Consider the following 42,662-nt stretch of genomic DNA (forward strand, 5'->3'; position numbering starts at 1 on the left):
CGCGCCAGTGCCCCGCGCTGGCCTCAAGATCGACCTTCTCCCCTCCCCCCCCCCCCCCCCCCCCTCCCCCCCGATGCCGGGCAACAAAAAACCCCGCCGAGGCGGGGTTTTCTGTGTGTGGCTTCAGTTGCTCCAGTTCGGCATCGGCATCGCATCGACCGGGATCGGGGCGGTGTCGTCGGCGTCCTTGCCGCGCGCGTGCTTGCCGCGCAGGTCGTTCTCGATCTGGTAGTTGCGGCGCTGCAGCCAGGCATCGCGGGTCAGCGCGTACTCGTCCACCGCGTTGTCGCGGATGTCGTCCAGCGCCATCAGCTGCGAGCGCATGTCCACCAGCTGCAGGCCCTGCAGGCCGATGCGGACCTTGTCCTCTTCGATCGTGCGGATCGGCGAGAGCGGGATGTCGCCGGCCAGGCCGAACACGTCGCGCACGGTGCGCGGCCCGAAGAAGGGCAGCTCCACGTAGCGCGAACGGCGCCAGCCCCAGGCACCCAGGGTCTGGCCGAAGTCTTCGCTGCGGCGCGGCACCATCGCCTTGCTGGCCGGATCGAACAGGCCACCGATACCCAGCGTGGAGTTCATCAGGAAGCGGCCGAGGGTGTCCCACGCATCGTCGGCACGGCCCTGCAGCAGCTGGTTGGTCATGGTGACCGGTGCACGCAGGTTGCTGAAGAAGTTGGTCACGCCGGTACGGGCGAAGCGCGGCACCACCTTGGTGTAGGCGGTGGCCAGCGGACGGGCGACCGCGCGGTCGACCACGTTGTTGAAGCTGTGCACGCGGCGGTTGAACGGTTCCCACGGATCGTACGGCGCGCTGGCTGCGGCGGTGCCGTCGGCATTCGGCGCCGGGCCGCCGTACAGCGCGGCGAAGTCGTCTTCCGCGGTCGTCGGCGCGACGTCGCCGGCGGTGGCCGGGGGCGTACCGTCGGTGCCGGACTGTGCCGGATCCCCCACGGCATCGGCCGGCACCGGTGCCGGCACCTCGGCCTGCGGCAGGGAGTCGGCCGGTGCGTCCAGCGCTGCATCGGTGGCGGCAGACGTCACCGGCACGCTGGTGGGTGCGGTATCGCGGGCGGGCTTGCCGGCACACGCCGTCAGCGCCGTGGCCAGCACAAGGAGGGGGAGGGTGCGTATGACGTTCATGTCAGCTCGCCGCAGAAAGGGCATTGAAATCCAGGGTGGGCGTCAGCCGGTAGGCGGCGCACAGTTCGTTGAAACCGGTCGGGGAACCGACGATGGCCGGCGCACCGCCGCGGTCGCGCAGGCGCGCGGCCAGTTCGGCCAGCAGCGCGACACCGGCGCTGTCCACCCGCGTTACCGCGGCCAGATCCAGCTGCTGCACGCCGTCGAGCGCGGTCAGCGACGGCCACAGGGCCGTTGCCGCCGCACGGTCGAGCACCCCGCTGAACACCAGCGCGGTGCCGTCGCGACGGACGCTGGCCGCATTACTTGCCACGGGGCGCCTGTCCGGCCTGCATGGTGCCGTTGCGCAGCTCGGTAGCCACCTGCTGGATCGTCTTCTGGCGCAGCGGGGCGTCGAACTGGGTCTTGAAGGTCTGCACGTAGGAGATGCCTTCGATCATCACGTCGAAGATCTTCCACTGGCCGTTCACGTTGCGCATCAGGTAGTCGACCGGGGTCGCCTCGCTGCCGGCGCGGATCAGCTCGGTGGACACGCGCACGCCCCGGTTGCCGGGCAACGGGGATTCGGACTTCAGGCGGAACGTCGGCTTGCCCTGGATTTCCAGCAGGGCCGAGCCGTAACGCTGCATGAGGTTGTCGGCCATCGCATCGGCGAACAGCTTCACGTCCGCATCGGAGGCACCGCGGCCGTGCACGCCCAGCACCAGGCGTGCGGCGTAGTCGCGGTCGAAGGTCTTGTTCAGCTCGCCGTTGATGAAGCCACGCAGGGCGGTGGGGTTGCCGCGGAACTCGGTGCGGCGTGCCTGCAGCGTGGTCAGGATGCGGGTGCTGGCATCGAGCACGGCGCTGCCGGCCTGGCCCTGCTGGGCACCGGCGGCGGCCGGGGCGGCCTGGGCCATCGTCAGCGACGGCAGCGCGGCGAGCAGGGCCGTGGCGAGCAGGGCCGGGATCAGTCTGGTTTTCATGGTTGCGGTTCCTCTGCAGGCGCCTGTGCGCCATTGCCCTCGTGGGAATCAGCGCCGCCGGCATTGCCCGGGCCACTGAACATGTATTTGCCGACCAGCTGCAGCAGGTCTACCGCCGGTTGGGTGAAGACGATCTCATCGCCGGACTTGAGCACGTCCGGATCGCCGCCCGGCTGAAGACCGATATAGCTCTCGCCCAGCAAACCGCTGGTGAATATGCCGGCGGAAGTGTCGGCCGGCAGGTCCTTGAACTTGCCGTCCAGCTTCAGGGTGACGATCGAATCGAACTTGGTCGGATCCAGCTCGATCTGCGCGACCTGGCCGACGGTGACGCCACCGATCTTGACCGGCGCCTGCTTGCGCAGCTGGCCGATCTGGGTGAAGCGCGCCTTCAGCTCGTAGCCGCTGCTGCCCAGCCCCCACCGCTGGTTGGTGGACGCCACGGCAAGCACCAGCAGCGAGGCCAGCGCCAGCAGCAGGAACGCGCCGACGGAAAATTCGAGTCTGGGACCGCGGATGGCCATGTGTTGTCTCACTGTTCTTTGTCAGGTGCCCGGACAGCTCGCCGGGCGGGAGTATCTGCATGCGTGAAGCGGTACCGGCCGGTTCAACGGCCGTACCGACCAACGGTCGGTACCTACTGGAACATCATTGCCGAGAGCACGAAGTTGAACATCAGCACCAGCAGCGAAGCGTTGACCACCGCGCGCGTGGTGGCCACCGAGGTGCCTTCGATGGTGGGCTCGGCGTGGAACCCCACGTACGAGGCCACCAGTGCGGCGGTGCCGCCGAAGATCGCCGACTTGAGCATCGCCACGCCGAAGTCGTCCCAGAAATCCACGCTGTTGCTCAGCGCCGACCAGAACACGCCGTTGTCCAGGCCGAGCACGTGCACGGCCTCGAAATAGCTGGCGCTGATCGCCAATGAACAGAAAATGCCGGTCAGCAGCGGCACGGTCAGCACCGCAGCCCAGAAGCGCGGTGCCACTGCCTTGGCGATCGGGTCGATGGCCATCAGCTCCAGCGCCTTGATCTGGTCGGTGGCGCGCATCAGCCCCAGCTCGGCGGCGATGGAGCTGCCGGCCCGGCCGATGAACAGCAGCGCGGTCAGCACCGGGGCCAGTTCGCGGTACAGCGACAGGCCAAGCAGGGTGGACAACGCGTCGGCCGCGCCGAAGGTGGTCAACGTGCGGTAGCCCTGCAGGGTCAGCACCAGCCCGACGAATGCACCGCCCACGGCGATGATCGGCAGCGAACGCGCGCCGATCTTGTAGATCTCGCGGGTCAGTTCGGCGAGGAAGTCGGCCGTGGGCAGCGAGCCGCGCAGCACGGTCAACGAGAACAGACCGGCGCGGCCCAGCGAACGGGTGGCGTCAACGAACGGCATCAGGCAACCCTCGCGCGCGGTGCGGCATCGAATGGAATCGGGCCGTCCGGTTCGCCGTGCAGGAACTGCCGCAGCAGCGGGTCCTGGCTGGCATCCAGATCGGCCGGGCTGCCCTGGAACACGATCCCGCCGTTGGCGATCGCGATCACCTGGTCGCAGATCGGCAGGGTCTCGTGCACATGGTGGCTGACGATGATGCTGGTCAGGCCCAGGCTGTGGTTGAGGCGCTGGATCAGGCTCATGATCACCCCGCTGGCGATCGGGTCGAGCCCGGTCAGCGGCTCGTCGTAGATCATCAGCGGCGGATCCAGGGCCAGCGCGCGGGCCAGCGCAACGCGGCGCGCCATGCCGCCGGACAGCTCGCGCGGCCAGGCATCGGCGGCGGCCAGCAGGCCCACGGCGTGCAGCTTCATCTGCACCAGGCGGCGCAGCACGGGCGCCGGCAGGCGCGTATGGGTACGCAGCGGCAGCGCGACGTTTTCGGCCACGGTCAGGTCGGTGAGCAGGCCATTGCCCTGCAGCAGCACGCCCACGCTGCGGCGCATCTCGCGCAGTGCGCTGCTGCCGGTCGGGATCGGCTTGCCGAACAGAGTGACGCTGCCCGCTTCCGGACGCAGTTCGCCGGTCAGCGCAGCCAGCAGCGTGGACTTGCCGCTGCCGGACGGGCCGAGCACGGCGGTGATGCTGCCGCGCGGTACCGACATCGACACGTCGCGCAGGATCGTGCGCCCGCCGCGGTCGATCCGCACGTTGGACAACTGCACCAGATCATCTTCGGAAGCCGTCATGGGCGCCATTAACAAATTTCCAACGTTGTAAGATCGTGGTGAACGGCTGAACATAACCGAACTGGACCGTGCAGTATTGTCGCACGGCCTTGCAGCGGTACAACGGCCGCGGCCCTGATGGGCGCTGCAACACACCGTGTCGGCCGGTGATGGGACACGCCATTTCTCCTTTCGTGCGTGCCGCCGCGCTGCGTCGGTGCGCCCGCTGCGGCACACTCCTGCGATGACCGACGCCGTTTCCGATTTCCGCCTGTACCACTCCAACGCGCTCGATGTGCTGGCCGCCCTGCTGGCCGCCGAAGTGCGCACGCCGGTGCCGGGCCAATCCGTCCTCGAACCGGAGGTGGTGCTGATTCCGCAGGTGGCCATGCGCCGCTGGCTGCAGTCCACGCTGGCGGCCGAGTATGGCATCGCCGCCAACCTGACCTTCCTCACCCCGGGTGAGTTCGTGGCGCGCGCGCTCAACGCCAACGTGCCGGGCGAACACGACGATCTCAACGCCGAGGGGCTGCGCTGGCGCCTGTACGCGGCGCTGCAGGACGCAACGCTGATGGCGCGCCCGCCGATGCGCGCGTTGCAGAGCTACCTGTCGGCGGCCGATCCACTCAAGCCGTGGGCGCTGGCCGGCGAACTGGCGGCGGTGTTCGAGAAATACCAGGCCTGGCGTCGCGATTGGCTGCTGCGCTGGGAAGCCGGTGCCGAGCCGAACGATCCGCAGGCGATCCTGTGGCGGCACATCGCGAGCGGCGAGCAGTACCGTGCGCGCCGCATCCACGCCTACCTGGAGCGCTTCGAAGGACCGGGGCGGCCGCTTCCGCAGGGCCTGCCGGCGCGCGTGTTCGCCTTCGCCACGCTCAACATCTCACCGGACGTGCTGCGGGTGATGGCGACCCAGGCGCGGGTCGGCACGATGCATTTCTACCTGCCCACGCCCACCCAGGCGTACTGGGGCGACCTGCAGACGCTGGGCGAGAAGCTGCGCAGCGGCGCGGCCGACCCGTTCGGCGGCAGCGCCGGCGAAAACCGCCTGCTGCAGGCATGGGGTGCGGCCGGGCGTGATTTCATGGCGGTGCTGGGCAGCTACGAGGTGGTTCACCCGGCCGGCGAGATCGCCGCCTACGACGATCCCGAGGACGATACCGGCCCCACGCTGGACCAGGGCGGGCTGTCGGACAGCCTGCTGCACCGGCTGCAGCGCGATCTGTTCCACCGCCGTGGCGAACCGGCCGGCGCGCGTCGCGACGCCCTGCGCCACGACGATCCCAGCCTGCAGGTGCATGCCTGCCACACCCGCCTGCGCGAACTGCAGGTGCTGCACGACCAGCTGCGCGGCCTGCTGCAGGACACCCGGTTCGATCCGCCGCTGCAGGCGCGCGACATCGCGGTGCTGGCGCCGGACATTGACCCGTACGTGCCGTACCTCGAAGCAGTCTTCGGCGGCCGCAGCGGTGGCGAGGACCACATTCCCTATGCATTGGCCGATACCAGCCCGCTGGCCGGCGAGCCGCTGGCCGATGTGTTCGTGCACCTGCTCGGCCTGCCGGTCTCGCGCTTCGGCGTGAATGAAGTGCTGGACCTGCTCGCCAGCGCCCCGCTGGCCGATGCGGCTGGCCTGGACGCGGCCGCCTTCGACCGCCTGCACGACTGGCTGGAAGCAGCCGGTGCGCGCTGGGGGCTGGATGCCGCGCACCGCCGCCAGCATCTGGCGCCGGACGACGACGCCTTCACCTGGCAGTTCGCGCTCGACCGGCTGCTGCTCGGCCATGCCAGCGGCAGCGACGACGATATCGCCGGCGTGGCGCCGTGGCCGGAGCTGGAAGGCAGTGCGCTGGATGCGCTGGACCGGCTGCTTGGCCTGCTGCGCGTGCTCGCCCGTTACCAGAAGGCGCTGGGCCAGGCGCTGTCGCCGGCGCAGTGGCGCCAGCGGTTGCTGGCCATGCTCGACGCGCTGCTGCCCGAACCGCCGCAGGCAGCCAACAGCCAGCGCGCGCTGGAGCGCCTGCGCAAGCTGATCAACGACTTCGCCCGCGACGCAGCCACCGCCGGCTACGCGGGTGAGGTGCCGCCGGAGGTGGTGCGTGCGCACTTCGCCGGCGCGCTGGCCCAGGCCGACACCCGCGCACCGCTGCTCACCGGCGGCGTCAGCTTCGGCCGCATGGTGCCGATGCGCCTGCTGCCGTTCCGGGTGATCTGCGTGCTGGGGTTGAACGACGGCGATTTCCCGCGCCGCGATCCGGCCGCCGGCCTCAACCAGCTCACCGCCGAACTGGGCACGGACAAGCGCCGGCATGGCGACCGTTCGCTGCGCGAGGACGACCGCTTCCTGTTCCTGCAGCTGTTCGCCTCGGCGCAGGACGTGTTCTACCTGAGCTACCTCGGTGCCGACCCGCGCGATGGCAGCGTGCGCGAACCGTCGGTGCTGGTCAGCGAACTGATCGATGCGGCGGCCGAGTACCACCAGGCGCCGGCGACCGTGGCCCGGCAGATGACCGTGCGGCATTCGCTGCAGCCCTTCGCCCCGGCCGCTTTCGGTGGCGGCGATGAGCCCCGGCGCTTCAGCTACCGCCAGCAGTGGCACCCGGCGGCCGGGTCGCTGGGCGGCACCCGCCGCGCGCTGGCGCCGTGGTTCGCCCAGGCACTGCCGCCGTCGGAGACCGCAGGCCTGGAAACCGACCTGGGCCTGGACGCACTGCGCCGCTTCCTTACCGATCCGGCCAGCCAGTTCCTGTCCCAGCGTCTGGGCCTGCGCCTGCCCGACGAGGTGGGCAGTGCCGACGACGTCGAGCCGCTGGTGATGGCCGCGCGTGGGCACGACAAGGTTCACCTGCAGCACGCGGTGATCGCCGCCACCCTGGCCGGGGACGACGCGCCGTTGTATCCCCGCCTGCGCGCCCGCGCCCTGGTGCCGTCCGGCGCGCTGGGCGAGCGCCAGTTCGCCGCGTTGGAGGCGCAGACCCAGCCCTATGCCGAGGCACTGGCGGCCTGGCAGGCCGGCGGCGTGGCCGACAGCCGCCGCTACGAAGTGGACATCGATGGCCTGCGCCTGCACGGGCGTGTGGACGACGTGCATCCGCATGGGCTGGTGCGCCTGCGCGCGGATCGCCTGAACGGTCGTGCGGCGATCCGCCAGGGGCTGGACTGGCTGCTCGCCAATGCCGCCGGCGATGCCCTGCCGCTGGTCCAGTTCCACGATGCCGGCGATGACGGCCTGGGCCCGCACGTGCTGGCGCCGCTGCCTGCCGAGCAGGCACGCGCCGCCTTGCGCCGCCTGCTGCAGCTGCGCAGCGAGGGCCTGCGCGCGCCGTTGCTGTACGGCCCTTCCACCGGCTGGGCGCTGTACACCGCCGCGGAGGCCAAGCGCGCCACCGAGGGCTACGCCAAGTGGCATGGCAGCGACCGCACCTGGGCCGAATCCAGCGGCGCCAGCTACCAGCTGGCCCTGCGCGGTCGCGATCCGTTCGCCACCCCCGATACCTACCGGCAACTGCTGCACAACAGCTTCGTGGTGTTCACCGCGGTGCGCGAAGGCCGGGTTTTCCCGGGCTTCGATGAGGAAGGAACCCCGTGATGACCGACCCGACCCTGCTCGATGACCCCTACCTGGCGCTGCCGCTGGACGGCGTGCGCCTGATCGAGGCCAGTGCCGGCACCGGCAAGACCTTTACCCTGGCCACGCTGTTCACCCGCCTGGTGGTGGAGAAGGGCTGGCGCATCGGCCAGATCCTGGCGGTGACCTTCACCGATGCGGCCACCCAGGAGTTGCGCAAACGCATCCGCGAGCGGCTGGCACTGGCCGCCCAGCTGGTGGAGCGCGCGCCGTCCGCCGACGACGGCCCCGACGTGGTGCTGACCCGTACCATCCTGCAGCGCCAGCTGGCACGCGGCGAGGAGACCCCGGCCGCGCTCGCGCGCCGGCTGCAGACCGCTGCCGACGAGATCGACCTCGCCGCGATCTTCACCATCCACGGCTTCTGCACCCGCGTGCTGCGCGAACACGCGCTGGAGAGCGGGCACACCTTTGACCCGCCGTCGCTGCTGCCGAGCGAACGCGAACTGCACGACGAACTGGCGGCCGACCTGTGGCGTGTGCACGCCAATGACCCGGCCACCGTCGATGCGCTGACCTATCTGTGGTCCACGCCCGAGGCGCTGGCCGGCGATCTGGCCACCCTGATCAAACCGCTGCCGCTGCTGCCGGCGGCACCGGCCCACACCCATCCCGATCCCGCGCCGCAGCTGCAGGCCGCCGCCGCCGCGCTCGCCGAGGCGATCCCGCTGCACGCCGAAGACGCGCAGGCGCAGATTGCCGGTGCCTTCGACCGCAAGGTGTTCGATGGCCGCCGTGCCAAGCGGCCCAGCCTCGACAAGGCCTTCGCCGAGCTGTTCGCCGGCGTGGCCACGCAGCACTGGGCGCGCGGCGAGAAGACCCACCTGGGCAAGCTGCTGCCGGTGAACCTGTTGGCCTTCTGCAAGGACGCCGAGCAGGGGCGGTGCCCGGCCTCGCCGCTGTTCGACGCGCTGCAGGGCTGGTGGCATGCCGCCGATGCCCGTGAGCAGTGGCTGCGGCAGGCCGCCATCGTGTTCCTGCACGCGTTGCGTGCCGAGGCGCGCGCACGCCTGGCCGAGCTCAAGCGGATCGGCCGCGTGCAGACCTACGACGATCTGATCGAGGGTGTGGCCGAGGCGCTCGACGGCCCGCACCGCGCCACGCTCGTGCGGCAGCTGCGTGCGCAGTACGCGATCGCGCTGGTGGACGAGTTCCAGGACACCGACGATCGCCAGTGGGGCATCTTCCAGCGCGTGTTCGGCCGCTCGGAGGAGACCGACGAGGCCGGGCTGGCACCGGCGCTGTTCCTGATCGGCGATCCGAAACAGGCGATCTACGGGTTCCGCGGCGGCGATATCCACACCTACCTCAAGGCCAAGCGCCAGGCCGATGCGGCGCCGGCGCTGGACCGCAACTTCCGCTCGCGCCCGGCCGTGCTGCACGCGATCGAAGCGCTGTATACCCATGCCGGCGAGCGTGCGTTCCTGGAAGAAGACATCGCCTTCGAACCGGTGCACCCGGGCAGCACCCGCACCGACGCCGACTTCCTGCGCGACGGCGCCCCCGCACCGGGCCTGACCGTGCGGGTGCTGCACAACCCCGAGGGCGGCGCACTGAAGGCCGATGCGTCGCGCCAGCAGGCCAGCGACGCCTGCGTGGCCGAGATCCACCGCATTCTCGAGCAGGCACGGCAGGGCCGCGCGCTGCTGCGCGGGCACCCGGTACAGCCCGGCGACATCGCCGTGCTGGTGCGCTCGCACAAGGAAGCCACGCGCATCCAGCAGGCGCTGGGCGCGGTCGGCATTCCGGCCGTGGCCGCCGGCAAGCAGAGCCTGTACGCCACCGACGAGGCCCACGAACTGCGCCTGCTGCTGCTGGCGCTGCTGCAGCCGGCCGATGAAGGCCGCCTGCGCGCGGCGCTGTCGACGGTACTGCTGGGCGAAGACGCGCAGGCCATCGATGCGATGGAGCGCGAGGGCGAGTCGCAGCGCACCTTCCAGCTGCGCCTGCTGCTGTGGCGCGAGCGCTGGCAGCGCGGCGGCCCGTTCGCGGTGATCGCCGACCTGTGCGCCGAGCATGCCGAGCGCCTGCTCGGCCTGCTCGATGGCGAGCGTCGCCTGACCAACTACCTGCAGCTGGGCGAACTGCTGCAGCAGGCGGCCGGGCATACCCTGGGCATGCATGGCCTGCTGGACTGGCTGCAGGTGCAGATGGCGCACGCCGACCAGAACGACGAGCAGCAGCTGCTGCGGCTCGAATCGGACGCGCGCCGCGTGCAGATCATCACCCTGCACAAGAGCAAGGGCCTGGAGTATCCGCTGGTGTTCCTGCCCTTCGTGGGCATCGACGGCGGCGGCAACCGTGGTGAGTCCAACTGCACCGTGCATGCCAACGGCCGCCGCGAACTGCACTGGAAGCTGGACCGCGACGAGGCGTGGGACGCGGCCGTCGAGCGCGGCGCGCTGGAGCAGAAGGCCGAGGACGCGCGCCTGCTGTACGTGGGCCTGACCCGTGCCGAACACGCGCTGTGGATCGCCGCCGGCGACCTCACCGGCCTGGCCAGGACCCGGCTGGCGCCGATGCTGTCGGACCTGGACGCGCTGCGCGCGCATCCCGACATCGCCGTGGTCGAGGGCCCCGCCGAGCCGCGCCCGGCCCAGCTTGCCTTCGTTGCCGACGGCGAACTGCCGCCGGTGCGCGCGCTGACCCGGCGCGTTCCGCACGACTGGTGGGTGTACAGCTTCACCCAGCTGGCGCACGCCGACGCCGGGCACGCTACCGAGGCCGCCGCGACCGAAGTGCCGGCGCCCGCAGCAGATGAACCGGCCGGCATCGACCCGGCGGTGGAGGCCGAGCAGGCCACCGTCGCCGGCACGGAGCCGCCCGACCCGCGCTTCACGGGCAGCCGCTTCGGCAACGTCCTGCACGATGCGCTGGAGAACACCGACTTCGCGTGCTGGGCGGGCTGGCAGCCCGGGCAACCGGCGTCGGAGGAACAGGCACAGGTGCTGCGCGATGCGCTGGCCCAGGAAGGCTATCCCGATGAGGACCTCGACGCTGGCGTGGACGTGCTGACTGCGCTGGTCGGCCAGACGCTCACCGTGGCCCTGCCCGAAGGCGGCGCGCTGCACGCCGTGCCTGCCGACGCGCGCCGCGCCGAAATCGAGTTCCACTTCGCAATGCAGCCCACCGCCGTGCCGGCACTGCTCGACCTGCTGCACGCGCACGGGCTGGTGCGCGAGCGGCGCGGCTTCGGCACGCGACGCCGGCTGGAGGGCCTGATGACCGGCAAGATCGATCTCACCTACGTGCGCGATGGCCGCTGGTACGTGCTCGACTACAAATCCAACCGGCTGCCCGGCTACGACCCGGCACGGCTGGCCACCGCCATGCAGCACAGCGAGTACGACCTGCAGGCACTGATCTACACCGTGGCGCTGCACCGGTGGCTGCGCTTCCGGCTGGGCGCGCAGTACGACCTGGCACGCGACATGGGCGGCATCCGCTACCTGTTCTGCCGGGGTCTGGACGCCACCCGCGCCGACAGCCCCGGTGTGTACGCGCACCGTTTCGACCCGGCCCTGGTCGATGCGATGGATGCGCTGTTCGCCGGTGGCGAGCACGCGCAGGCGCGCATGGCGGCACGCGCACGGGGGGACGCATGAGCCTGCTCGCCGCGCTCCAGCACAGCACCGCGCTGCGCACGCTCGACCACGCGTTGGCGCACAGCCTGCGCCGGCTTCGCCCGGATACCCCGGATACCGTCCTGGCGGCGGCCGCGCTGGCCTCGCTGGCGGTGTCGGAAGGCCACGCCGGTTTCGACCCGCGCTGCCCGCAGCGGCTGGTGGAAACGCCCGTCGACTGGCCGCCCGCAGACGCATGGCTGGCGGAGCTGCGCGCCTCGCCCTGGGTGGAGGTGCCCGACACGACCGATGCCGACGCGGGTGATGTGCCGCTGGTACTGGAGAACGGGCTGCTCTACCTGCGCCGCTACCGCGAGTACGAACGACGCCTGGCCACCGGCCTGCAGCGCATCGCCTCGCACCCGCCGGCCACCGAGGACCCGGCCGCGCTCGCGGCGCTGTTCGCCCAGCTGTTCCCGCAGGCGCACGAGGGCATCGACCACCAGGCCCGCGCCGCCGCCATCGCGCTGCGCCACCCGCTGGTGCTGGTCACCGGTGGCCCCGGTACCGGCAAGACCACCACCATCGCGCGGCTGCTGGTGCTGTTGGCTGCCCAGGCGGTGCAGGCGGATCGTCCGCTGCCGCGCGTCGCCCTGGCGGCGCCGACCGGGCGCGCCGCCGAACGCATGGCCGAGAGCCTGCGGCTGGCCGTGCAGCGCCTGCGTCTGGTCGGTATCGCACCGGCCCTGTGCGATGCCATGCCCAGTACCGGCACCACCCTGCATCGCCTGCTCGGCGTGATCCCGGATTCGCCGCGCTTCCGCCACCACCGCGACAATCCGCTGCCGTTCGACGTGGTGGTGGTCGACGAAGCCTCCATGATCGATCTGCCGCTGATGACCAAGCTGGTCGACGCAGTGGCCTCCGGCACCCGGCTGGTGCTGCTCGGCGATCCGGACCAGCTGCCCTCGGTGGAAGCCGGCGATGTGCTCAGCGCGATCCTGCGCGCCAGCGGCGATGGCCTGGGCACCCAGGCCGACGATGCGCAGGCCCTGCGCACGCTGCTGGCACCGGCCGCCCTGCAACCGCTGGCCGCCGCCCTGCCGTTCGCCGGTCGCCGCGTGCAGCTGCAGCGCGGCTACCGCCAGACCGACGCGCTCGACCTGGCACCGCTGGCGCATGCCGTGCGCGAGGGCGACAGCGCCACCGCCGTGGCACTGCTGCGCGGCGGCACGCTGGCCGGCGTGCACTTCCACGACGACCAGAGCGACCCCCTGCAGCACCACCGCGAGCACCTGCTGGCGCATTGGCGCGGGCTGGGCGAGGCGGTCGATCCCGGCCACGCGCTGGCCAATGCCGGCCGCATCCGCCTGCTGACCGCCGTGCGTGAAGGACCGCAGGGCGCACGCGGGCTCAACGCGCGCATCGAAGCGATGCTGGCCGGCGTACCGCGCCCCGGCATGACGCCGGGCTACTTCCACGGCCGCCTGTTGCTGATTACCGAAAACAGCTATCGCCACCGTCTGTTCAACGGCGACATCGGCATCTGCCTGGGCGACCGGCACGGCGCGGTGACGGCCTGGTTCCCCGGCGATGCTGCCGACCAGCCACGCGGTTTCCACCCCGGTGCGCTGCCGGCGCACGAGAGTGCCTTCGCGATGACCGTGCACAAGGCGCAGGGCTCGGAGTTCGACGAGGTCTGGCTGCAGCTGCCACGCAGCAGCAACCGCGTGCTCTCGCGCGAGCTGATCTACACCGGCATGACCCGCGCACGCCACGCCCTGCACGTACTGGGCAGCGCCGACGTCCTGGAGGCCGCACTGGCCCGGCACGCCAGCCGCCTGTCGGGGCTGGCGATGCGGCTGCAGGGGGCGAACACGGATACGGCGGCGGGATCACCCGGACAGCATGCGGAGCCGCCGCCGTCACAGGGCGCGTTGTTCTAGACCGAAGGCACTTACTCCGGGATCAGCGTGGTGCCATCGGGATACACGATGGCGCCGTCGCCGCTCACGTCGAAGAAGCCCAGGCCATGCTGATGGGCAAGCTCCTGCACCCGGCCGTGCGCATGCTCGGCCACCGAGTGCGCGAAGGCGGCGTAGATCACCTGGCGGCCGACGCTGTAGTCGGTGACCTGCGGCCGATCGTCGTCGTCATCGGCGAGCGGTCCGTTCATCGGCGGATACTCGGTGGTGATGGCGGCGTACCACGCCTGCAGCGCCGGTGCGCTGACTGCCGCGTCGTCGTAGTCGTGGTCTTCATTCCACTCGGCCTGGCGTTCGAACCAGGCGATGAAGGCGGCCACCTCACGCGGGGCGGCAGCGGGATCGAAAACCATCACGTCATAACTCATGGTGCGTCCTTCACATCGGAGAATTCGGCGGCGTTCGTTCGCCACCGCGCAAGCCTAGCCGACGGCGGCGCAACTGCCCATCGCGGGCTGCGGTGATGCCTTCACACCGCCTGCGACGGCGCAGGGTTGCCACGTCTTCACAGAAGCAAATGTGCTGAAATGCGCACTTCACAGGTGCTCTGCATCACAAATGATGTCAGGGCCTCGCGATGCAGATACCCAAAGCCGATCCAGTATCGCGGCGGATCTGCCGATAAAGAAGCGCCTGCAACGATCTGACAAGTATCTGCAACGCGTCGCCAAATCTGCGAACGCCGCTCCGGTTACACCGGTACTCAAGGAACTGCGATGTCGTTTTCGACGCACTCGCAGTGGGGATCCCGCGTAGTCGCGCATGCCCGGACGCGCCATCGGCCGCCCGTGAGCGGGGTCCGTCGATACACCGGCCCGGCTTATCAGCAGAAGGAAGCGGCAATTCTATGGACGTGATCGAGCGTGGATTGAACCTCCCCGACAGCAGCGCGACGCCCGGTGCCGGGTACGTGGACGGGGCTGATGATGGGGATGGCCATCTGCTGGCGTGGAGCCTGGCGCTGTTGACCCGCATGCGGCACTGCAGTTGCCACGGCGCGTTGGGCGAAGGCGTGGGAGGCAGTCGCGAAGAAGTGCTGGCGCGTGCACGGATCCGGCCGCAGGGCGCGGCGGCGTCGCGGCTGGTCGAGCGCGCCCGCGACTGGATCGAACGCCACATCGACGATGAAGACCTGTCGGTGGACCGGCTTGCCTTCGCACTGAACATGTCGCGCACCAGCCTGCACCGCAAGCTGGTGGCAAGCATCGGCCACCCGCCGGGGGAGTTGATCCGGCTGGTGCGCCTGCAGCTGGCGCACCGGCTGCTGCGCGATGGCGAGGGCAACGTATCGGAGGTGGCCTACGCGGTGGGCTTTGTGAGCCTGTCCGGTTTCAGCCGCGCCTATCGCCATCACTACGGTGAGCCGCCCTCCAGCATGCGCGGCGGCTGCTGTGCGCGCCCGGCGCCGCGTCGCGGCGTTGCAACGGACGGTTGAGCCCCCGCAACACCGCGCCGCGCGGATGCGTGGCCCGCCCGCTATCAATAACCCTGTGGCCCCGCACTGCTGCCGCATCACCGCGGTGGGCAGCGCGCCACGATCAGGAGCAGAGGCGAAATGAGCCGGACCATGTCGTTCCACACATTGATCGAAGCGTTGGCCGGGGCCGTCATCGAGGCCCAGGACAGCGTGGAGATGCATCAGATTTCCCATCTGCGCCATTACTTCGACGAAGACAACCGGCCCAGGAGCGTCACCATCCGCCTGCCTTCGCTGCATCCGCAGGCCGAGGAAGGCGATGAAGACCTGTACCGCGCACCGCTGTTGCCGCTGGTCTCCACCAACACCCTGCGCATCCGGGAAGTGGAGATCAGCTTCGACGCGGACCTCGCGGACCTGGGCCACGAGGATCCGGACGTGCCTGCGCCGGGCGCGACGGAGGCCTGGGAGTCGCCGCGGCCGGCGGCGCGACACGTTGGACTGGATACCGGCCGTGGCAAGGGCGTGGGCAACGTACACGTGCAGTTGCGTGTGGAAGGAACCGAACCGACCGATGGCGCGGCGCGGTTGATCAACCACCTGGCGCAGTGCCAGGGGGTGTTCAAGACCATCAAAGCCACTTGATCCCCCCGCCAACCAACAGGAGTAATACGCAATGAGCGACCTGGTCAATATTTCCAGCCAGTTCAAGGGCCTGCCGATGGGCGATCTCATCGGCGGCCCGCTTACCGCCGCCTGCGATTCGCAGATCAAACTCGCCCAGGCCACTGCCAGCTTCATCCGCTCTGTCGGCTTCCTGCCGCCGGACCCGGCCAACACCGATCCCAACGCGGTGGGTGCCACGCGCACCGCGCTGTTCCGCTTCAAGCGTCCGGTGGACAACCTGGACCCGGCCACCAAGGCCGCCCAGCCGTTCGCCGAAGAAGAAGTGGAACTGGAAGTGCCGCTGCTGGCGATCGTCAAAGTGCCCAACCTGAGCATCCAGAAAGTGGACATCAACTTCGAGATGGAAGTGAAGTCCTCGTTCTCGACCAAGGAATCCAGCGACTACGCGGCCAGCATGCAGGCCGAGATGAAGGTCGGCTGGGGCATCTTCTCGGCGAAGGTGAACATCCAGGGCTCGGTGGCCGCGCACAAGGAAACCGCACGTACCTCGGACAACTCGGCCAAGTACACGGTGTCGGTGCTGGCCGAGGATCGCGGCATGCCCGAAGGCCTGGCGCGGGTGATGGACATCCTGCAGACCGCGTCGGCACCGCGCAAGGTGGGCGCGCCGGTTCCGGTGTGAGGCCGTCGTCGCCCCGCATGGCAGCGTCATGGCCCGTCGTGTCGCGATGACGCGGCGGGTCCGTTTGTTCCATCGCAGCGGAGTCTTCCATGTTCGACCTCAACGACGTCAAGTTCGTCAAACGCATCGTGGTAGGCAGCAACAACCCCACCCAGATGCTCACCGACGATGATCTGGCCAGCGCCCAGGACCTGCTCAACCGCTGCCTGAGCGACACGCCCAAGGGGGCCATCCTCGGCATCGAGCGCAGCTTCACCATCCTGCAGATCGGCGAGCACCAGGTGGTGCTGCAGTGGCTGGCCTACCACGTGGGTTTCCCGCGCAAACCGATCTGGATGGTCGACTGACCCGACCTGGAGCACGCGCATGGCCGACCACCGGCTGGATGATCTGATCGAGACACTGGCCCACGCCCTGGCCCGCACCCGCGGGCACTGCGCGCGCCAGCACCTGCACCGCCTGCAGCAACGCTGGGGCGCACGCGGCCTGAACGTGGCGACCCTGGTCGATGGGCACTGGGAGCGGCGCACGCTGCCACTGGCCGAGCTGGTCAAACCGCGCGGCATCATGGCGATGGCACTGGAAGTCCAGATCGACTGCCGCATCGAAGAACTGCGCGGCGCGCGCGGGCAGCCGCCCAGGCTGGCCCTGTGCCCGTGCAGCGACCGGGCCGACCACCGCCTCACCATCTGCCTGCAGGGCGGCAACCCGATGCACGGGCAACTGCTGCTGGACGGGCAACCGCTGCGGACCTTCAGCGTGCCGCTCGACACCGGCGGGGCGGCCTGACCGTGGCCCGCCGCGACCGCGTGCGCCTGCTGCTTTCCGCCGACGACACCGAGCAGGTGCAGCAGTGGCTCGGCCCGCTGCTGGCGCGCCGGCGTGCCGCCGCACGGCGCCGTCGCCAGCGCCTGCTGGCCACCTTGTGGCTGACCGCGCTGGCGGTGGCGCTGCTGACCCGCGGCTTCTGAGCCGCCGCCCCTTCACCCTGGAGCACCTGATGAACACAGTTCTTTCCCCGCGGTTGTGGGGCCTGCTGGCACTGCTGGCCCCCGCGCTGGTCACGGCGCAATCGGCCTCGAGCCCACCGCTGGCCTGGGTCGGCACCGACCTGGTGGAGGGGCGGCCATCGTCGGTGCGCTTCACCGCGGCCGGTGACCAGGCGCCGGCGTTGATCGCGTTCGGTGCCGGGCGCGCGTGTCGTCTCGAGGCGCGCTTCATCACCCATGACGGCAACCAGTTCCACTACGACGTGACGGCCGGCAACGGCGGCTGGTGCAACAGGTTCCAGCCGGGACGCGTGGTGCTGGTGGTCGACGGCAGGAAGGCGACGCTGCAGGTGCGAACCCAGGGCGCCCCCCTGCAGGTGGCGGTGTGGCCGGTGGGCGATGCCACGCGCACGCCACCGCCGCGCGGTACGTGGACCGGCCTGGCCAACCCCGCCGATCCGGACGCGTCGCTGGCGTCGCTGCAGCTGGCCGACCGTGATCCGGGCGACACCGGCAGCCGCCTGGTCTTCGGCAGCCCGGACAGTTGCCGGCTCAGCCTGCGCTACGAAGGCGCCACCCGCGCCGGCGCCTGGTACGCACCGTTGCCGGGCAACGGCGGCGCCCGCTGCGATCGCCTGCTGGATCAGTGGGTGGTCGTCCGCGAGGCCGGGGATGCCGCCATTGTCCACATCGAACCGACGCCCGGCGACTGTGCCGAGGGCTGCCGCTGGACGCGGTCGTCGCGTTGATGTCGCCGGCAGCCACGGACGTGGACGACCGTGGCTGCCGGCAGGGCATCACAGGTACGCGTAGCTGCCGCTGTCGTACATGCGCCATTCTGCGGCGCGCCGCCTGATCAGGCCCTGCATCTCCTTGCCCTGCGAGCGGGTCCAGGCCATCCACGCGGCCTGCAGGGTTGCATAGGACGACGGGGCCTGCGGGCGGTTGATCATCCGCACCACCGAGGACGCCTTGAAGCTGCCGCCGCCGATGTTGAAGCACAGGATGGTCAACGCATCGAACTGGCACTGGGTCAGCGTCGCGCCGATGCAGCCGCGCACGGTCGTCTCGAAGGGCGCCAGGTCCTGGCGCAGCAATGCCTCCGCTTCCTCCAGCGTGATCACCCTGCCGAGCGTCTTCCATTCGGTTGCCACGATCAGATGGCCGTAGCCGACGGTGGCGCCGGGCACCCAGGCGGTGATCGCTCTGCCGGTCTGGTCGTCATAGGGTTGCAGGCGCTGGCCTTCCGCCCGCTTGAGCCAGTCGATTCCCTGCTGGCTGAGTGTCATCGTATTCATGGTGGATCCTCGTGTGGTCTGGGCGTATCCAGGGTGGGGGGCCACGCCGGGTGGCGCGGGCTCAGGTGCGGTCGGGGAATTTGAAGCCGATGTAGGTGCCCGAGCTCAGGCCCATCAGCCCCAGCAACGTCGGGCTCAGCTCGGGCATGCTCAGGTTGTTGTAGACGTCGGCGATGAAGATCACGCCCAGGATCAGGGTGAAGGCGAAGATCTGGAAACGGTCGAAGCGGTAGCCCTGCGCGTCGGACAGCAGGTCGTGCAGCAGCCCCTGCGAACAGGCCACCGGCGGTATCGGCGCCGGTGGCTCGGCAGCGGGATCGGTGGGCGGCGCTGGCCGGCGCTGTGCGCTGCCGGCATCGATCATGGCCTCGCTGAGCGCCGTGCCGGCGCTGATGCCCAGCAGGGCCAGCAGCGAGGGGTGGATGGTGTCGGTGGCATCGGTGACCAGCCAGATCGCGGTGTAGGACACGTAGATCAGGAAGAACCAGACGGCCATCTGGAAGCGCCCGAGGTCGTAGGGCTGGTGCGGGCCGGGGCCCGGCTTGCGGATGATGCTGGTGGTGCGCGCCAGGTGCACGAAGATCGCCAGCATCAGCACCACCAGCACCAGTGCGATGGTGCCGTACACCGGGGAGATCACCGTCAGCAGCACGCGCTGGTTGGCATCGTGGTGGGTGTCGAACGGCGAGCCATCCACACGCCCCACGCTGAAGGTCACCGGGCGACGCAGTCCGGCCGGCGAGCCAAGCAGATCCATCCACACCGCGCGGTTGTCGTCGGTGATGCGCAGGTGGAACAGCAGCCGCCCGTGCGCCAGGTCGATCGCCTCGGGCGCGTTGCCGGGCAGGGCGCGTCCATCGATGTAGGGCACCAGGTGGCGCGGGTCGTTGTGCAGCGCCCACGCAGCCAGGTTGTCCACATGCACTTCCACGGTGTAGTCCAGCTCCAGGTGGCCGTGCAGGCGGGTGACACGGGGCAGGTCGTCGGCATGGGCCGGCGCGGTCGGGGCGCACAACCCGAGCAGGACCGCGCACAACAGCGCGGCGATGCGCACCAGCGCCAACCGCACGAACGCGCGCCGGCGGCGCGCGGCATCGCGGGTGTCGGCAGGCGTCGGGTTGGCGGGCAATGGCATCGCGGCACTCCTTGCAGGAACGGAATCGGCGCGCCTGGCGCGCGCCAGCACAGATATAGGGCGCTGCCCAGCGCCGCGCCGGTCGTCGCGTTTCAGGGGTTTGCCGTGTCGTTCCAGCGGCGCGCGCGACGGGGCGTCGGCGCGTTCGCGGCGGGCATGGGCCGCGCCGCGCGGGTGTCGGAGAGGATCACCACGCTGGCCGCGCTGTACGGAAACACGCCCAGGTCGGAGACCTCATCCGGGCCGGACTCGGGGAACACCTGGCGGCGTCGCCCGGCGATGATGCGCTCCACGGTGATCTGGTCTGCCATCGCGCCCATCTGCAGGGGCTGGGTGAACACTTCCACGGTGATGCCCAGCCGTCCGTGGCCCTGCACCGGCTGGGCGAACACCAGGTCCACCGAGCGCCCCGGATCGATGATGTGCCAGCCGGAGGATTCCGCACCGAAGGCGAAGCGCGCGCTGCGCCCGTCCCGCGCCGCTTCCAGGTGGAACGGGCGCAGACCGATCGGCAGCGCGCCGGGTGTTTCCTGCAGCAGCGAGTTCTGCAGCCACGGCGCCTGCATGCCGTCTGCCAGCACCAACCCGACCTGCACATCGAGCACCGCAAAGCTCAGCTCGCCCACGTTGCTGATGGTGAGGGTGTGGCGGGTGTCGATCCCGGTGGCGTCCTCGGCCTCCAGCTCGCTGGCGATCGACAGCGAGGCCAGCGCGCGCTGGTGCTCCCACAGGACCGGCCGCGCCGCCAACCATGCGTCGAGCGCGATCACGAACGAGACGCCGGCGATGGTCAGCGGCAGTGCCTGTTCGGCGACCAGATGCAGCAGTCGCAGCAGCCGGCCGCGCCGCATCGACGACGTGGGTGCGCGACGCCCGGGCCGCGGCGTCGCACGGCGCGGCGCGCTCATGCGGTCGCGTCGGGCAGGAGGTAGGCGTCCACCCCGAGGATCATCCGATAGCCCTCGAACGCCGCCGCATCGGCATGGATCGTGCTGACCTCATGCCACCAGGGCGAGCGCGCGTCCGCCTGGAAGATGCCTTCGCCCTCGGCCAGCGTGCGCTCCAGGTGTACCGGACCGGTCGGACCGCGGCGCACCCGCGACACCCCGCCGTGGATGCCGCGCCGGCGCACCACCAGCGCCGACACAATGAAGTCCGCCCCGTCCTGGTGGATGCCTTCGGGGGCGGGTTCGGTGCCACCGGCGATGCCGGCAACCGTCAGCATCTGGTGCACCACCAGCCGCAGCCGGGTGGCGGCGCGGCGTGCATGCACGGTTTCGGCCACGCAGGTGAGCAGCCGCAGCAGGCCCGGATGGCTGCTCAGCACGGGCGACAGCGGTGCGAACTGCCGGCGCGCGATGCGATCGGCACTGCCGGGTTGTTCGAAGCCGGTATCGTCCAGCGGCTGCAGCCACCAGCTGCCGTCCACCCGGCGCTCGGCCAGGTAGGCACGCATCGCCCGTCGCCGGTGCGGTGCGATGCGGCGCAGCGCGTCGGCCAGGATGCCCGGCAGCCCGTCCAGCAGGGTGGGCCACGCCGGGTGGCCGGCATCGCCATCGCAGGCATCGAGCAGCGCGCGCTGCGGCGCGGCCAGGATGCAGCGGTAGCGCTGCAGGACCCGGCGTCGCCGCACCTGGACGTCATAGGGATCCCAGCACAGGCTGTCGGCGTGGCTGGCGACGTCGTCCAGAAACGAGGGCGACAGGCCGAGCGTGTCCAGGGTAAACAGCTGTGGGCCTGGCGCCGCCGGCAAGGGGGCGGCCAGGCAATGGGCCGCGCGCAGCGGCGGTGGAGCGGGGAGCGGGGCGGCGTGCATGCGCAGGTCTCCGGAAAGAGTCGCATCGCAGGCAGCGCGGTGCCCGATGCACCTGCTGTATAGCCAGCCCGCTGCAGCGCCGGCGGGCAGGGCGTTGCACGCCGTTGTCGGCGTCTGCCAACCCGTGCCGGCGGCTCAGCGCGCGGCGGGTATCGCGTCGGCGCCCGGGTCGGCCGGCACCGGCATGCGCTCGGGGAACAGGCCGTAGCGCAGGCCCAGCACGCCCATCAGCGCCTCATCGCGGGCCTTGCCCGGATCCACCGTCTGCACGCGCTTGAGCGAGGCATCCAGGCGCGCCTGCAGGCCTTCCGGCGCCGGCAGCGGACGCCGCTGTGCGACCTGGGCGCGGTAGTGCGCGGCCACGTCGTCCAGGATCGCGTCGATCGCCTGCGCGCTGGCCTCGGGCAGCCCATGCCGCGCACGGCGCAGCTGCAGGATGTTCAGGCCGATGCGCGCTTCGGTGAGCATGTCCACCGAGGCGATGTCGCTGCCCTCCGGCGTGGCGGCCAGGCGCGGGGCGAGCAGGCCCAGCAGGTCCAGCATGCGCGCGGCGAACTGCTGGCGGTCCTGCTGGCCGCGCCCTTCGGCCGCTTCGGCCAGCGTGCTCCAGCCCTGACGGACCAGCCGCCGTGCGGTCCATTCGGCACCGACGGAGCGGAACAGGCGGGTCATCACCACCGCGAAGCCAATGCCGATGAACATCGCCACCGAGGAGTTGATGAAGCTCTGGATGTTGGCGTTGTAGGTGTTCTGCACGTTCAGCAGCGCCACCAGGTTGACCGTCAGCGGCAGGCCGATCAGGGCCGTCTGCGGGCGATGCAGCAACAGCCCCAGCGGCAGGAAGATCACCGCCAGCACCAGCGCCAGGCTGCCGAAGTCGTGCACCGCCGGGAAGATCCCGAACAGGTACACGCCGGCCACCAGGCTGGCCACGATCGCCCACAGCAGGAAGGACAGCATGCTCGGCGCGGGATCGTCCTGCGCGGCGAAGAAGGCGGCCGCCACGGCAGCCATCATCGCGCCGTTGCCGCCGCCCTCCCAGCCCAGCCCGATCCACAGCGCGCAGTAGGTCATCAGCGCCACGCCGGCGCTGGCGGCCGAGAAAAGCGCCATGCCGTAATCGACATGGCGCGCATCGCCGCCGCGGCGCGCACGGATGCGGTAGTGCGTGGCGTCGCGCGGCGCGGTGCCTGCCTCGATCGCCTGCTGCAGCGACGTGCAGTCCTGCCACAGGTCCACCAGCTCTTCCAGGCGCAGCAGCAGGGTGACCAGCAGCAGGTGATCCAGTTCGCCGTCCACCTCTGGCTTGAGCGCGCGGATGCGCTCGCGCAGCGCCGCGTACGCGCTGGCATCGGCGCGGTCCGGCTGCTCCAGCCACTGCGCGATGTCGTCCACCAGCGGTTCCAGTCCGGGTGGCAGTGCGCGGCCGCCGGCGCGCAGTGCGCCCAGCCGGTCGGCGATGGACGACAGCACCGGCAGCATCAGCAGCATGCGCTCGCGCAGGCGCTCCATCGAGACGGCGGCGCCGGCGTGGCGCGGGTCGTCGCGGCGCAGGAACTCGATCAGCGCCTCGAACTGCACCAGGTCGGCCGCCAGCCGGTTGCGCGGGGTATGCGCGTGGCCCCGGGTGAGGATCTGGCGGCACCACTGCGCCGCATCGCCCATCCAGTTGCCGATCCGCGAGCGCAGCATTGGCCGCACCGAGGTCGGGAAGAACAGCGAGGCGAACAGCACCGCCACCACCGTGCCCAGGATGATTTCCTCACTGCGCGCGACCACCGTGTCGAAGATGGTGTCCGGCGAGGTCACCGCCGGAAAGCCGATGAACGCGGTGGTGTAGCCGGCCAGCAGGAACGCGTAGCCGCGCGGGCCACGGTTGAGCAGGGCGATGAACAGGCAGGCCGACAGCCACAGCGACATCGCCGCGCTCAGCAGCAGTGGCGTCTCCACCAGGTGCGGCAGCATCCACAGCGTGGCCGCGCCGGCAATCAGCGTGCCCACGATGCGGTACACGCCCTTGGCGCGGGTCGGGCCGAGCATCGGCTGGGTCACGATGTACACCGTGGCCATCGCCCAGTACGGGCGCGACAGGTTCCCGGCCAGCCCGATGTACAGCGCGGCGAGTGCGGCCAGGAAGGTCTTCACCGAAAACAGCCACGCCTGGCGGTCGAGCAGCAGCATGGCTCAGGGCGCCGCCGGGGCGGCGACGGCGTCGGCATTCCAGCCGCCGCCGAGCACCAGGAACAACTGGATCTGGTCGCGCGAGACCTGCGCCTGCGCCGTGGCCAGGGTGGCATCGGCCGAGACCAGCGTGCGGTCCGCGTCCAGGCTGGCCAGGTAGGGCGTGCGCCCGCCCTGGTAGAGGCGGCGGTTCTGGCTGGCGGCCAGTTCCGCCTGCTGCTGCGCCACCTGCAGCGACTGCAGGCGCTGCAGGTCCTGCGCGTAGCGGCTGAGCGCGGTCTGGGTTTCGCGCAGCGCCTGCAGCACGCTGTGGTCGAACTCGGCCAGCGCCGCGTCGGCACCGGCTTCGGTGGCATGGATGCGGGCATGCGTGCCCGACGACGGCAGCGTCCAGGAAATCAACGGGCCGATCGACCACTGCTGGGTCAACGGCGTGCCGAAATCTTCGAGCAGGCCGGCGGCGCCGACCGACGCGCCCAGGCGGATGTCCGGATACAGCTCGGCGGTGGCCACGCCGATGCGTGCGGTGGCCGCGGCCAGCCGGCGCTCGGCCTGGCGGATGTCGGGCCGGCGCTGCAGCAGTGCGCGGCCATCGCCCACCGGCAACGGCTGGGCCAGGGTGGGGGCATGGCTGCAGTCGCTCACGCCTTCCGGGAGCTGGCCCGGGGTCCGGCCGAGCAGGGCGGCCAACTGGTATTCCGAGGCCTGGCGGTGCGCGCGCAGCGGCGGCAGCGCCGCCTCCAGCATCGCGACCTGTGCGTTGGCACGGGCCAGCTCCGGCGGCGTACCGCGGCCGGCGGCGATCAGGCGCTGGGTCACCGCGCGGCTGCGCTGCTGCAGCTGCAGCGAGTGCTCGGCCACGTGCAGCTCATGGTTGGCATGGCAGATCTCGACATAACTGCCGGCCACCTGCGCCACCAGCGAGACGCGCGCCAGGTCGAGGGCCGCTGCGGTGGCCTGTTCGTCCGCGTGCGCGGCCTCGGCGGCGCGCTTGAGCTTGCCGAACAGGTCGAACTGGTAGGACACCGCGAACTTGCCGTCGGCCAGGTTGATCGGCGGCAGTTCGTGTTCCAGCAGGAACGATTCGGCGGACAGCTGCGCGCGGCTCACGCCGGCCTCGGCCTCGTACTCGATGCCACCGGCATCCAGCGCCTGTTCGTACACGGCAGCGGCACGGCGCAGGTTTGCATTGGCGGCCTTGAGCTCGACATTGTCGCGCAGCGCCTGCTGCACCAGCGCGTTGAGCGTGGTGTCCTGGTAAAGCTCCCACCAGCGGGCGGGCAGGTCGGCGCCCGGCGCCACCTTCGGGTTGCCGGTATCGATGAACGCCGCATTCGCTTCGGTGCGCTGGAACGCTGCGCCGGCCGGTACGGCGTAGTCCGGACCGACCGTGCGGCACGCCGCCAGGCTGGTCAGTGCCAGCGCGAACGCGACGCGGTGCAGGGCCGGGCGGCTCACAGCGCCGCCTGTGCCGGTGAGGCCGTGTGTGTGCCCGTGTCCGCGTCCGGCTGGATGGTCACCGTGGCGGTCCGTCCGGCGATCAGGTTCACACCCGTCGGCACCCGGTCGATGTGGATGCGCACCGGAATGCGCTGGGCCAGGCGCACCCAGTCGAAGGCCGGGGTCACGTTCGGCAGCAGGCTGCTGCCTTCGCTGCGGTAGCGGTCCTCGATGCCGGCGGCGATGCTCTGCACATGGCCCTGCAGCGGCTGCGCCTCGCCCATCAGGCGGATGTCGACCTTCTGCCCGGCGTGCACGCCGCGCAGGCGGGTTTCCTCGAAGTAGCCATCGACGCGGAACGACCCGGTGTCCAGCACCGCCATCACCGGCCGCCCGGCAGTCACATAGTCGCCGGCGCGCACGGTGCGGTCGTTGACGTGCCCGTCGCTGGGGCTGCGCACTTCGGTCCGGGCCAGGTTGAGCCGGGCCAGGTCGACGGCGGCCTGCGCGGTGGCCATCGACGCCTGCGCGGCCTGCAGCTTGGCGCGGCGCACTTCGGCGTCCTCGGCGGCCACCAGGTCGGCCAGGCTGCGGTCGCGGGCGATCTCGCGGCGCAGCTGTTCCAGCGTCGCGCGGCGTTCGCCGAGGGCGGCCTGGGCCTGTTCCAGCGCGATCTGGTAGCGCGCCCGGTCAACCACGAACAACACCTCGCCGCGCTTCACCGGCTGGTTGTCGGCCACCTTCACCGCTTCCACCAGCCCGGACACGTCCGGGGCCACCTGCACCACATCGGCGCTGACGTGCGCATCGCGCGTCCACGGCTCATCCATGTAGTACGCCCACAGATGGCGCAGCACCAGCACGGCGGCGAGCACCGCCACGACGGTCAGCACGACCGGGAAAGCACGCTTGAGGGTCTTGTTCACGATTGCATCCAACGCATCAGGGAGAACAACCCGCCAAGCACGATCACGTACACGGCCAGGTTGAACAGGGCGGGGTGCCAGATGTGGCGGTAGGCGCCGGTGCGCTGCAGAACCAGGCGCAGCCCGCTCTTGAGCAGGTAGGCCAGCAGCATCAGCCCGAGCAGGGTCGGGACGAACACACCATAGAGACTGAATTCACCGTACATCGAGGCAAGGGATTCGCAGGGAGAGCGGAAAGGGGAGTGCCCGGCGTCGCAGGACGGCACCGGGCGGCACAACGGGGGAAGCGGCTTACGTCACGCGTTCGGCGGCATCGGCCAGCAGCTGCCAGAGCTTCAGCACGGTGCGCAGTTCGTCCATCGACAGCGCGCCGAACACATCCTCGCGCAGCCCGATCAGCTGCGACTCCAGCTCGCTGACCAGGGCCTCGCCCTTGTCGGTCAGCCACAGCAGGTTGGCGCGGCGGTCGCTGGCATCGCATTCGCGGCGCACCAGCTCGCTGGCGGCCAGCTTGTCCAGCAGACGCACCAGGGACGGGCCTTCCATGCCCAGCTGCTGGGCCAGCGTCACCTGGCGGATACCCCCGCCGGCGCGCCCGATCATCAGCAGCGGCATGGTGCACGCCGCCGAAATGCCATAGCTGCCCAAGGCCTGGTCGGCCAGACGCTGCCACTGCCGCCCTGCGTAGAGCAGGCCGGAGCTGAGCTGCATCTGCAGCTGGGTACGTTCGTCGAGAGTGCGTTTCATGGCAGATAGATAGGATACTACTAATTTCCATCCTATCAATACCCCTGGCCCAACGCCCGCCCAACGGCGGCGCACCGGAACCGGCCCCCGGCCGCATGGCGGGGGACGCCCGAGGGGTCTCTCGGGTACGATGCTCGCCCCCCTTCGGGTGCTGTATGTAATGAGCGAAAAAGACAACGACGCCACCCCGGTCACCCAGGCCGATGCCGAATCGGCCGTGCGCACGCTGCTGCGCTGGGCCGGTGAAGACCCCACCCGCGAAGGCCTGCTGGATACCCCGCGGCGCGTCGCCGAGGCCTATGGCGACTGGTTCAGCGGCTACCGCGACGACCCGCGCGCCTACATGGAGCGTACCTTCGAGGAAGTGGCCGGCTACGACGAACTGATCGTGCTGCGCGACATCGAGTACGAAAGCCACTGCGAACACCACATGGCGCCGATCATCGGGCGCGTGCACGTCGGCTACCTGCCGGCCGGCAAGGTGGTGGGCATCAGCAAGCTGGCCCGCGTGGTCGAGGCGTATGCCCGCCGCTTCCAGGTCCAGGAAAAGATGACCGCGCAGATCGCCCAGTGCATCCAGGAGGTGCTGCAGCCGGTCGGTGTGGGCGTGGTGGTGGAAGGTGCGCACGAGTGCATGACCACCCGCGGCATCCACAAGCGCGGCGTCAGCATGGTCACCTCGAAGATGCTGGGCAGCTTCCGCGAGGATGCGCGCACCCGCGCCGAGTTCCTGCGCTTCATCGAAGTGGGCGGCAAGCGCTGAACCTGCCGCGCGCCCGGCACTGCGGTGCCGGGCCGGTACCCTTCCTGCTGCGCGGCGTCTGGCTGCGCGGTGTTCTTCCGGATGTCCTGGCTGCATGAAGCACCGCGAACGCATCACCCGTTACCGCGCCCTGCGCGAACAGCCCCAGTGGAAGCTGCTGGCCGCCGCCAATGCCCCGGAGATCATCGGCCTGCTGCAGAGCCTGCTGATGGATGGCGAGCGCACCCTGCCGGCGGCCGCACTGCATGAACGCCTGCAGCGCGCACTGGATCAGCTCAACGGCGAGGAGCTGTCGCGCGAGCTGCCGCGTACCGCGCAGGCCTATATCGCCCACTGGCTGGCCCAGGGCTGGCTGGAACGGCGCCTGCCCGACGGTGCCGACCAGGAGCAGTACGAACTGTCCACCCAGGCGCTGCAGGCGATCCGCTTTGCCGACAGCCTGGAGCAAAGCCGTGTGGCAGCGACCGAAAGCCGCCTGGCGCTGGTGATCGAGCAGCTCTCGCAGCTCGCCGCCCAGACCGAGTCCAACCCGGATGCGCGCCTGTCGGCGCTGCGCGACGAGCGTGACCGCATCGATGCGGAGATCGCGCGGGTGGGCGAGGGCAGGGTGGTGGCGCTGGACGGCAAGCGCGCGCTGGAACGTGCGCGCCAGATCATCGGCCTGGCCGACGACCTCACCGAAGACTTCCGCCGCGTCCGCGACGATTTCGAGCGCCTCAACCGCGAGTTCCGCGAACGCATCATCGACGATGAAAGCGAGCGTGGCGACGTGCTCTCCAAGCTGTTCGAGGGCGTGGACGTGATCGGCGACAGCGATGCCGGGCGCAGTTTCCAGGCGTTCTGGCGCCTGCTCAACGATGCCGAGCAGAGCGCCCAGCTCGATGCTGCGCTGGAGGCGGTGCTGGCGCGCGGCTTCGCCCGCAAGCTGGACCGCAACGAGCGCGCCTTCCTGCGCGGCTTCACCGGCACCATGCTCGACCGCGGTGGCCAGGTCCACGATGTGCTGCAGCACTTCGCGCGCAGCCTGCGCGGGTTCGTGCAGAGCCGTGGCTACCTGGAGCAGCGTCGCCTCAACCAGCTGCTCAAGCAGGCGCAATCGGAGGCCCTGGCGCTGCGCGACGATTTCGCTGCACAGCGCCCGATCGGCCGCGATCTGCAGCTCACCACCAGTCGTCTGCGCTCGTGGTCGCAGTGGAAGCTGCACGACCCGCGCAGTGCGCAGGTGGACGGTAGCGTGCAGCGCAACGATGCGGCCAGCATCAGCCTGGAAAGCGTCGGCGACCTGGTGGCCTCGTCGGAAATCGACTTCCGCACCCTGCGCCGCGATCTGCACGAGCTGCTCGGCGCGCAACCCAGGTTGAGCATCGCCCAGGCCCTGTCGCAGCGCGAGGCGCCGCAGGGGTTGGGCAGCGTGATCGGCTACCTGTCGCTGGGCACACGCCACGGCACCGTGGTGGACGGCGAACAGGAAACCGCCCATTGGCGTGGCGGCGATGGACAGTGGCGACGTGCCCGCATCCCGCTGGTTTGGTTCACCCAGGAGAAACGCCATGAACTGGCATGAAGAGTCCCATGACGTCGCCCCCATCGACGGGGTTGCAGACGATCACGATGCCGAGCCGGTGGTGGTGACGCCGCTGCCGCGGCGTAGCAATGACGTGTTCTACATGGGCGACACCGGGCGGCTGCCGCTGGATGGGCGCCGCGCGCTGTGCCAGCTGCTGATCGGCCCGAGCATCGACCAGCTGCGCCACGCCAAACTGTGGCCGGCGCTGATCCGCAACGAGGCCGCGATCCGCTCGGCGCTGTCGGACCTGTTCCTGGAACTGGTGCTGGATCGCGACAGCGGCGTGGCCTTCACCCGCCAGGCCGACACCGAAGACATCGACGCGCCGGTGCTGCTGCGCAGCTCGCCGCTGACCTTCATCGACTCGGTACTGCTGCTGTACCTGCGCCAGCAGCTGGCCGAGGCCGACGCGCGCGGCAACCGCGCCGTGGTGGCCGACACCGAGATGGCCGAGGCACTGGCCATCTACGAGAAGAACCTGTCCACCGACCGTGCCGGCTTCAACCGGCGCGTGGCCGCCGCCGTGCAGAAGATGAAAGAGAACCACATCCTGACCCGCCTGGCCGGCCAGGACGACCGCCACGAAGTGTCGCCGGCGCTGAAGCTGCTGTTCTCCGCCGAAGACGTGTCCGCACTGTCCAGCGTCTACCGCCAGTTGCGCGACACCCCAGCTGCCAACGCCTGAACGGACCCCCGATAACGCATGGCCATCTCCAAGCACACCCCCGCCCTGTTCAACGACGGGCTGCCTGATCCGCGGCTGCAGCAGTTCCGCATGCGCCGCCTGCAGGTGCACAACTGGGGCACCTTCAACGGCCTGACCGAGGTGCCGATCGCCGAGCGTGGCTTCCTGTTCGTGGGCCGGTCCGGCTCCGGCAAGTCGACCCTGCTCGATGCCATGTCGGCAATGCTGGTGCCGCCGTCGATCGTCGACTTCAACGCCGCCGCGCGCGAAGCCGAACGCAGCGGCCGTGACCGCAACCTGGTGTCCTACGTGCGTGGCGCGTGGGCCGACCAGCAGGACCGCGGCACCGGCGAAATCGCTACCCAGTACCTGCGCAAGGGCGCCACCTGGACCGCGCTGGTGCTGGAATACCGCGCCGGCGATGGCCGCGTGGTCAGCCTGGTGCGCCTGTTCTGGATCGCCGGCAACGGCGCGGCCGCCGCCGACGTGCGCAAGCACTACCTGATCGCCGAGCGGCCCTTCGACATCGCCAAGGACCTGGGTGGCTTCGACCTGGACCTGCGCAAGCTCAAGCAGCGCCTGGGCGATGTGCACCACTTCGACAGCTTCACCGGCTACGCAGAGCGCTTCCGCCACCTGCTCGGCATCGACAACGAGATGGCGCTGCGGCTGCTGCACAAGACGCAGTCGGCCAAGAACCTGGGCGATCTGAACGTCTTCCTGCGCGACTTCATGCTGGATACGCCGCGCACCTTCGACGCCTCCGAGCGCCTGGTCAGCGACTTCGCCGAGCTGGACGGCGCGCACAAGTCGGTGGTCACCGCCCGGCGTCAGGTCGAAACCCTGCTGCCGGCACGTGCCCTGCACGCCGAGCTGAAGGCCATGAACCTGCAGCGCGCCGATGAGGAAACCCTGAAGCTCGGCCTGGACAGCTTCCGCGAATCGCGCCTGCAGCAGCTGCTGGAAAAGCGCCTGCAGGATATCGACGTACGCCACCGCGGCCTGCTGGGGGAAGAAACCCAGCGCCGCCAGACGCTGGGCAACCACGAGGAGCACCTGGCCGGCCTGGAACTGCAGCGCCGCCAGCAGGGCGGTGAGCGCATCGAGGAACTGGAGCGCGAGCATGGCCGCGCCCAGGCCGAGCGTGACCGCCGCCAGGCCAAGCGCGGCCAGGCCGAGCAGGCCGCGGAAGCGCTGCAGGACAGCGTGCCCGACGATGCCCACGGCTTTGCGCAGCTGATTGCCCGCGCACAGGGGGAGCTGGACAACCGCCAGCAGGCCGCGGCCGCGCTGGACGATGCCATCACCGAGCGCCTGGCCGGCAAGCAGGACGATACACGCCGCTTCGGCGAGGTCCGTGCGGAACTGGAGGCGATGGAGCGCAATCCGTCGAGCATCCCCGCGCCGCTGCAGAAGCTGCGCAGCCGCCTGGCCGAGGAAACCGGTGTGCCCGAGGCGGCGCTGCCGTTCGTGGGCGAACTGATCCAGGTCCGCCAGGAGCAGGGCGCGTGGCAGGGCGCCATCGAGCGCGTGCTGTTCGGCTTCGCGCAGTCGCTGCTGGTGGAAGACAAGCACTACAACGAGGTCAACGCGTGGGTGAACCGTACCCACCTTGGCATGCGGCTCACCTACTACCGGGTGCGCCGCAACGACGATGCCATCGCCCGTGAACCGTCGGCGCGCTCGCTGCTGCACAAGCTGGAGTTCCGCGACAGCGTGTTCGAGCCGTGGCTGCGCCGTGAGCTGGGCAAGCGCTACGACTACGAGTGCGTGGAGGCCAAGCAACTGCGCGACGTGGACCGCGGCATCTCCCGCGAAGGCCAGGTCAAGCACCCTGGCGACCGCTTCGAGAAGGACGACCGCAATTCGATCAGCGACCGTCGCCGTTGGCTGCTCGGTTTCAGCAATACCGAAAAGCTGGCGCTGTTCCGCAAGGAAGCGCAGGAACTGGCGCAACGCATCGCCGCGTGCGACGAAGACGTCGTCCGGCTGCGCAGCCAGCGCGACCGCGACAACGACCGCCGCCTGGCCTGCAACCAGCTGGTCAACTTCGTGTGGGAGGAAGTGGACGTCGCAACGGCGGCCCAGCGCCTGGACGACATTGCCGCCTCGCTGCGCGAGCTGAAGGAAGGCAACGCCGACCTGGCCCGCCTGGCCCAGCAGATCGACCAGGCCCGCGCGGACATCGCGCAGGCACGTCGCACCTACGAAGACACCCGCGTCGAGCTTGCCCAGCACGCCCGCGAACGCGACAAGCTCGACGCCCAGCGCCAGCGCAGCCGCGCCCTGGTGCTGCCGGCGCTCGGCGCCACGCAGGAAGCGGGGCTGCAGCAGCGCCTGGACGGGCTGGGTGGCCTCAGCCTGGAAACGCTCGAAGCGCACATGCGCGAGATCAGCAAGGGCATCAACGAAAGCCTCGCTGCCTCGCAGCACGAGGTGCATCGTGTCGAGACCCAGCTGGTGGCCTGCTTCCGGCGCTTCGCCCAGGCGTGGCCGGAGGAATCCGGCGACTTCACCGCATCGGTCGCCTCGGCCGACGACTTCCTGGCCCGCCTGCAGCGCCTGGAGCGCGATGGCCTGCCGCAGCACGAAGAACGCTTCTTCGACCTGCTGCAGAACCAGAGCAAGAACAACCTGCTGGCCCTGCAGCGGCACAGCGCCGAGGCCCGCAAGTCGATCGGCCAGCGCCTGGACGAGGTCAACGCCTCGCTGGAGCAGGTGCCCTTCAACCGCGGCACCCTGCTGACCATCGAGCTCAGCGACCGCCGCCTGCCGGAGGTGCTGGAGTTCCACCAGCAGCTGCGCGAAGTGCTCTCGCACCACCAGACCGAAGAGCGCGAGGTGGCCGAGGCGCAGTTCGCGGTCCTGCGTGAGCTGGTCAAACGCCTTGGCTCGCAGGAGGGCGAGGACCGGCGCTGGCGCGAGAACGTGCTCGACGTGCGCCTGCATGTGGAGTTCATCGGCGTCGAGCTGGACGCGGCCACCCGCCAGCAGGTGGAGATCTATCGCAGTGGCGCCGGCAAGTCCGGTGGCCAGCGGCAGAAGCTGGCCACCACCTGCCTGGCGGCCGCGCTGCGCTACCAGCTCGGCGGTGCCGAGAGCCAGCTGCCCAGCTATGCCGCGGTGGTGCTGGACGAAGCGTTCGACAAGGCAGACAACGAGTTCACCGCCCTGGCGATGAACATCTTCGAGAACTTCGGCTTCCAGATGGTGGTGGCCACCCCGCTGAAGTCGGTGATGACGCTGGAGCCGTTCATCGGCGGCGCCTGCTTCGTCGAGATCAGCGGCCGCCACGACTCCGGCGTGCTGCTGATCGAGTACGACGAAGAAGGCAAGCGGCTCAAGCTGCCCGAGCGTACCCGGCAGCAGGAGGCCGAGCCGGCCTGACCGGCGCACCCCGGTAGAGCCGACCGTTGGTCGGCTGCTCCCGCACGACACGGCTCACCCGCCGAACGTGTCCCAGCCCATCCGGGCGATCAGCACCACCACCAGGCCGACGAACAGCTTGCGGATGAACGGCGTGCCGCCGCGCAGCGCCAGCCGCGTGCCGACCACCGAGCCGACGATGTTGGCGGCCGCCATCGGCAGCGCGAACAGCCACAGAATGTTGCCGGTGGGCACGAAGAACGAAATGGCCGCCACGTTGGTGGCCAGGTTGACCACCTTCGATGCGGCCGAGGCGCGCAGGAAGTCCAGGCCGAAGAAGCGCACGAACAGGAAAATCAGAAAACTGCCCGTGCCCGGCCCGAAGAAGCCGTCGTAGAACCCGATCACCGCACCGATCGCCAGCGCAGTGGCCAGCTCCCTGCGGCCGATCTCGCGCGGCCGGTGCAACGCCCCGAAATCCTTCTTCCACAGCGTGTAGCCCAGCATCGCCACCAGCAGCACCAGCACCAGCGGGCGCACCGCATCCTTGGGCAGCAGGCTGACCGCCGTGGCCCCGGCGAACGAAAACACGAAGGCGGTGCCCGCCGCGAACAGCACCGGTCGCCACGGGAAGCGCACGTTGCGCGCGTAACGCGCGGCCGCCGCCGCCGTACCGAACATCGAACTGAACTTGTTGGTGCCAAACAGCATCGCCGGTGTCTGCTGCGGCAGCACCGTGAACAGGCCCGGCAGCTGTACCAGCCCGCCGCCACCGACGGCGGCATCGACCAGACCGGCGATGAAGGCAATCGCCACCAACCACAACAGCTCGGGGGGAACCAGCTCAAACACGGCAGGGCATCGTGGCGTAAAGCGCGCCAGCATACGCCCGGCACGACCCCGCAGGTAGAGCCGACCGTTGGTCGGCTTCTCCCCGCGGATGACGGTGGTCGATGCAACCGCCCCACGTCACAATGTCCGCATGACCGATTCCGACCCCTGTCCCTGCGGCCGTTCACTGGCCTACGCCGCCTGCTGCGGCCGTTTCCACGCCGGTGAGGCCGCGCCGGATGCCGACGCGCTGATGCGCTCGCGTTACTGCGCCTATGTGAAGCAGTTGCCGGACTACCTGCTGGCCAGCTGGCATCCCGACACCCGGCCCGCATCGCTGTCGCTGGACGAACCGGCGGGTCAACGCACCCGCTGGCTGGGCCTGACCGTCCACGAACACACCGTCCCGGACCCGGACCACGCCCAGGTGCGTTTCACCGCGCGCTACAAGGTCGGTGGCGGCAGCGCGGTCAAGATGCTTGAACACAGCCGTTTCGTCCGCGAGGACGGCCGCTGGTTCTACCTCGACGCGCTGCCCTGAGCCGCCTCGCCGCTGCGAACCGCCACCGGCCGCTGCTGGCCGTGGGCGCGCACGCAGTTGCGGCCGGCATCCTTGGCCGCGTACAGCGCCTGGTCGGCGGCCTTGATCACCGCCTGCGGGCTGTCGCCAACCCGGCTGTCGGCCACGCCGATGCTGACCGTCACCTGCACTACCTCGCCGCCACCGCCGCGGCCGCGCTGCAGGCGGCCGACCGCATCGTCGCGGGTGCGCGCCGCGCGATCACGCAGTGTCATGCGGGCGTCTTCCACCGTCGCCCGGATCGCCTCCACCGCGGCCACGCAGGCCGGGGCAGGGCGGTCCAGGAACACCAGCGCGAACTCCTCGCCGCCATAGCGGAAGGCCCGCCCGCCGCCGCCCACGCCGGCCAGCCGCGCCGCCACCAGCCGCAGCACGTCATCGCCGATGTCATGGCCGTGGGTATCGTTGAAGCGCTTGAAGTGGTCCACATCGACCATCGCGATCGTGTAGGTAGGCCCCACGCGCTGCAGGCATTCATTGAGGGCCCGTCGGCCGGGCAGGCCGGTCAGCTCGTCGCGGAAGGCCATATGGAACGATTCCTGCACCATCGCCGAGACCAGCACCAGCAGCGCCACGCTGGTCAGCGCGGGCAACAGCGCCGGCGACAGGAAGATCCGCGGCAGCATCGCCCACACCGCCAGCAGCGCCAGCAGCATCGCGGTATGCAGGGCGCGTGGCTGGCGCACGGCCTGCACCGACAGCGCGATCGCAGCGACCACGAAGGCCACCGTGGGCAGTTGCGCCAACCGGCTCCAGCCGGTCGGCAGCCACGTCCAATGGCGGTTGGACAGCAGATCGTGCAGGCCCTGCGGCCCCTGCGCCGCCAACAGCGCGAAGATGCCCAAGGCCACGCCGCTCAGCACCGCGCGCAGCAGCAGGTCCTGGCGCAGGCGCCCGCGCTCGGGCCACAGCCCGTGCACCAGAAAAAGCAGCGGCAACCACAACGCGACCGCATGGAAGGTCAGCGGCGTGCTGGCGGAGACCACCCCGTCACGCAGGAAACCGGCCACCAGCCCGTGCAGCAGCGCGAAGGCCAGCGCGATCGCCAGCAGCAGGCACAGCGCCCGCACGCGGTTGTAGATCAGGGCCAGGCCCACGCCAAGGCAGGTCAGCAGCAGCGGCAGCAGGCGATGCACCGGGCTGCCCACCTCCTGCGCCGGGGTGGCCGACCACAGCACCAGCCCGGCAAGCAGGGCGGGCAGCACGAACAGATAGTGGCTGGGCTGGCGTAGCAGGTGATTCCGCAAGGACGGTTCCACAGAGCGGGCCGGCGCGCCGTGGCTGCATCGTGCAAACCGGACCACACAGGCGATGGTCCTCCCGGTAGCGGCCGGCGCGCATTCAACTTGAGCTGCGTAACACGGTGTGAGCCTTGCCATGACGTTGCGCTCACCCGTGCTGTTCGATCCTGACCGCGATGAATACCGCCGTCGCCCCACCGCCGCCAACCACGGACCCGTTGGCCGCTGCACTGGCCGCCCGCTACGCCGGCATCCGCGCCCGCAGCGTCGCACTGGCCGCACCGCTCAGCGCTGAAGACGCGATGGTGCAGAGCATGCCGGACGCCAGCCCGACCAAATGGCACCTGGCCCACACCACCTGGTTCTTCGAGCGCTTCGTGCTGGCCAACCGGCCGGGCCACGAACCGTTCAACGCCGACTGGCACTACCTGTTCAACAGCTACTACCAGAGCATCGGCCCGGCGCATGCGCGGCCTCAGCGCGGGCTGCTCTCGCGCCCGTCGCTGCAGGAGGTGCTGCACTACCGTGCCGAGGTCGACCGGCAGGTGATTGCCCTGCTGCAGGCCGGCGTGCTCGACGCCACCACACGCCATCAGCTGCTGCTCGGCCTGCAGCACGAACAGCAGCATCAGGAGCTGCTGCTGACCGACATCAAGCACGCGCTGTGGTGCAACCCGCTGCAGCCGGCCTACCGCGACGATCTCGGCTGTTCCCCCAGCAGCGCCGTGCCGCTGCGCTGGAAGGAAAGCCCCGAGCAGATCGTGGAGATCGGCGCCCCCGCATGGCCGGCCCATGCCGCGTTCGCCTACGACAATGAATCGCCCGTGCACCGCGTGCTGGTCCCCGCCCACGCGCTGGCCAGCCGCCCGGTCAGCACCGGCGAGTACCGCCAGTTCGTCGCGGCCGGCGGGTACCGCGAGCCCGCGCATTGGATGAGCGAGGGCTGGGCGCTGTGCCAGGCCGAGCACTGGCAGCACCCGTTGTACTGGGACGATGCCCTGGAGCGCGAGTTCACCCTCGGCGGCTGGCGCACCCTCGACCTGCACGCGCCGGTCTGCCACCTCAGCTATTACGAGGCCGATGCCTATGCGCGCTGGCGCGGCATGCGCCTGCCCACCGAGTTCGAATGGGAGGCCGCCGCGGCCGGTCAGCCGGTCGAGGGGCACTTCGCCGACGCCGACCGCCTGCATCCTGCCGGCGGCAGCGACGCCCCGCTGCAGCAGCTGTTCGGCGATGTCTGGGAATGGACCAGCAGCGCGTATGGCGCCTATCCCGGCTTCCGCCCCTTCGCCGGCCATCTCGGCGAATACAACGGCAAATTCATGAACGGTCAATGGATCCTGCGCGGCGGCAGCTGCGCCACACCGGCTGGGCACGTCCGCGCCAGCTACCGCAACTTCTTCGCTCCCGCCGCGCGCTGGCAGTTCGCCGGCCTGCGCCTGGCCCGGGACGCCGCATGAGCACGGTCAGCGACGCGCTCGAGGCGCTCACCGATCTGCAGCCCGACCGCGCCCGCATCACCGCCGATATCGTGCAGGGCCTCTCGGCCCGGCCGCGCCAGCTGCCCTCCAAATACTTCTACGACGCCCGCGGCTCGGCCCTGTTCGAGCAGATCACCCACCAGCCCGAGTACTACCCGACCCGCACCGAGCTGAAGCTGCTGCAGGATTGCGCGCACGACATCGCCAAGGTGGTCGGCCCACGCCTGCACGTGGTCGAACTGGGTAGCGGCAGCGGCCGCAAGACCGAGCTGCTGCTGCACGCGCTCACCGATCCGGTCGCGTATACCCCGATCGAAATCTCGCGTGCGGCCCTGCTGGCCAGCATCGCGCGGCTTGCCGACGCCCTGCCGGAGATCGAGATGCTGCCGGTCTGCGCCGACTTCACCCGTCCGGTGCAGGTGCCCGCCCCGCAGCGCACGCCGGCCCGCCGGCTGTTGTTCTTCCCCGGTTCCACGCTGGGCAATTTCGCCCACGCCGATGCCGTGGCCCTGCTCCGGGCCATGCGCCAGACGATGGGCACCGACGGCCTGGCCCTGATCGGCATCGACCTGCACAAGGACCCGGTGCTGATCGAATCAGCCTACAACGATGCCGCCGGTGTCACTGCGGACTTCACCCTCAACCTGCTGCGCCGGCTCAACCGCGAGATCGGCAGCGACTTCGACCTCGACGGTTTCCGTCACCGGGCCCGTTACAGCGTGCCGCGCCTGCGCATCGAGACCGAGCTGGTCAGCACCCGCGCCCAGACCGTGCACGTCGACGGCCAGGCGTTCGACTTCGCCGACGGCGAGGCGATGACGGTCGAGTACAGCCACAAGTACACCGATGCGTCCTTTGCGGCCTTGGTCGCCGAGGCCGGCCTGCGCGCGAGTGCGGCGTGGAACGCCTTCGAACCGGCCTTCGGCCTGCGCCTGCTGCAGCCGGCTTGATTCGCGCGGCGTGCCGCTATGATGCAGATCCACTTGGCTGCAAGGATTTCCGCCAATGAGGCTCTACACCCGCTGGCTGCTGGGCGCGTTGTGCCTGGCCAGCGCCTCGGTCGCCGCCGCGCCACAGGACGACCTGGACCGCTGCCTGGCCACACTGCAACCGCAGGCGCTCAAGCAGGGCATCAGCGCTGCCGGGTTCACCCGCCTCACCGCCGGCCTTACCCCGGACCTGAGCGTGCTGCCGCTGCTGGATGCCCAACCGGAGTTCACTACTCCGTTGTGGGACTACCTCGCCGCGCTCGTGGACACGCAGCGTGTGGACGACGGTCGTGCACGTCTGTCCCTGCACCGCGATCTGCTCACCACGGTGTCGGCGCAGTACGGTGTCGATCCCGCCACCATCGTGGCGGTGTGGGGCGTGGAGAGCGACTACGGCCGCGTCTTCGGCAAGCGCCCGCTGCTGCAGTCGCTGGCCACACTGTCCTGCAACGGCCGCCGGCAGCCCTTCTTCCGGGGCGAACTGCTGGCCCTGCTCAGGCTGCTCGACGCCGGTGACCTTCAGGCCGAGGGCCTGACCGGTTCCTGGGCCGGCGCGTTCGGGCATACCCAGTTCATGCCGTCGACCTACGCACGCATTGCCGTGGATGGCGATGGCGACGGTCGCCGCGACCTGGTCGCCAGCATCCCCGATGCCCTGGCCTCCACCGCCAACTATCTGGCCAAGGCCGGCTGGCGTACCGGCCAGCCCTGGGGCATGGAGGTCAAACTCCCGCCCGGCTTCAACGCATCGCTGGCCGGCCGTACCCAGCGCAAGCCGCTGGCCGCCTGGCGCGCGCTGGGCATCGTCCCGGTCGGCGGCGGCGCGCTCGCCCCGGCCGGACTGCCTGCCGACAGCAACGCCGCCCTGCTGCTGCCGACCGGCGCCAAGGGGCCGGCCTGGCTGGTGTTCCGCAACTACGACGCGATCTACGCCTACAACGCCGCAGAGAGCTACGCCCTGGCCATCGCCACCCTGTCCGACCGTCTGCGTGGCGGGCCCGGCATTGTCGCGGCCTGGCCCACCGACGATCCCGGCCTCGGCCGCACCGAGCGCCGTGAGCTGCAGACCCTGCTGCTCGCTCGCGGCCACGCCATCGGCGCCGCCGATGGCATGATCGGCACCGCCACCCGCCGCGCCATCCAGGCCGAGCAGCAACGCCTGGGCTGGGCCGATCCGGACGGCCGTGCCGGCCAACGCATTCTCACCGCCCTGCGTGGCGCCCCTCCTTCCTCCCCGATCCCCGCCATCCCCATGCCCACGTCCACTGTGTTCTCCCTGCCGTCCAACCATGCCCGTTACGTGCAGTCGCCGGCCGCCCCTGCCGCCGCCCTGCCCAAGGTCCAGGGCCTCAGCCTCGGGCAGGTGCAGGGGTTCATGGCGTGGAAAGTGGAAACGCCGTTCGCCACCGCCGCCATCGCCGTGTTCGGCGGGCAGTTGCTGTCCTATGTGCCCAAGGGGGGCAAGGACGTGATGTGGCTGTCGCCCAGCGCCCAGCCGCTGCCCACGCCGATCCGCGGCGGCACGCCGGTGTGCTGGCCGTACTTCGGCCGCCAGGGGCAGGGCACCGATGTGCCCTCGCACGGGTTCGTGCGCAACGTCCCGTGGACCCTGCAGCAGGCCCGCCGCGAGGCTGACGGCACGATGGTGCTCAGCCTGGCGCCCCCGGCGCTGGACACTCTGGCGCTGCGCCTGCGCATGGAACTGCGCATCGGCCGCACGCTCGAACAGCGCCTGGTCACCGAGAACACCGGTACCCAGCCGGTGAGCTTCACCCAGGCGCTGCACAACTACTTCCAGGTCAGCGATGCCACCCAGGTCAGCGTGGACGGCCTGGACGGCCTGTCCTACCTGGACAAGTTCGAGAACTACGCCACCGCCCACACCCAGCAGGGGGCCTGGAGCCTGCGCGATCCGCGCGACCCCGGCCGCAGCGACCGCATCTATACCAACGCGGGCGGCCGCTACGTACTGAACGACCCCGGCTTCAGGCGCCGCCTCGAGATCACCACCCAGGGCAGCCGCTCGCTGGTGGCCTGGAACCCGGGCGAGGCGGGGGCGGCCAAGATGGCCGACGTCGGGGCCGGCTGGCGCAACTATGTCTGCCTGGAAGCGGCCAATGCCGGTCCGGACGTGGTCACCCTGGCGGCAGGCGCCACCCATACCCTGGTACAGACCTTCCGGGTGAGCCCGCTCTGAGCAGCGCCGGGCAGGGCAGGGCGCCGATTGCGCGCTGCCCCCCCGGCCGGCCGTCTCAGTGCACCGCTGCCCGCGGGCGCAGCACCACCAGGCAGATACCGCCGGCCACCAGTCCCCAGAACGCCGAACCGATGCCGGCCAGCGACACCCCCGAGGCGGTGACCAGGAAGGTCACCAGCGCGGCCTCGCGGTCGGCTTCCTCGCGCAGCGCGCCGGCCAGGCTGTTGGCAATGGTGCCGAACAGGGCGATACCAGCCACACAGGCCACCAGTTCGCGTGGGAAGGCGGCGAACACCGCCGCCACCGTCGCCCCGAACAGACCGATCACCATATAGAAGACACCGGCCGCCACCGCCGCCGTGTAGCGGCGCGCCGGGTCCTCATGCGCCTCGCGGCCCATGCAGATCGCTGCGGTGATCGCCGCCAGGTTGAGGCCGTAGGCACCGAAGGGGGCCAGCAGCGTGTTCACCACGCCGATCCAGCCGATCACCGGCGACACCGGTGTGTCGTAGCCGGACGCACGGATGACCGCCACGCCGGGAATGTTCTGCGAGGCCATCGTCACCACGAACAGGGGCAGCGCGATCCCGAATACCGCCGACCATGACAGTGTGGGCAGGGTGAACACCGGGGCCGCCAGTTCCAGGTGAACCTGCTCCACATGCAGCAGCCCCTGCACGGCGGCGATCGCGATGCCCACCAGCAGCGTGGCGATCACCGCATAGCGTGCGAACAGCCGGCGGCCGATCAACCAGGTGGCGAACATCGCCAGCGCCATGCCCAGCTGGGTGCCCATCGACACGAACACGTCCAGTCCGAAGCGCAGCAGCACGCCGGCGAGCATGCCCGAGGCCAATGCCATCGGCACCCGTCGCATCACCTTGGCGAACAGTCCCGAGAAGCCGGCAATCATCCCCAGCAGGGCAGCAAGTACAAATGCGCCGATGGCATCGCTGTAGCCCACCGACCCGGCGCCCACCACCAGCATTGCCGCGCCCGGCGTCGACCATGCCGTCACCACCGGCATCCGATAGCGCAGCGACAAGCCGATACAGGTCACGCCCATGCCCAGGCCGAGCGCCCACATCCATGAAGCGATCTGCGCCTGCGATGCACCGACTGCCTGTGCCGCCTGGAACACGATCACCGCCGAACTGGCGAAGCCGACCAATACGGTAATGAAGCCAGCCATCACCGCGGGCAACGACACATCGCGCCACAACGAACCTCTGCCAACCAACGACATCGCATGCATCCCTGACGACAAGACATGCATTGTTAGCAAGCCAGCGGCAGCACGCGCAACACGCGTGCTGCCGCTGGCGATGCGGAGCAGCACGCAACGATGACGCAATGATGAAAAAGATTGAACAAAAGCCTTGACGAATTTTCAGAAGTCTTTAGTATTCGCTCCCTCGCTGCGACGCGGTCTTCACCCCGGTGAACACCAAACCAAAGCGGCGGCAACATCCCTCGAAAGAAGGTGTTGACGGAAACGAAAAGCCTGACATAATAGGCGGCTCGCTTCGACGAAAAGACCTTCGGGTCGCACGACGAAGCAGCATCGGCAACAACGTCCACTTCGGTGAGACGGCCTTGAAAAAAGGTGTTGACGAAGCAGAAAAGCCCGCTATAATGGGCGGCTCGCAACGACGGAAACGTCGCTGCACACGGAGGAAGGCGCTGAGGCCGACTCCAAAGTTCTTTGACAGTATGCGCAGGTATCTTGTGAAGGCGCCTGCAGGAAGGATGATTGTCCATCTTGCAGACGTTTGATCAAGCAACATATCAATTGTTTTAAAGCAAGCGAAACGTTGCCAGCGGTCAAGCATCTGCAGCTTTAAATTTTTAGTCCTCGGACTATGCGTTTTTAAGTGAAGAGTTTGATCCTGGCTCAGAGTGAACGCTGGCGGTAGGCCTAACACATGCAAGTCGAACGGCAGCACAGTAAGAGCTTGCTCTTATGGGTGGCGAGTGGCGGACGGGTGAGGAATACATCGGAATCTACCTTTTCGTGGGGGATAACGTAGGGAAACTTACGCTAATACCGCATACGACCTTCGGGTGAAAGCAGGGGACCTTCGGGCCTTGCGCGGATAGATGAGCCGATGTCGGATTAGCTAGTTGGCGGGGTAAAGGCCCACCAAGGCGACGATCCGTAGCTGGTCTGAGAGGATGATCAGCCACACTGGAACTGAGACACGGTCCAGACTCCTACGGGAGGCAGCAGTGGGGAATATTGGACAATGGGCGCAAGCCTGATCCAGCC

The 42,662-nt window shown here is 69.8% G+C and carries 37 protein-coding genes and 1 rRNA gene; 19 read left to right on the forward strand and 19 right to left on the reverse strand.

From position 1 onward, the window contains the following. Positions 1–123: 123 nt before the first annotated feature. From ACO6VK_RS16850 to ACO6VK_RS16875, 6 genes are all read right to left on the reverse strand, one after another. On the reverse strand, positions 124–1,140 hold the full coding sequence (locus ACO6VK_RS16850) for an MlaA family lipoprotein (protein WP_422509119.1): 1,017 nt from the start codon (positions 1,138–1,140) through the stop codon (positions 124–126). A 1-nt stretch (position 1,141) separates the two neighbouring features. Beyond that, the gene (locus tag ACO6VK_RS16855) at positions 1,142–1,453 is read right to left on the reverse strand and encodes an STAS domain-containing protein (RefSeq protein WP_422509122.1); all 312 of its coding nucleotides are present in this window, start codon (positions 1,451–1,453) and stop codon (positions 1,142–1,144) included. Further along, positions 1,443–2,105, reverse strand: coding sequence for an MlaC/ttg2D family ABC transporter substrate-binding protein (locus ACO6VK_RS16860; RefSeq protein ID WP_422509124.1), 663 nt, complete (start codon positions 2,103–2,105; stop codon positions 1,443–1,445). The genes ACO6VK_RS16855 and ACO6VK_RS16860 overlap by 11 nt, the downstream gene beginning before the upstream one ends. Further along, a complete protein-coding gene (mlaD, locus tag ACO6VK_RS16865) occupies positions 2,102–2,629 on the reverse strand; it encodes an outer membrane lipid asymmetry maintenance protein MlaD (protein ID WP_422509126.1) in 528 nt (175 codons plus the stop codon). Before mlaD ends, ACO6VK_RS16860 begins: the two co-directional genes overlap by 4 nt. A 113-nt stretch (positions 2,630–2,742) precedes the next feature. Further along, entirely contained in the window at positions 2,743–3,492 is a 750-nt protein-coding gene (locus ACO6VK_RS16870; RefSeq protein WP_422509128.1) for an MlaE family lipid ABC transporter permease subunit, read from the reverse strand. Next, the gene (locus ACO6VK_RS16875) at positions 3,492–4,280 is read right to left on the reverse strand and encodes an ABC transporter ATP-binding protein (RefSeq protein ID WP_422509130.1); all 789 of its coding nucleotides are present in this window, start codon (positions 4,278–4,280) and stop codon (positions 3,492–3,494) included. Before ACO6VK_RS16875 ends, ACO6VK_RS16870 begins: the two co-directional genes overlap by 1 nt. Positions 4,281–4,503: 223 nt before the next feature. Here ACO6VK_RS16875 and recC point away from each other — a divergent pair, with 223 nt between their 5' ends. The 3 genes from recC to recD are packed head-to-tail and all read left to right on the forward strand — an operon-like array spanning position 4,504 to position 13,396. Next, positions 4,504–7,848 (forward strand): exodeoxyribonuclease V subunit gamma, encoded by a 3,345-nt coding sequence (gene recC, locus ACO6VK_RS16880; protein ID WP_422509132.1) that lies wholly within the window; start codon positions 4,504–4,506, stop codon positions 7,846–7,848. Continuing rightward, on the forward strand, positions 7,848–11,492 hold the full coding sequence (gene recB, locus ACO6VK_RS16885) for an exodeoxyribonuclease V subunit beta (RefSeq protein WP_422509134.1): 3,645 nt from the start codon (positions 7,848–7,850) through the stop codon (positions 11,490–11,492). Before recC ends, recB begins: the two co-directional genes overlap by 1 nt. Next, positions 11,489–13,396, forward strand: coding sequence for an exodeoxyribonuclease V subunit alpha (recD, locus tag ACO6VK_RS16890; protein ID WP_422509136.1), 1,908 nt, complete (start codon positions 11,489–11,491; stop codon positions 13,394–13,396). The genes recB and recD overlap by 4 nt, the downstream gene beginning before the upstream one ends. An 11-nt stretch (positions 13,397–13,407) precedes the next feature. Here the strand turns inward: recD and ACO6VK_RS16895 are convergent, their stop codons facing one another. Then, positions 13,408–13,803: a hypothetical protein gene (locus ACO6VK_RS16895; protein WP_422509138.1), complete on the reverse strand. Its 396-nt coding sequence runs from the start codon at positions 13,801–13,803 to the stop codon at positions 13,408–13,410. A 479-nt stretch (positions 13,804–14,282) separates the two neighbouring features. Here ACO6VK_RS16895 and ACO6VK_RS16900 point away from each other — a divergent pair, with 479 nt between their 5' ends. The 7 genes from ACO6VK_RS16900 to ACO6VK_RS16930 all read left to right on the forward strand — a co-directional run bounded on the left by ACO6VK_RS16900 (position 14,283) and on the right by ACO6VK_RS16930 (position 17,899). Next, the gene (locus ACO6VK_RS16900; protein ID WP_422509140.1) at positions 14,283–14,870 is read left to right on the forward strand and encodes a helix-turn-helix transcriptional regulator; all 588 of its coding nucleotides are present in this window, start codon (positions 14,283–14,285) and stop codon (positions 14,868–14,870) included. Positions 14,871–14,990: 120 nt separating this feature from the next. Beyond that, on the forward strand, positions 14,991–15,497 hold the full coding sequence (locus ACO6VK_RS16905) for a DUF2589 domain-containing protein (RefSeq protein ID WP_422509142.1): 507 nt from the start codon (positions 14,991–14,993) through the stop codon (positions 15,495–15,497). A gap of 31 nt (positions 15,498–15,528) precedes the next feature. Further along, the gene (locus ACO6VK_RS16910) at positions 15,529–16,161 is read left to right on the forward strand and encodes a DUF2589 domain-containing protein (RefSeq protein WP_411849291.1); all 633 of its coding nucleotides are present in this window, start codon (positions 15,529–15,531) and stop codon (positions 16,159–16,161) included. An 89-nt stretch (positions 16,162–16,250) separates the two neighbouring features. Continuing rightward, positions 16,251–16,508 (forward strand): hypothetical protein, encoded by a 258-nt coding sequence (locus tag ACO6VK_RS16915; protein WP_017355689.1) that lies wholly within the window; start codon positions 16,251–16,253, stop codon positions 16,506–16,508. 19 nt (positions 16,509–16,527) lie between these two features. Beyond that, positions 16,528–16,950, forward strand: a complete 423-nt coding sequence (locus ACO6VK_RS16920) for a hypothetical protein (protein WP_422509145.1) — start codon at positions 16,528–16,530, stop codon at positions 16,948–16,950. A 2-nt stretch (positions 16,951–16,952) separates the two neighbouring features. Next, positions 16,953–17,132, forward strand: coding sequence for a hypothetical protein (locus ACO6VK_RS16925; protein ID WP_411849288.1), 180 nt, complete (start codon positions 16,953–16,955; stop codon positions 17,130–17,132). Positions 17,133–17,161: 29 nt separating this feature from the next. Next, the gene (locus ACO6VK_RS16930) at positions 17,162–17,899 is read left to right on the forward strand and encodes a hypothetical protein (protein ID WP_422509147.1); all 738 of its coding nucleotides are present in this window, start codon (positions 17,162–17,164) and stop codon (positions 17,897–17,899) included. A gap of 48 nt (positions 17,900–17,947) precedes the next feature. On the opposite strand, the gene ACO6VK_RS16935 is transcribed toward ACO6VK_RS16930, so the two are convergent. From ACO6VK_RS16935 to ACO6VK_RS16975, 9 genes are all read right to left on the reverse strand, one after another. Next, positions 17,948–18,448, reverse strand: a complete 501-nt coding sequence (locus tag ACO6VK_RS16935; protein ID WP_422509149.1) for a lysozyme — start codon at positions 18,446–18,448, stop codon at positions 17,948–17,950. 61 nt (positions 18,449–18,509) lie between these two features. Next, positions 18,510–19,583 (reverse strand): hypothetical protein, encoded by a 1,074-nt coding sequence (locus ACO6VK_RS16940; protein ID WP_422509151.1) that lies wholly within the window; start codon positions 19,581–19,583, stop codon positions 18,510–18,512. Positions 19,584–19,675: 92 nt separating this feature from the next. After that, the gene (locus ACO6VK_RS16945) at positions 19,676–20,491 is read right to left on the reverse strand and encodes a hypothetical protein (RefSeq protein WP_422509152.1); all 816 of its coding nucleotides are present in this window, start codon (positions 20,489–20,491) and stop codon (positions 19,676–19,678) included. Then, the gene (locus ACO6VK_RS16950; RefSeq protein WP_422509154.1) at positions 20,488–21,399 is read right to left on the reverse strand and encodes a 2OG-Fe dioxygenase family protein; all 912 of its coding nucleotides are present in this window, start codon (positions 21,397–21,399) and stop codon (positions 20,488–20,490) included. Before ACO6VK_RS16950 ends, ACO6VK_RS16945 begins: the two co-directional genes overlap by 4 nt. Before the next feature lie 135 nt (positions 21,400–21,534). After that, positions 21,535–23,580, reverse strand: coding sequence for an FUSC family protein (locus ACO6VK_RS16955; protein ID WP_422509156.1), 2,046 nt, complete (start codon positions 23,578–23,580; stop codon positions 21,535–21,537). A gap of 3 nt (positions 23,581–23,583) precedes the next feature. Next, complete coding sequence (locus ACO6VK_RS16960) at positions 23,584–25,038, reverse strand: efflux transporter outer membrane subunit (protein ID WP_422509158.1); 1,455 nt, start codon at positions 25,036–25,038, stop codon at positions 23,584–23,586. After that, the gene (locus tag ACO6VK_RS16965; RefSeq protein ID WP_422509160.1) at positions 25,035–25,946 is read right to left on the reverse strand and encodes an efflux RND transporter periplasmic adaptor subunit; all 912 of its coding nucleotides are present in this window, start codon (positions 25,944–25,946) and stop codon (positions 25,035–25,037) included. The genes ACO6VK_RS16960 and ACO6VK_RS16965 overlap by 4 nt, the downstream gene beginning before the upstream one ends. After that, positions 25,943–26,152 (reverse strand): DUF1656 domain-containing protein, encoded by a 210-nt coding sequence (locus tag ACO6VK_RS16970; protein ID WP_017354740.1) that lies wholly within the window; start codon positions 26,150–26,152, stop codon positions 25,943–25,945. Before ACO6VK_RS16970 ends, ACO6VK_RS16965 begins: the two co-directional genes overlap by 4 nt. An 85-nt stretch (positions 26,153–26,237) precedes the next feature. Beyond that, positions 26,238–26,693 (reverse strand): MarR family winged helix-turn-helix transcriptional regulator, encoded by a 456-nt coding sequence (locus ACO6VK_RS16975; protein ID WP_411849279.1) that lies wholly within the window; start codon positions 26,691–26,693, stop codon positions 26,238–26,240. A gap of 160 nt (positions 26,694–26,853) precedes the next feature. Between ACO6VK_RS16975 and folE the strand changes: the two genes are divergently transcribed. From folE to ACO6VK_RS16995, 4 genes are all read left to right on the forward strand, one after another. Continuing rightward, positions 26,854–27,456: a GTP cyclohydrolase I FolE gene (gene folE, locus ACO6VK_RS16980; RefSeq protein WP_411849278.1), complete on the forward strand. Its 603-nt coding sequence runs from the start codon at positions 26,854–26,856 to the stop codon at positions 27,454–27,456. Positions 27,457–27,550: 94 nt separating this feature from the next. Continuing rightward, a complete protein-coding gene (locus ACO6VK_RS16985) occupies positions 27,551–29,020 on the forward strand; it encodes a DUF3375 domain-containing protein (RefSeq protein WP_422509163.1) in 1,470 nt (489 codons plus the stop codon). Next, complete coding sequence (locus ACO6VK_RS16990) at positions 29,007–29,708, forward strand: DUF4194 domain-containing protein (RefSeq protein ID WP_422509165.1); 702 nt, start codon at positions 29,007–29,009, stop codon at positions 29,706–29,708. The genes ACO6VK_RS16985 and ACO6VK_RS16990 overlap by 14 nt, the downstream gene beginning before the upstream one ends. Before the next feature lie 18 nt (positions 29,709–29,726). Next, positions 29,727–33,095 (forward strand): ATP-binding protein, encoded by a 3,369-nt coding sequence (locus tag ACO6VK_RS16995; protein ID WP_422509167.1) that lies wholly within the window; start codon positions 29,727–29,729, stop codon positions 33,093–33,095. A gap of 54 nt (positions 33,096–33,149) precedes the next feature. Here the strand turns inward: ACO6VK_RS16995 and ACO6VK_RS17000 are convergent, their stop codons facing one another. Next, positions 33,150–33,926: a sulfite exporter TauE/SafE family protein gene (locus tag ACO6VK_RS17000; RefSeq protein ID WP_422509169.1), complete on the reverse strand. Its 777-nt coding sequence runs from the start codon at positions 33,924–33,926 to the stop codon at positions 33,150–33,152. 130 nt (positions 33,927–34,056) lie between these two features. Between ACO6VK_RS17000 and ACO6VK_RS17005 the strand changes: the two genes are divergently transcribed. Then, positions 34,057–34,446: a YchJ family metal-binding protein gene (locus ACO6VK_RS17005; protein ID WP_422509171.1), complete on the forward strand. Its 390-nt coding sequence runs from the start codon at positions 34,057–34,059 to the stop codon at positions 34,444–34,446. Here the strand turns inward: ACO6VK_RS17005 and ACO6VK_RS17010 are convergent. Further along, entirely contained in the window at positions 34,425–35,732 is a 1,308-nt protein-coding gene (locus tag ACO6VK_RS17010; RefSeq protein WP_422509173.1) for a diguanylate cyclase, read from the reverse strand. The genes ACO6VK_RS17005 and ACO6VK_RS17010 overlap by 22 nt on opposite strands. Before the next feature lie 170 nt (positions 35,733–35,902). On the opposite strand from ACO6VK_RS17010, the gene egtB reads away from it, so the two are divergent. Genes egtB through ACO6VK_RS17025 form a run of 3 tightly spaced genes read left to right on the forward strand, consistent with a single transcriptional unit; the run spans position 35,903 to position 40,393 of the window. Beyond that, the gene (gene egtB / locus ACO6VK_RS17015; RefSeq protein WP_422509175.1) at positions 35,903–37,186 is read left to right on the forward strand and encodes an ergothioneine biosynthesis protein EgtB; all 1,284 of its coding nucleotides are present in this window, start codon (positions 35,903–35,905) and stop codon (positions 37,184–37,186) included. After that, positions 37,183–38,157, forward strand: a complete 975-nt coding sequence (egtD, locus tag ACO6VK_RS17020; RefSeq protein ID WP_422509177.1) for an L-histidine N(alpha)-methyltransferase — start codon at positions 37,183–37,185, stop codon at positions 38,155–38,157. Before egtB ends, egtD begins: the two co-directional genes overlap by 4 nt. Positions 38,158–38,212: 55 nt before the next feature. After that, complete coding sequence (locus ACO6VK_RS17025) at positions 38,213–40,393, forward strand: lytic murein transglycosylase (protein ID WP_422509179.1); 2,181 nt, start codon at positions 38,213–38,215, stop codon at positions 40,391–40,393. Between the two features lie 55 nt (positions 40,394–40,448). Here ACO6VK_RS17025 and ACO6VK_RS17030 read toward each other — a convergent pair whose 3' ends face one another. Beyond that, positions 40,449–41,639, reverse strand: a complete 1,191-nt coding sequence (locus tag ACO6VK_RS17030; RefSeq protein WP_422509181.1) for a benzoate/H(+) symporter BenE family transporter — start codon at positions 41,637–41,639, stop codon at positions 40,449–40,451. A 625-nt stretch (positions 41,640–42,264) separates the two neighbouring features. On the opposite strand from ACO6VK_RS17030, the gene ACO6VK_RS17035 reads away from it, so the two are divergent. Further along, positions 42,265–42,662, forward strand: a 16S ribosomal RNA gene (locus tag ACO6VK_RS17035); the annotation flags it as partial.

The organism is Stenotrophomonas sp. GZD-301, assembly GCF_049310345.1.
Lineage (GTDB): Bacteria > Pseudomonadota > Gammaproteobacteria > Xanthomonadales > Xanthomonadaceae > Stenotrophomonas.

Excerpts from the sequence above, each read along its gene's own strand:
- ACO6VK_RS16850 (WP_422509119.1), bottom strand. The coding sequence starts at position 1,140 with ATGAACGTCATACGCACCCTCCCCCTCCTTGTGCTGGCCACGGCGCTG.
- ACO6VK_RS16860 (WP_422509124.1), bottom strand. The coding sequence starts at position 2,105 with ATGAAAACCAGACTGATCCCGGCCCTGCTCGCCACGGCCCTGCTCGCC.
- mlaD (WP_422509126.1), bottom strand. The coding sequence starts at position 2,629 with ATGGCCATCCGCGGTCCCAGACTCGAATTTTCCGTCGGCGCGTTCCTG.
- ACO6VK_RS16870 (WP_422509128.1), bottom strand. The coding sequence starts at position 3,492 with ATGCCGTTCGTTGACGCCACCCGTTCGCTGGGCCGCGCCGGTCTGTTC.
- ACO6VK_RS16875 (WP_422509130.1), bottom strand. The coding sequence starts at position 4,280 with ATGACGGCTTCCGAAGATGATCTGGTGCAGTTGTCCAACGTGCGGATC.
- recC (WP_422509132.1), top strand. The coding sequence starts at position 4,504 with ATGACCGACGCCGTTTCCGATTTCCGCCTGTACCACTCCAACGCGCTC.
- recB (WP_422509134.1), top strand. The coding sequence starts at position 7,848 with ATGACCGACCCGACCCTGCTCGATGACCCCTACCTGGCGCTGCCGCTG.
- recD (WP_422509136.1), top strand. The coding sequence starts at position 11,489 with ATGAGCCTGCTCGCCGCGCTCCAGCACAGCACCGCGCTGCGCACGCTC.
- ACO6VK_RS16895 (WP_422509138.1), bottom strand. The coding sequence starts at position 13,803 with ATGAGTTATGACGTGATGGTTTTCGATCCCGCTGCCGCCCCGCGTGAG.
- ACO6VK_RS16900 (WP_422509140.1), top strand. The coding sequence starts at position 14,283 with ATGGACGTGATCGAGCGTGGATTGAACCTCCCCGACAGCAGCGCGACG.
- ACO6VK_RS16905 (WP_422509142.1), top strand. The coding sequence starts at position 14,991 with ATGAGCCGGACCATGTCGTTCCACACATTGATCGAAGCGTTGGCCGGG.
- ACO6VK_RS16910 (WP_411849291.1), top strand. The coding sequence starts at position 15,529 with ATGAGCGACCTGGTCAATATTTCCAGCCAGTTCAAGGGCCTGCCGATG.
- ACO6VK_RS16915 (WP_017355689.1), top strand. The coding sequence starts at position 16,251 with ATGTTCGACCTCAACGACGTCAAGTTCGTCAAACGCATCGTGGTAGGC.
- ACO6VK_RS16920 (WP_422509145.1), top strand. The coding sequence starts at position 16,528 with ATGGCCGACCACCGGCTGGATGATCTGATCGAGACACTGGCCCACGCC.
- ACO6VK_RS16930 (WP_422509147.1), top strand. The coding sequence starts at position 17,162 with ATGAACACAGTTCTTTCCCCGCGGTTGTGGGGCCTGCTGGCACTGCTG.
- ACO6VK_RS16935 (WP_422509149.1), bottom strand. The coding sequence starts at position 18,448 with ATGAATACGATGACACTCAGCCAGCAGGGAATCGACTGGCTCAAGCGG.
- ACO6VK_RS16940 (WP_422509151.1), bottom strand. The coding sequence starts at position 19,583 with ATGCCATTGCCCGCCAACCCGACGCCTGCCGACACCCGCGATGCCGCG.
- ACO6VK_RS16945 (WP_422509152.1), bottom strand. The coding sequence starts at position 20,491 with ATGAGCGCGCCGCGCCGTGCGACGCCGCGGCCCGGGCGTCGCGCACCC.
- ACO6VK_RS16950 (WP_422509154.1), bottom strand. The coding sequence starts at position 21,399 with ATGCACGCCGCCCCGCTCCCCGCTCCACCGCCGCTGCGCGCGGCCCAT.
- ACO6VK_RS16955 (WP_422509156.1), bottom strand. The coding sequence starts at position 23,580 with ATGCTGCTGCTCGACCGCCAGGCGTGGCTGTTTTCGGTGAAGACCTTC.
- ACO6VK_RS16970 (WP_017354740.1), bottom strand. The coding sequence starts at position 26,152 with ATGTACGGTGAATTCAGTCTCTATGGTGTGTTCGTCCCGACCCTGCTC.
- ACO6VK_RS16975 (WP_411849279.1), bottom strand. The coding sequence starts at position 26,693 with ATGAAACGCACTCTCGACGAACGTACCCAGCTGCAGATGCAGCTCAGC.
- folE (WP_411849278.1), top strand. The coding sequence starts at position 26,854 with ATGAGCGAAAAAGACAACGACGCCACCCCGGTCACCCAGGCCGATGCC.
- ACO6VK_RS16985 (WP_422509163.1), top strand. The coding sequence starts at position 27,551 with ATGAAGCACCGCGAACGCATCACCCGTTACCGCGCCCTGCGCGAACAG.
- ACO6VK_RS16990 (WP_422509165.1), top strand. The coding sequence starts at position 29,007 with ATGAACTGGCATGAAGAGTCCCATGACGTCGCCCCCATCGACGGGGTT.
- ACO6VK_RS16995 (WP_422509167.1), top strand. The coding sequence starts at position 29,727 with ATGGCCATCTCCAAGCACACCCCCGCCCTGTTCAACGACGGGCTGCCT.
- ACO6VK_RS17005 (WP_422509171.1), top strand. The coding sequence starts at position 34,057 with ATGACCGATTCCGACCCCTGTCCCTGCGGCCGTTCACTGGCCTACGCC.
- egtB (WP_422509175.1), top strand. The coding sequence starts at position 35,903 with ATGAATACCGCCGTCGCCCCACCGCCGCCAACCACGGACCCGTTGGCC.
- egtD (WP_422509177.1), top strand. The coding sequence starts at position 37,183 with ATGAGCACGGTCAGCGACGCGCTCGAGGCGCTCACCGATCTGCAGCCC.
- ACO6VK_RS17025 (WP_422509179.1), top strand. The coding sequence starts at position 38,213 with ATGAGGCTCTACACCCGCTGGCTGCTGGGCGCGTTGTGCCTGGCCAGC.
- ACO6VK_RS17030 (WP_422509181.1), bottom strand. The coding sequence starts at position 41,639 with ATGTCGTTGGTTGGCAGAGGTTCGTTGTGGCGCGATGTGTCGTTGCCC.